At 73.5% G+C, this 57,432-nt stretch carries 48 protein-coding genes (1 of these 48 running past the window's edge); 24 read left to right on the forward strand and 24 right to left on the reverse strand.

The window, feature by feature from the left end; all coding sequences use genetic code 11:
- Together BXA10_RS17075 and BXA10_RS17080 are read left to right on the forward strand one after the other, a co-directional pair.
- Window positions 1–707, forward strand: the 3' portion of a protein-coding gene (locus BXA10_RS17075; protein ID WP_139338029.1) for a DUF6311 domain-containing protein. Its footprint begins 1,051 nt before the window's first position; only the last 707 of its 1,758 coding nucleotides appear in the window; its start codon lies off the left edge, out of view; the stop codon is at window positions 705–707.
- Window positions 707–2,527 (forward strand): DUF6311 domain-containing protein, encoded by a 1,821-nt coding sequence (locus BXA10_RS17080; protein WP_076471378.1) that lies wholly within the window; start codon window positions 707–709, stop codon window positions 2,525–2,527. The genes BXA10_RS17075 and BXA10_RS17080 overlap by 1 nt, the downstream gene beginning before the upstream one ends.
- A gap of 21 nt (window positions 2,528–2,548) precedes the next feature.
- On the opposite strand, the gene BXA10_RS17085 is transcribed toward BXA10_RS17080, so the two are convergent.
- The gene (locus tag BXA10_RS17085; protein WP_425436081.1) at window positions 2,549–4,483 is read right to left on the reverse strand and encodes a DUF6311 domain-containing protein; all 1,935 of its coding nucleotides are present in this window, start codon (window positions 4,481–4,483) and stop codon (window positions 2,549–2,551) included.
- 71 nt (window positions 4,484–4,554) lie between these two features.
- On the opposite strand from BXA10_RS17085, the gene BXA10_RS17090 reads away from it, so the two are divergent.
- A complete protein-coding gene (locus BXA10_RS17090) occupies window positions 4,555–5,862 on the forward strand; it encodes an outer membrane protein assembly factor BamB family protein (protein WP_076471380.1) in 1,308 nt (435 codons plus the stop codon).
- A 24-nt stretch (window positions 5,863–5,886) separates the two neighbouring features.
- Here the strand turns inward: BXA10_RS17090 and BXA10_RS17095 are convergent, their stop codons facing one another.
- Window positions 5,887–7,155, reverse strand: coding sequence for a C39 family peptidase (locus BXA10_RS17095; RefSeq protein WP_076471381.1), 1,269 nt, complete (start codon window positions 7,153–7,155; stop codon window positions 5,887–5,889).
- A gap of 133 nt (window positions 7,156–7,288) precedes the next feature.
- On the opposite strand from BXA10_RS17095, the gene BXA10_RS17100 reads away from it, so the two are divergent.
- The 3 genes from BXA10_RS17100 (at window position 7,289) to BXA10_RS17110 (ending at window position 9,758) form a co-directional block, all read left to right on the forward strand.
- Window positions 7,289–7,957, forward strand: coding sequence for a response regulator transcription factor (locus BXA10_RS17100; protein WP_076471382.1), 669 nt, complete (start codon window positions 7,289–7,291; stop codon window positions 7,955–7,957).
- A complete protein-coding gene (locus BXA10_RS17105; RefSeq protein WP_076471383.1) occupies window positions 7,954–9,201 on the forward strand; it encodes a sensor histidine kinase in 1,248 nt (415 codons plus the stop codon). The genes BXA10_RS17100 and BXA10_RS17105 overlap by 4 nt, the downstream gene beginning before the upstream one ends.
- A gap of 173 nt (window positions 9,202–9,374) precedes the next feature.
- Entirely contained in the window at window positions 9,375–9,758 is a 384-nt protein-coding gene (locus BXA10_RS17110; protein ID WP_076471384.1) for a VOC family protein, read from the forward strand.
- 54 nt (window positions 9,759–9,812) lie between these two features.
- Here the strand turns inward: BXA10_RS17110 and BXA10_RS17115 are convergent, their stop codons facing one another.
- The 4 genes from BXA10_RS17115 to BXA10_RS17130 form a co-directional block, all read right to left on the reverse strand.
- Window positions 9,813–11,078 (reverse strand): chromosomal replication initiator protein DnaA, encoded by a 1,266-nt coding sequence (locus tag BXA10_RS17115; protein ID WP_139338023.1) that lies wholly within the window; start codon window positions 11,076–11,078, stop codon window positions 9,813–9,815.
- Between the two features lie 153 nt (window positions 11,079–11,231).
- The gene (locus tag BXA10_RS17120) at window positions 11,232–13,301 is read right to left on the reverse strand and encodes a 3-hydroxyacyl-CoA dehydrogenase NAD-binding domain-containing protein (protein WP_175649229.1); all 2,070 of its coding nucleotides are present in this window, start codon (window positions 13,299–13,301) and stop codon (window positions 11,232–11,234) included.
- 55 nt (window positions 13,302–13,356) lie between these two features.
- On the reverse strand, window positions 13,357–14,550 hold the full coding sequence (locus tag BXA10_RS17125; RefSeq protein ID WP_076471386.1) for a thiolase family protein: 1,194 nt from the start codon (window positions 14,548–14,550) through the stop codon (window positions 13,357–13,359).
- 249 nt (window positions 14,551–14,799) lie between these two features.
- Window positions 14,800–16,143 carry a ribonuclease D gene (locus BXA10_RS17130; protein ID WP_076471387.1) on the reverse strand — a complete coding sequence of 448 codons (1,344 nt, stop codon included), beginning with the start codon at window positions 16,141–16,143 and terminating at the stop codon, window positions 14,800–14,802.
- Window positions 16,144–16,474: 331 nt separating this feature from the next.
- On the opposite strand from BXA10_RS17130, the gene BXA10_RS30455 reads away from it, so the two are divergent.
- Window positions 16,475–17,755: a S1C family serine protease gene (locus BXA10_RS30455; protein WP_425436084.1), complete on the forward strand. Its 1,281-nt coding sequence runs from the start codon at window positions 16,475–16,477 to the stop codon at window positions 17,753–17,755.
- Window positions 17,756–17,927: 172 nt separating this feature from the next.
- On the forward strand, window positions 17,928–18,752 hold the full coding sequence (locus BXA10_RS17140; protein ID WP_076471388.1) for a hypothetical protein: 825 nt from the start codon (window positions 17,928–17,930) through the stop codon (window positions 18,750–18,752).
- A 16-nt stretch (window positions 18,753–18,768) separates the two neighbouring features.
- On the opposite strand, the gene BXA10_RS17145 is transcribed toward BXA10_RS17140, so the two are convergent.
- Window positions 18,769–19,341, reverse strand: coding sequence for a DUF3000 domain-containing protein (locus BXA10_RS17145; RefSeq protein ID WP_076471389.1), 573 nt, complete (start codon window positions 19,339–19,341; stop codon window positions 18,769–18,771).
- A 152-nt stretch (window positions 19,342–19,493) separates the two neighbouring features.
- Here BXA10_RS17145 and hemE point away from each other — a divergent pair, with 152 nt between their 5' ends.
- From hemE to hemQ, 3 genes are read left to right on the forward strand one after another with little or no spacing between them, the layout of a single operon-like run.
- Window positions 19,494–20,591, forward strand: coding sequence for a uroporphyrinogen decarboxylase (hemE, locus tag BXA10_RS17150; RefSeq protein ID WP_175649230.1), 1,098 nt, complete (start codon window positions 19,494–19,496; stop codon window positions 20,589–20,591).
- A 5-nt stretch (window positions 20,592–20,596) separates the two neighbouring features.
- Window positions 20,597–22,006 carry a protoporphyrinogen oxidase gene (gene hemG, locus BXA10_RS17155; RefSeq protein WP_076471390.1) on the forward strand — a complete coding sequence of 470 codons (1,410 nt, stop codon included), beginning with the start codon at window positions 20,597–20,599 and terminating at the stop codon, window positions 22,004–22,006.
- A complete protein-coding gene (gene hemQ / locus BXA10_RS17160) occupies window positions 22,003–22,704 on the forward strand; it encodes a hydrogen peroxide-dependent heme synthase (protein ID WP_076471391.1) in 702 nt (233 codons plus the stop codon). The genes hemG and hemQ overlap by 4 nt, the downstream gene beginning before the upstream one ends.
- 389 nt (window positions 22,705–23,093) lie before the next feature.
- Here the strand turns inward: hemQ and BXA10_RS17165 are convergent, their stop codons facing one another.
- The 4 genes from BXA10_RS17165 to BXA10_RS17180 form a co-directional block, all read right to left on the reverse strand.
- Entirely contained in the window at window positions 23,094–23,591 is a 498-nt protein-coding gene (locus BXA10_RS17165) for a GNAT family N-acetyltransferase (protein WP_076471392.1), read from the reverse strand.
- Window positions 23,592–23,618: 27 nt separating this feature from the next.
- On the reverse strand, window positions 23,619–24,083 hold the full coding sequence (locus tag BXA10_RS17170; protein ID WP_076471393.1) for a GNAT family N-acetyltransferase: 465 nt from the start codon (window positions 24,081–24,083) through the stop codon (window positions 23,619–23,621).
- Window positions 24,035–25,039, reverse strand: coding sequence for a DMT family transporter (locus tag BXA10_RS17175; protein WP_076471394.1), 1,005 nt, complete (start codon window positions 25,037–25,039; stop codon window positions 24,035–24,037). Before BXA10_RS17175 ends, BXA10_RS17170 begins: the two co-directional genes overlap by 49 nt.
- Before the next feature lie 174 nt (window positions 25,040–25,213).
- On the reverse strand, window positions 25,214–25,474 hold the full coding sequence (locus tag BXA10_RS17180; protein WP_076471395.1) for a Prokaryotic metallothionein: 261 nt from the start codon (window positions 25,472–25,474) through the stop codon (window positions 25,214–25,216).
- 157 nt (window positions 25,475–25,631) lie between these two features.
- Here BXA10_RS17180 and BXA10_RS17185 point away from each other — a divergent pair, with 157 nt between their 5' ends.
- The 3 genes from BXA10_RS17185 (at window position 25,632) to BXA10_RS17195 (ending at window position 27,401) form a co-directional block, all read left to right on the forward strand.
- Window positions 25,632–25,907: an early set domain-containing protein gene (locus BXA10_RS17185; RefSeq protein WP_076471396.1), complete on the forward strand. Its 276-nt coding sequence runs from the start codon at window positions 25,632–25,634 to the stop codon at window positions 25,905–25,907.
- Window positions 25,908–26,008: 101 nt separating this feature from the next.
- Window positions 26,009–26,743: a lytic polysaccharide monooxygenase gene (locus BXA10_RS17190; RefSeq protein ID WP_076471397.1), complete on the forward strand. Its 735-nt coding sequence runs from the start codon at window positions 26,009–26,011 to the stop codon at window positions 26,741–26,743.
- A gap of 73 nt (window positions 26,744–26,816) precedes the next feature.
- Window positions 26,817–27,401, forward strand: coding sequence for a DUF305 domain-containing protein (locus tag BXA10_RS17195; RefSeq protein ID WP_076471398.1), 585 nt, complete (start codon window positions 26,817–26,819; stop codon window positions 27,399–27,401).
- A gap of 33 nt (window positions 27,402–27,434) precedes the next feature.
- Here the strand turns inward: BXA10_RS17195 and msrB are convergent, their stop codons facing one another.
- Entirely contained in the window at window positions 27,435–27,839 is a 405-nt protein-coding gene (gene msrB, locus BXA10_RS17200) for a peptide-methionine (R)-S-oxide reductase MsrB (protein ID WP_076471399.1), read from the reverse strand.
- 47 nt (window positions 27,840–27,886) lie between these two features.
- Between msrB and ligD the strand changes: the two genes are divergently transcribed.
- From ligD to BXA10_RS17225, 5 genes are all read left to right on the forward strand, one after another.
- On the forward strand, window positions 27,887–28,915 hold the full coding sequence (gene ligD / locus BXA10_RS17205; RefSeq protein WP_076471400.1) for a non-homologous end-joining DNA ligase: 1,029 nt from the start codon (window positions 27,887–27,889) through the stop codon (window positions 28,913–28,915).
- 106 nt (window positions 28,916–29,021) lie between these two features.
- Window positions 29,022–32,228, forward strand: coding sequence for an FtsX-like permease family protein (locus BXA10_RS17210; protein WP_076471401.1), 3,207 nt, complete (start codon window positions 29,022–29,024; stop codon window positions 32,226–32,228).
- Window positions 32,225–34,918 carry an FtsX-like permease family protein gene (locus BXA10_RS17215; protein ID WP_076471402.1) on the forward strand — a complete coding sequence of 898 codons (2,694 nt, stop codon included), beginning with the start codon at window positions 32,225–32,227 and terminating at the stop codon, window positions 34,916–34,918. The genes BXA10_RS17210 and BXA10_RS17215 overlap by 4 nt, the downstream gene beginning before the upstream one ends.
- 1 nt (window position 34,919) lies before the next feature.
- On the forward strand, window positions 34,920–35,915 hold the full coding sequence (locus BXA10_RS17220; protein WP_076471403.1) for an ABC transporter ATP-binding protein: 996 nt from the start codon (window positions 34,920–34,922) through the stop codon (window positions 35,913–35,915).
- Complete coding sequence (locus BXA10_RS17225; RefSeq protein WP_245828288.1) at window positions 35,912–36,691, forward strand: ABC transporter ATP-binding protein; 780 nt, start codon at window positions 35,912–35,914, stop codon at window positions 36,689–36,691. The genes BXA10_RS17220 and BXA10_RS17225 overlap by 4 nt, the downstream gene beginning before the upstream one ends.
- Window positions 36,692–36,797: 106 nt before the next feature.
- Here BXA10_RS17225 and BXA10_RS17230 read toward each other — a convergent pair whose 3' ends face one another.
- The 3 genes from BXA10_RS17230 to BXA10_RS17240 form a co-directional block, all read right to left on the reverse strand.
- Window positions 36,798–37,250 carry a GNAT family N-acetyltransferase gene (locus BXA10_RS17230; RefSeq protein ID WP_076471404.1) on the reverse strand — a complete coding sequence of 151 codons (453 nt, stop codon included), beginning with the start codon at window positions 37,248–37,250 and terminating at the stop codon, window positions 36,798–36,800.
- A 69-nt stretch (window positions 37,251–37,319) separates the two neighbouring features.
- Window positions 37,320–38,915 carry an alpha/beta hydrolase gene (locus BXA10_RS17235; RefSeq protein WP_076471405.1) on the reverse strand — a complete coding sequence of 532 codons (1,596 nt, stop codon included), beginning with the start codon at window positions 38,913–38,915 and terminating at the stop codon, window positions 37,320–37,322.
- A 33-nt stretch (window positions 38,916–38,948) separates the two neighbouring features.
- Window positions 38,949–40,061 (reverse strand): ATP-dependent DNA ligase, encoded by a 1,113-nt coding sequence (locus BXA10_RS17240; RefSeq protein WP_076471406.1) that lies wholly within the window; start codon window positions 40,059–40,061, stop codon window positions 38,949–38,951.
- A gap of 136 nt (window positions 40,062–40,197) precedes the next feature.
- Here BXA10_RS17240 and BXA10_RS17245 point away from each other — a divergent pair, with 136 nt between their 5' ends.
- Complete coding sequence (locus BXA10_RS17245) at window positions 40,198–40,410, forward strand: hypothetical protein (protein ID WP_076471407.1); 213 nt, start codon at window positions 40,198–40,200, stop codon at window positions 40,408–40,410.
- Window positions 40,411–40,512: 102 nt separating this feature from the next.
- Here the strand turns inward: BXA10_RS17245 and BXA10_RS17250 are convergent, their stop codons facing one another.
- The 7 genes from BXA10_RS17250 to BXA10_RS17280 form a co-directional block, all read right to left on the reverse strand.
- Window positions 40,513–41,430, reverse strand: a complete 918-nt coding sequence (locus BXA10_RS17250; protein ID WP_076471408.1) for a DNA-3-methyladenine glycosylase family protein — start codon at window positions 41,428–41,430, stop codon at window positions 40,513–40,515.
- 95 nt (window positions 41,431–41,525) lie between these two features.
- Window positions 41,526–42,383 (reverse strand): spermidine synthase, encoded by an 858-nt coding sequence (locus BXA10_RS17255; protein ID WP_076471409.1) that lies wholly within the window; start codon window positions 42,381–42,383, stop codon window positions 41,526–41,528.
- 482 nt (window positions 42,384–42,865) lie between these two features.
- Complete coding sequence (locus BXA10_RS17260) at window positions 42,866–43,840, reverse strand: hypothetical protein (RefSeq protein WP_076471410.1); 975 nt, start codon at window positions 43,838–43,840, stop codon at window positions 42,866–42,868.
- The gene (locus BXA10_RS17265; protein ID WP_076471411.1) at window positions 43,837–46,311 is read right to left on the reverse strand and encodes an AAA family ATPase; all 2,475 of its coding nucleotides are present in this window, start codon (window positions 46,309–46,311) and stop codon (window positions 43,837–43,839) included. The genes BXA10_RS17260 and BXA10_RS17265 overlap by 4 nt, the downstream gene beginning before the upstream one ends.
- Window positions 46,311–47,459, reverse strand: coding sequence for an exonuclease SbcCD subunit D (locus tag BXA10_RS17270; protein ID WP_076471412.1), 1,149 nt, complete (start codon window positions 47,457–47,459; stop codon window positions 46,311–46,313). The genes BXA10_RS17265 and BXA10_RS17270 overlap by 1 nt, the downstream gene beginning before the upstream one ends.
- Window positions 47,460–47,467: 8 nt before the next feature.
- On the reverse strand, window positions 47,468–49,219 hold the full coding sequence (locus BXA10_RS17275) for an ATP-binding protein (RefSeq protein ID WP_076471413.1): 1,752 nt from the start codon (window positions 49,217–49,219) through the stop codon (window positions 47,468–47,470).
- 256 nt (window positions 49,220–49,475) lie between these two features.
- On the reverse strand, window positions 49,476–50,261 hold the full coding sequence (locus BXA10_RS17280; RefSeq protein WP_076471414.1) for a pyrimidine reductase family protein: 786 nt from the start codon (window positions 50,259–50,261) through the stop codon (window positions 49,476–49,478).
- A 149-nt stretch (window positions 50,262–50,410) separates the two neighbouring features.
- Between BXA10_RS17280 and BXA10_RS17285 the strand changes: the two genes are divergently transcribed.
- The 3 genes from BXA10_RS17285 (at window position 50,411) to BXA10_RS17295 (ending at window position 53,788) form a co-directional block, all read left to right on the forward strand.
- On the forward strand, window positions 50,411–50,956 hold the full coding sequence (locus BXA10_RS17285) for a plasmid pRiA4b ORF-3 family protein (protein WP_076471415.1): 546 nt from the start codon (window positions 50,411–50,413) through the stop codon (window positions 50,954–50,956).
- A gap of 294 nt (window positions 50,957–51,250) precedes the next feature.
- The gene (locus BXA10_RS17290; RefSeq protein WP_076471416.1) at window positions 51,251–52,540 is read left to right on the forward strand and encodes an ABC transporter substrate-binding protein; all 1,290 of its coding nucleotides are present in this window, start codon (window positions 51,251–51,253) and stop codon (window positions 52,538–52,540) included.
- Window positions 52,541–52,741: 201 nt separating this feature from the next.
- A complete protein-coding gene (locus BXA10_RS17295; RefSeq protein ID WP_076471417.1) occupies window positions 52,742–53,788 on the forward strand; it encodes a LacI family DNA-binding transcriptional regulator in 1,047 nt (348 codons plus the stop codon).
- A gap of 29 nt (window positions 53,789–53,817) precedes the next feature.
- Here the strand turns inward: BXA10_RS17295 and BXA10_RS17300 are convergent, their stop codons facing one another.
- Both BXA10_RS17300 and BXA10_RS17305 read right to left on the reverse strand, forming a co-directional pair.
- On the reverse strand, window positions 53,818–55,044 hold the full coding sequence (locus tag BXA10_RS17300; RefSeq protein WP_076471418.1) for an acyl-CoA dehydrogenase family protein: 1,227 nt from the start codon (window positions 55,042–55,044) through the stop codon (window positions 53,818–53,820).
- Entirely contained in the window at window positions 55,044–56,081 is a 1,038-nt protein-coding gene (locus BXA10_RS17305; RefSeq protein WP_076471419.1) for a phosphotransferase family protein, read from the reverse strand. Before BXA10_RS17305 ends, BXA10_RS17300 begins: the two co-directional genes overlap by 1 nt.
- A 150-nt stretch (window positions 56,082–56,231) precedes the next feature.
- On the opposite strand from BXA10_RS17305, the gene BXA10_RS17310 reads away from it, so the two are divergent.
- Window positions 56,232–56,927, forward strand: a complete 696-nt coding sequence (locus tag BXA10_RS17310; protein WP_076471420.1) for an ACT domain-containing protein — start codon at window positions 56,232–56,234, stop codon at window positions 56,925–56,927.
- The last annotated feature ends 505 nt before the right edge of the window (window positions 56,928–57,432 follow it).

The raw sequence follows: 57,432 nt of genomic DNA on the forward strand, positions 1-57,432 counted from the left end.
GGTGGCACCGGGAGGTGGCCACCGGGCCGTGGGAGTGGCTGGTCCGGTTGCCGCTGCTCGACGCGGTGGTGCCGACCCGGTTCGGTCTGATCACCTCCGTGACGGTGGCCATCCTGCTGGCGATCGCGGTGGAACGGGCCTGGTCGCTGCGGCTGCCGGACCGGCGTACCGCCCGGACGCTTACCGTCGCCGGACTGGTACTCGCGTTGCTGCCGATCGTGCCCATGCCGCTGAATGTGGTCTCCCGTCCGCCGGTGCCGAAGTTCATCACCGCCGACCGGTGGCGAGCCTACGTGGGGCCGGACCAGACGCTGGTGCCGATCCCGGTGCCGAGCATGGGCAACACCAACGGCATGCGCTGGGCGGCCGCCACCAACCTCGACTTCAAGATCCCGGGCGGGTACTTCCTCGCCCCACGTAACGGCAACACCGGTGACCCGGGTCGCTTCGGCGGTCGGCCCAGCGGCGTGGGGGAGTTGCTGCAGGAGGTGGCCACCACCGGGCGTACGCCGAAGCTGGACGACCGGCAGCGCCGCCGATTCCTGGACGAGCTGCGGCACTGGCGGGCGGCGATCCTGGTGCTCCCGTTCAGCCAGCAGAACGTCGAGCCGCTGCGGCGTACCGTCGAGCAGTTGGCCGGCCCCGGCCGCCGGGAGCTGGATGTCTGGGTCTGGGACGTGCGGACGCTTACCAGCCGCGAAGCTTGATGTCCACCGGCACCAGCACGTCCGTCCGGGCCACGGCGGACGCGGCTCGTCCACGCCGTGCGAGGTGGACCGGGGACGCGCTCGTGGTGACCGGGTACGTCGGGCTGGCCGTGCTGCTCACCGGCGGTCAGTGGGGCCGCCCGGACCGGCTGTTCCACCAGGCGGGCGACCAGATCCTCTTCGAGTGGATGCTGGCGCACGCGGCCCGGTCGGTGGTCACACCGCAGAACCCGCTGCACAGCACCGCATTGAACGCGCCGGACGGGATCAACCTGATGGCGAACACCTCCGTCCTCGGCCTCGGTGTGCCGTTGACCCCGGTCACCCTGCTGTTCGGCTCGCAGGCCGCGTTCCTCACGGCGGTTGTCTGCTGCCTGGCGGGCACCGCCACCGCCTGGTACGTGCTGCTGCGCCGCCGGCTGGTCAACTCCCGGCCCGCCGCGGTGGTGGGCGGGCTCTTCTGCGGCTTCGCGCCGGGGATGATCTCCCAGGCCGGCGCGCACCTGCACATCGCCGCCCAGTTCCTGGTGCCGGCGATCCTGGCGTGGTTGTTCCGGCCGGTGCCCGGCCCGGTGATCCGGTCAGGGGTCTGGCTCGGTCTGCTGGTCGCCTGGCAGGCCTTCATCGGTGAGGAGACGTTGGCCTTCCTGGCCCTGGCCGTCGGGGTGTTCGCATTCGGGTACGCGCTCGCCGATCCGGCGGCGGCCCGCCGCGCGGCACCGACGTTGCTCGGCCGGGTCGGGGTCGGCGCGGTGGTGGCGGGAGTGCTCCTGGCGTACCCGCTCTGGTTCCAGTTCGCCGGCCCCCAGCACTACCGGGGGGTGCCGTTCGCCGCGTACAGCTACCAGCTCGACGCCGCCTCGTTCACCGCCGCCGCCCGGCAGACCGTGATCGGGAACGACCACCCGCCGGGGCTGTTCGCGCCGAACCCGACGGAGGAGAGCTCCTTCTTCGGCCCCGTGCTCCTGGTGCTCGCCGCGGTGATCGTGTGCTGGCTCGGGCGGCGTGCGCTGGTGCGGGCGTTGGCCGGCTGCGGCCTGCTCTTCGCGCTACTGTCGCTCGGCACCGAGATCCGGGTGCACGGCACGGGCACCGGCATTCCCGGCCCGTACCGGCTGGTGGCCGCGCTGCCCCTGCTGGACCTGGCGGTGCCGGCGCGCTTCGCGCTGGTCTGCGTACCGGTGCTGGGGGTGCTGCTGGCTCTCTCGCTGGACCGGATGCATCCACCTCGCACCACCGCCGAGCCTGCCGGCCGCCGGGCCGGTCCCGACGAGGTGGCCACACCGGGCGTGCCGCTGCGGTTGCTGTGGACCGGGGCGGTGGCCGCGGCGCTGCTGCCACTGCTGCCGACGCCGATCCGCACCGTGTCCGCTCCCACCGTCCCGGCGTTCCTCGCCGACCGGCGGTGGCGGGAACATGTACCGGCCGGTGGGACAGTGGTGCCGGTGCCACCGATCACCGGCGCGGCGGTCAGTCCGGGGATGCTCTGGTCCGCCCGGACCGGGCTCGCCTTCCACGTCCCCGGCGGATTCTTCATCGGCCCGAGCGGCCCGGACGATCCGGCGGCGCGCTGGGGTGCGCCGGACCGGCCCACCGCGGCCCTGCTGCGGCGGGTGGCCGAGACCGGTCAGGTGCCGGTGGTGACCGACGACCACCGCCGGCAGGCGGTCGAGGACCTGCGCCACTGGCGGGCCGCGATCGTGGTGCAGGGCGACGTGCGGCACGGTGCGGCGGTGCGGCGTACGCTCGACGCGCTGATCGGCCCCGGACGGGAGGTCGACGGCGCCTGGGTGTGGGACGTCCGCGACCGGGTGCGTTGATCGGCGGCGGGGTCGCCCTGCTCAATCCACCAGCGGGCGTACGTCCCAGAGCCAGACGTCGTCGACCCGCTGCGGTTGCCCGAGCAGGCCGGTCATCAACTCCCGCAGCACCGCCTCCTTCGGCTGGGCGCCGAGCACCACCACCGACGCTCGCCACCAGCGCAGGTCCTCGACGGCCTGGCGGCGGTTCTCCTCGGTGAGCGCGGGCACCGTGCCGGAGTCCATCGTGGAGTAGATGAGTGTGCTGGTGGGGCGGTTGGGGGCACCGAAGACGCCCTCGCCCTTCTCGTTCGGTCCGATGAAGTAGCCCGCCGGGATCGGGAACTCCTGCCCGGTCAGGACGCTCCAGCGCAGCGTCGGCAGGCCGTGCACGTTGCTCGGGATGGGCACCGGCACCAGGGTCCGTCCGGCCGGGACGTACGGCCGCCAGCCGCCGGCGGTGACGAAGTGCGGCGGCGGCTCCACCGGCTGGGCCGGCAGCGGTCGGGGAATGAGCGGCAGCAGGGCGAGTGCGATGGCCGCGTACCCCACCGGGCGCAGCCACCGCCGTGCGGTGGCCGTCGTGCGGGCCGCCCCGGCCGTTGTGGAAGCCGGTTCCGCCGTCTCGGGCTCGCCGGTCCGCTGGGCCGGCACGTGCGCGGTGACCGGACGGGTTGCGGGCGTGAGCGCGTCCCAGGCGAGTGCGAGCAGTACGCCCACCGCGGCCGCCACCACCAGCGTCAGCCGGGTCGGCATCATCATCTCGACCAGCGGCAGGTCGTCCGGGATGTAGTGCCACGGACCGTTGACCGTGGTCTCCTCGCCGCCGAGCCGGATCCGGGGGCCGAGCGCCGCGAGGGTGAAGAGCACCATCAGCAGCGCCGTGATCCGAACCGCCAGCGACCGGCGGACCAGCAGCACGACGGCCGCGACGGCGACCAGCACCAGCGGCCAGCCGAACCAGGAGTTCTGCTCGGTGAGCCCGATGGTCTGCTCGACGGCGGGGTCGCCGGCCAGGGTGTCCCGGGGGAAGGTGACGAACGCCGCCAGGTCCTCGCCCCAGTTGTGGAACACCCCGCCCTGCAGGCCCCGGTACGACTGCGGCCCGTTGAACTGGAACCAGACCGGGTACGCGGTGAGCAGCAGCGCCACCCCGCCGGCGAGGCCGAGCGCCGCGATGAACGTGCCCGCCGCAGCCCGCGTGGCGGCCGGCCGCTGCACCGCGTACGCGACCACGACGACCAGGCACGCCAACGCGGTGAGCAGCAGCATCTCCTCGTTGATGAAGATCTGGTACGCGACCAGCAGGCCGAGCGCGACGCCGTTGCGCCGCCACCGTCCCGGCTCGCGGAGCCGCAACACCCGCGACACGATCAGCGGCAGCAGGAAGTTGGAGACGAAGTTGGGCTGGCCGTTGGCGTGGTGCACGATGCCGGGCGCGAAGCCGAGGAAGGCGCCGCCCACGAAGGCCGCCGCGCGGGAACGCACCAGGTGCCGGGAGAGCACCCAGTAGCTCGTCGCGGCGGTGGCCGCCAGCGCCCCGCCCAGGTAGAGGGCGTACATCACCTGTGGACCGAGCAGCATGGTCAGCGGCGCCAGCGGCAGGGTCACCCCCAGCAGCGAGGTGTTCGCCATCATGTTCACCCCGAGCGGGGCGTTCTGCCGCATGGTGAAGAGCGGATTCTCCAGATGCCGCACCGAGTACGCGCCGTGCGCGAACAGCCATTCGAACCAACTGTGGTCGGTGGGCAGGTGGGACGAGACCCGGCCCTGCACGTCGCCCCAGTAGTTGAGGCAGACGAGAACCCCGAGCAACACATAGGCTCCGAGGGCCATCAGGTCGGCTCGCGCCGGCCGACGTTGGCTCGGTCGCGACGGGCCGACCTCGGCCTGGTCGTTGTCGGCAAGAGGTTTCAGCGAGGGGTCTATCACCGGCACGGCCACGACGGGCCATCGTACAGGCCGGATCCGGGGCATTTGCCGGGCCGGCACGGCGACGGCCGGTTTGCCGGGTAGGGGCCGCGCCGCGGGTGAGGAGGAGCGCGACGTTGGCAATCATCGATCTCGGTGAGCTGCGGCACGGCGCCGAGCCGGAGGAGCCGCTGCCCCGGCCGCCGCGGGCCGCCGGCCGGCCGCTGCGCGGCGCGCTGGTGCTCCTGCTCCTGCTGGCAACCCTGGTCTCCGCAACACCGCTGCCGCGACGCGAGGTGGTCTCGCTGCCGGCGGCCCTCGGCTCCGAGGCGTTGATCGCCGGCGATCTGTACCTGGTGGTCGAACCGGCCGGCCCGGACGGTTCCCAGCGCCGGCTGGACGCGTACCGGCTGCCGGGGGGTGAGCGGCTCTGGCAGGTACCGCTGTCGGTGCCGGGCCGGTACTGGGGAATGTCGTTGCGGGACGGGATGCTCATGATCGCCGGCTACGAGGTCACCGAGGGCGACCCGCCGGGCACCGTGACCATCGCCCTGGACCCCGCCTCCGGTGAGTTCCGGTGGCAGCAGCCCGGCTCTCCACTGCCGGTCAGTGGCGGCGGCCTGCTGCTGGAGACGACCGACGCGGAGCAGGGCGGGACGCTGCGCGTGGTGGAAAGCTGCTGCGGCAGGGTGCGCTGGCGGGCGGACACACCGGCGGGGCAGTTCACCTTCCGGTCCACCGAATCCGGTGTCGACCGGCTGGTGCACAGCACAGCCGGCGGTCGGGTCGTGGTCCGCGACGCGGCCACCGGAGTGGTACTGGCGGACGCGGATCTGTGGAACCCCGCCGACGGCCGCGAGGTGCGCGCGCCGACCGAAGGCCCTGAGGTGGGCGTGCAGGTCATCGGGGACCTGCTGCTCACCCTCGGCGGCCAGCCCATGACCGTCACCGCGTACGGCCTGGACCGGCTGGACCGGCGCTGGCGGACCGAACTCGACGGCGCCGCCTACGCGTCGGAGTGCGGGCCGGTCCTCTGCTTCCAGGACCGTTCCGGCGACCTCCAGGCGATCGATCCGGCCACCGGTCGCCGGCTCTGGACGGGTGCCGGCTGGATCGTCTGGTCGACCGGTGCGGGGTTGATGGCCGCGGTCGGGAACGACAGCGGAGCGGACCGGCTCGTGGTGCTCGACCCGGTCACCGGCGCGGTACGCGGGCAGCTGGGGCGGTGGGAGGTGGTCCCACCCTCGGTAGCCGGCGGGCCGATCATCGGTATCCGGCCGAGGCCGGGAGGGGGACTGCTCGTCGCCGAACTGGACCTGGTCACCGGGGCAGCCCGACCGCTCGACGTGCTGCCCGACGCCTCCGCGAGCTGCCAGAGCATCGGCTACCAGCTGGCCTGCCGGAAGCCGGCGGGCGGGTTCGGACTGTGGCGGTTGAAACCCTGAGCGTGACCCGCACCGGCGCCTCGTTCACCAGTTGGCCTGGTCGGGCGCCGGCGGTAGCGGCACCTCCACCGGACGGATGACGTACGCCATCCCACCGCTGCCGCGCTGCCAGACCAGCTCGAACCGCTCCCGGTCCACGATCCGGCGTACCGCCTCGTCGTCCGGGGCGTACGGATCGTTGAGCACCGGATCCCCGTCGGCGGTGAAACCGACCAGCACGATCAGATGACCGCGGGTGTCGTACTCCAGCCCGGGCACCTCGCCCGGGCGGAACGCGGCGGACACCACCAGCGGGATCCCGGCGGCGATGAACGCCTCCGCCTCGACCAGCGACCGTAGCCGGGTGACGAAGGCGTCCACCCCGTGCAGACCGGCATAGGCGGTGTTGAACGACCAGTTGCCGGCCCCGCCGTAGGCGTGGTCGTAGCAGTGCCGGGCGGCGTGCACCACCACCGGCCGGGGGCCCGGCGGGTCGACCCACGCGTACCGCTGCGCGGGCGGGGCGGCGTTCCAGAACGCGAGCACCATCGAGGTGCAGGTGGGGCTGCACCAGGAGTCACCACCCCCACCCCAGTGCGGGTACGTGCCGTGCAGCCGCTGCGAGTACCGGGGCACGTCCAGCACGACGCCCCGGGCGTCGCCGGGCCGGTCCGCGCCGGTTGAACCCGGCACCCCGCGTGGACCGCGGGCCGCAGAGGTGGGCCGGTCCGTCGCTGACGCGGCCGCGCGAGAAGCGTCCGCCGCCGGGGGATCCGCGTCCGGGCGGCCGGTGGCGACGGCGCCGACCGTACGCAACGCCGGGCCGATTCCACTGCCGACCGGCCGGAGTAGCGTCACCCGCAACTGCCAGCCGCTGACCGTCGCCTCGCCGACGACCAGCGTGTCGGTGTCCACCCGGGCTGCCCCATCGCGCTGGCCGGGCACCGAGCTGCGGGGCACCGTCCGGTCGTCGGCCGCCCAGCGGCCCAGCAGGTACCAGGCGGTGGCCGGGGTGTCCTCGTGCCAGCCGCGCAGCGCCACCTCGATCCAGCAGCCGTCAGGGGTCTCCGCGGTCCATGACGGGACCACCTCGCCGACGGCGAAGCCGGTGGGCACCGGCGGCGACGTCCACGCGCCCCACTCGTACCGCCGCTCGTCGCCCGCCGGACCGGGCCGGACGCCGGCCGGCTCGGCGATCAGCAGCCCGCGCGCGTCTGCGCGCAGCCCCTCGGTGGCACCGGACCCCTGCTCGCCGGGGAGGCGGAACCCGCGGTAGGCGATGTCCCGGGTCCGGGGCGGGGCTGCTGTGCTCATGGTGCCGTCCGTTCGTCGCTGTGCCGGATGTCGGAAGCATCGCGTACGCCGACGGGTCCCGGCAACGGCGGGCGGGCCGGGCTCTTTGCGCCAGGCCCTAGATTGTCGGGAGGTCGGCAGCGAGGAGATCGGCATGCGGGTACTGGTGGTGGAGGACGAGCGCAACCTCGCCGACGCGATCGCGCGCGGGTTGCGCAAACGGGGCATGGCGGTCGACGTCGCCTACGACGGTGACACGGGGCACGAGCTGGCCTTCGTGACCCGCTACGACGTGGTGGTGCTGGACCGGGACCTGCCCGGTGTGCACGGCGACCAGATCTGCGCCGAGCTGGCGGCCTCGGACACGCTGACGCGGGTGCTGATGCTCACCGCCAGCGGCACGGTGGCGGACCGGGTGGAGGGCCTGCAACTCGGCGCCGACGACTACCTGCCGAAGCCGTTCGCCTTCGACGAACTGGTCGCCCGGGTGCAGGCGCTGGCCCGGCGGGCCACACCGGCCGCCCCGCCGGTGCTCTCCCTGGCCGACCTGGTGCTGGACCCGGGACGGCGCGTCGCCACCCGGGCCGGCGTGCCGATCGACCTGACCAACAAGGAGTTCGGTGTGCTCCGCGAGCTGCTGAAGGCGCGCGGCGCGGTGGTCTCCAGCGAGGAACTGCTGGAGCGGGTCTGGGACGCCAACACGGACCCGTTCACCACCATCGTCCGGGTCACCGTGATGACCCTGCGCAAGAAGCTCGGCGATCCGCCGCTGATCGAGACGGTGGTGGGCGCCGGCTACCGAACGGCCGAGGTGGCAGCATGACCGGGCTCGCCGCCACCGCCACCGGTAGCGCCGACGCGGACCGGCGGCTCCGGCTGCGCCCGACTCTGCGGCTGCGCCTCACCCTGCTCAACGGCGTGCTGTTGGTCGGCGCCGGCGCGATCCTCGTGCTGCTCGCCTGGCTGCTGGTACGCGACGCGCTGCGCCCGACCGACGAGCTGCTGCCCGGCACCACGGTGGTGCTCGCCGACGGTCGTACGGTCGACGCGGGCGAGTGGCAGCGGCAACTGGTCGACGTCTCCTCCGGCGAGCTGCTCGTCAAGGGCCTGCTGGCGTTGCTGGCGATCAGCGTGGTCGGGGTGGCCGGGGCGTACGCGGTGGCCGGTCGTACGCTGCGCCCGCTGCAGCAGGTCACCGCCACCGCGCAGCGCCTCGGCGAGGCGACCCTCGACCAGCGCATCGGCTACTCGGGCGCCGACGACGAGGTGGCCGACCTGGCGAAGACGTTCGACGCGATGCTGGACCGGATCGCCGCCTCGTTCGAGACGCAGAAGCGGTTCGTGGCGAACGCCTCGCACGAGCTGCGTACGCCGCTCGCGGTGATGCGTACCGAGATCGACGTGACGCTCAGCGACGACGAGGCGGACATCGCCGAGTACCGCCGGATGGCGACCGTCGTCCGGGACGCCTCCGAGCGGGCGAACGGGCTGGTCGACGCGCTGCTGGTGCTGGCCCGCAGCGAGGCCCAGGCGGGCCGCCGGCTCGGCCGGCGTACCGAGTGCGACCTGGCCGGCGGGACCGCCAACGCGCTCTCGGCGATGCGGCGGGAGATGGAGCGGATCGGGCTGCGGGTGCAGACGTCGTTGGAAACCGCATCCGTCGTCGGCGATCCGGGGCTGCTCGACCGGCTGGCCGGGAACCTCATCGAGAACGCGGTCCGCTACAACCACCTGCACGGGCGGCTCTGGGTGCGTACCGGCACCGATGGGCGGCACTCCTGGCTCGTGGTCGGCAACACCGGCTTCGAGGTGGACCAGGCGGACGTGCCCGGGCTCTTCGAGCCGTTCCGGCGCGGTGGGCGGGAGCGTACCGGCGCGCGTGGATCCGGGCTGGGACTGTCGATCGTCCGGGCGGTCTGCGACGCGCACGGCGGGACCGTGCAGGCGGTGGCGCAGCCGGGCGGCGGTCTCGAGGTGACCGTACGGCTGCCCTCGGCCGACGCTGTTCCGGGCGCCCCCGCCCCGACGGACGGTCGGGGTGGGGCGAAGCCCGTCGGCGGGCGCTGATCGGCCGCCGCGATTGCGCGAACTTCCCCGGCCTGGAAAGATCGGCGCAGTCAGCTCGACAGTCGATAGGGGGTGTGGTCGATGTCCACCATGACGAATCCCGCGCCCCGCCCCGGTCACCGCTGACTCTTCCGGCCCCGCGGAGCGCGTTCATCCAGCTCGAAGGAGCGACCGTGAGCGCACGGATCCACAACATCGGCATCGATTGCCACGACACCTACGCCCTGGCCGGGTTCTGGGCCCAGGTCTTCGACTGCCCCCGCCAGCCCGACGACTTCCCGGGCGACCCGGAGGCCATGCTGCTGCCGCCCGGCGGCCCGGAGGTGCTCTTCCTGGCCGTACCCGAGGGCAAGGTGGTGAAGAACCGGCTGCATCTCGACCTGGAGCCGGCCGACCGCACCCGGGACGAAGAGGTCGAGCGACTGCTCGGCATCGGCGCGACGCAGGTCGCCGACCACCGCCGGCCGGACGGCTCCGGCTGGGTGGTGCTCGCCGATCCGGAGGGAAACGAGTTCTGCGTGTTGCGTAGCGCCGCGGAGCGGGCCGCGTCGGCCTGAGACGGCGGGGCCACGGTCACCACGCTGGTGACCGTGGCCCACGTCCGGTACGGGTCAGGACCGCTGCTCGATCTCGCCGCGCATGGTCACGAAATCGGCCTTGATCTCCTCGGCGGACTTGAAGTAGACCACGATGGCGCCGACACTGCCCCGGTCGGACCAGAGGCAGACGCCCAGCGATGTGGCGTCGGCCTTGCCGTCGCCGCAGCGGGCCTCGCCGCCGAGCGGACCGGGATCCACGGGCGTCGTCTCGGTGATGGCGAGTTCCGCGGAGATCTCGGCGACCGCGCCGTCCAGTTCCTTCTCGGGATCGGGTATCAGCCCGGAGGCGCTGACGATCATCACGAGTTCCCGCTTGGCGGGGTCGCCGTAGAAGGCACCCACGGTGCTGGTGAACGGGACCTGCGTACCCTTTTTCATCTCGGTCACCATCTGGTCGGCGACGCTCTGCAGTTCGGTGTTGGTGATCCTGGGCCGGCCGGCGAGCGTCTCCGGTGCGACGACCCGGGTACCGGCTGCCTCGATGCCATCGCTCACGTCGTCCTTGATCACGAACCAGGTCGCGATACCGCCGCCGAGGCAGAGCACCAGCACCACGGCGACCACGATCAGGACGATCTTGCCGGTGTTGGACTTCTTCGGCGCCGAAGGGCCGGGCGGAGTTCCCCCATGCGGTTGGCCGCTCTGGGGCGGAATCGACCCACCCTGCTGGTGCGGCGGATAGCCACCGGCCTGCTGGCCGGGGTAGCCGTCGTACTGCTGGCCGGGGTAGCCGTCGGTCTGCTGGCCGGGACGTCCACCCGGGTAGCCGTCGTACTGCTGGCCGGAGTAGCCGCCGGGGTGGCCGTCGTACTGCTGGCCCGGGTGACCGCCCTGCTGCGGTTGCGGCCGGTAACCGCCCGTCGGCCCGCCGGGGTGACCGCCGTGCTGGCCGGGGTGACCGCCGTGCTGGCGCGGGTAAGGACTCTGCTGGGGCGGTGGGTGGCCACCAGGCCGCACCTCGGGGTAGCCGCCAGGCTCCCGCGCGGGATAGCCGCCCGGGTGCGCCCCGCTGTGGCTGCCGGGCTGCCGCCCCGGGTAGCTGCCGGCCGGGTAGCCCGCGTGCGGCGGTTGCCGGGTATGGCCGCCGGGGTAGCCCCCACCCTGCTTCGGTTGCTGTGGATGATCGCCGGGGTGGCCGCCGCCGTACGGGCCGGCATGGCCGCCCAACTGCCGCAGCGGATGGTCGTCCGACTGCGAGCCGGGATAGCCGCCCTGGGGCGGAGGGTAGGGACCACGCTCCGGAGCCGGGGGATAGGAATCAGCCGGGGGATACGACATCGGGCAGCTCCCGTCGAGACAAGCGGGACGGGTGATGTTATCCACGCCCGGTCCTCCGTCGCTGCCCCGAGAGCCGGCAGATAGGAGAGCGCGGCGGCCGGACGTCCACACCGGACGCTGTCGGCCACCGCGCTCTTCGGGGGGAGCGGCGGGTCAGGCGGGCAGGCTGGCCGCCCCGCGGGGGAGGAAGCGCCGGCCGGTCACGCGCTCGGACGTGCCGGTCCGGTCCAGGTACGGGGTGACCCCACCCAGGTGGAACGGCCAACCGGCACCGAGGATCATGCACAGGTCGATGTCCTGCGCCTCGGCCACCACGCCCTCGTCGAGCATCAGCCGGATCTCCTCGGCCAGCGCGTCGAGCGCGTTCTGCCGTACCTGCTCGGCGGTGAGCGGTGCGTCGCCGACCACCAGCAGCTTGGCCACCTCCGGGTTCACCTCGTCGTCGACGACGATCGGTTGGCCGGAGTCGGCGATCCGCTTGAGGTTCTCGCTGACCCCGAAGCGGTCCGGGAACGCGGCGTGCAGCGTCCCGCCCACGTGGTACGCGACCGCCGGGCCGACCAGTTGGAGCAGCGCGAGCGGGCGCATCGGCAGGCCCAGCGAATCCAGCGCGCTGTTCGCCACGTCCAGCGGGGTGCCGGCGTCCACGGCGGCGAAGACGGCGCCGAGGAAGCGGGTGAGCAGCCGGTTGACGACGAACGCCGGAGCGTCCTTCACCAGCACCGACGACTTCTTCAGCTGCTTGCCGACCGCGAACGCGGTGGCCAGCGTGGCGTCGTCGGTGCGCTCGCCCCGCACGATCTCCAGCAGCGGCAGCACCGCGACCGGGTTGAAGAAGTGGAACCCGACCACCCGCTCCGGGTGCTCCAGCTCCTCGGCCATCGCGGTCACGGACAGGCTGGAGGTGTTGGTGGCGAGTACGGCCTCCGGCGTGACGATCTTCTCAAGCTCGGCCCAGACCTGCTTCTTGACGGCCAGGTCCTCGAAGACCGCCTCGATCACGAAGTCTGCGTCGCCGAAGACGCTCCGATCGACCGAGCCGCTGACCAGCCCGTACAGCTTGGCGGCGGTGCCCTTGTCCATCCGGCCCCTGGTGACGGCCTTCTCGATCTCGGTGTGGACGTATCCGAGGCCCTTGTCGACCCGGGCCTGGTCCAGGTCGGTCATCACCACCGGCACCTGCAGCCGGCGGGCGAACAGCAGCGCGAGCTGGCTCGCCATGAGGCCGGCGCCCACGATGCCCACCTTGGTGACGGGGCGGGCCAGGCTCTTGTCGGGCGCTCCGGCCGGGCGCTTGGCGCGCCGCTGCACCAGGTCGAACGCGTACAGGCCGCTGCGCAGCTCCTCGGAGAAGATGAGGTCGGCCAGCGCCTCGTCCTCGGCCGCGGTGCCGGTGGCGAAGTCGGCGTCCTTCGCCGTGTCGAGCAGGTCCAGTGCCTTGTAGGCCGCGGGAACGGCTCCGTGCAGTCGCTGGTCGAGGGTCTGCCGGGCGAAGTAGAGCACCCCGGCCCACATGTCCCGGTCCACCTCGGGCCGGGTGACGGTGACCTCGCCGCGGACCACGCCGGCGGCCCACTCCAGCGAGCGCTCCAGGAAGTCGGCCGGCTCCAGCAGGACGTCCGCGACGCCCATCTCCGCGGCCTGTTTCGGCTTGAGCATCTTGTTCTGCATGAGCGGGTTCTGGACGATCACCTGGGTCGCCGCCGGGATGCCGATGAGGTTCGGCAGCAGCTGGGTGCCGCCCCAGCCGGGTACCAGGCCGAGCGAGACCTCGGGCAGGGCGAGCGCCGCCGCGCCGCCGGAGAGCGTCCGGTAGTGGCAGTGCAGCGCCAACTCCAGGCCGCCGCCCATCGCCGCGCCGTTGATGAACGCGAACGTGGGCACACTGCTGTCCTTGAGCCGGGCGAAGACCCGGTGGCCGAGCCGGCCGATCTCCAGCGCCTGCTCCCGGTCGGCGAGCAGCGGCAGGCCGGTGATGTCCGCGCCGACACAGAAGATGTACGGCTTGCCGGTGATCGCGACGAACGCCGGGTTCGCCGCGAGGGCGGCGGTGATCGCCTCGTCCAGGCTGGTCAGGCCGGCCGGGCCGAAGGTGTTCGGCTTGGTGTGGTCGAGACCGTTGTCCAGGGTGATCAGGGCGGCGGGACGGTCCAGCCCCGGCACGTTCACCTGACGCAGCAGCGCCCGGGTGACGACCTCGTTCGGTGCGGCGAGCACGCTCACTGGGCCTCCTTCGTTCGCGACTGCGGGACTCGCAGGCCCGGCTCATTCCTCGCGCTCACTTGTTGCCCTCCCAGTGGGGGTTCTCCCAGATCACGGTGCCGCCCATGCCGATGCCGACACACATGGCGGTGAGGCCGTAGCGGACCTCGGGGTGCTCGGCGAACTGCCGGGCGAGCTGGGTCATCAGCCGTACACCCGAGGATGCGAGCGGGTGGCCGACGGCGATCGCGCCGCCCCACTGGTTGACCCGCGGGTCGTCGTCGGCGATGCCGAAGTGGTCGAGGAACGCCAGCACCTGCACGGCGAACGCCTCGTTCAGCTCGAACAGGCCGATGTCGTCGATGGTCAGGCCGGCGATGCGCAGCGCCTTCTCGGTGGAGGGGATCGGGCCGACGCCCATCACCTCCGGCTCCACCCCGACGAAGCCGTACGACACCAGCCGCATGGCGACCGGCAGGCCCAGCTCGCGGGCCGTCGCCTCGTCGGCGAGCAGGCTCGCCGTCGCGCCGTCGTTCAGACCGGCCGCGTTGCCTGCGGTCACCCTGCCGTGCGGGCGGAACGGGGTCTTGAGGGTGGCGAGCTTCTCCATCGAGGTGTCCCGGGGAGCCTCGTCCACAGTGGCCAGGCCCCAGCCGGTCTCGGGGTCGCGTACCGCGACGGGCACCAGGTCACCCTGGAGCTTGCCGTTGGCGTACGCCTTGGCGGTCTTCTGCTGCGAGGCGAGAGCGAAGGCGTCGGTGCGCTCCTTGGTGATGTGCGGGACCAGGTCGTGCAGGTTCTCCGCGGTGGCGCCCATGACCAGCGCGGACGGGTCGACCAGCTTCTCCGCGAGGATCCGGGGGTTCGGGTCGACGCCTTCGCCCATCGGGTGGCGGCCCATGTGCTCGACGCCGCCGGCGATCGCGACGTCGTACGCGCCCATGGCGATGCCGCCGGCCACAGTGGTCACCGCGGTCATCGCGCCGGCGCACATCCGGTCGATGGCGAAACCGGGCACCGTCTTGGGGAGGCCGGCCAGCAGGGCGGCGGTCCGGCCGATGGTGAGGCCCTGGTCGCCGATCTGGGTGGTGGCGGCGATCGCGACCTCCTCGACCCGCTCCGGAGGCAGCTGCGGGTTGCGACGCAGGAGTTCTCGGATGCAGCGGATCACCAGGTCGTCGGCGCGGGTGTTGGCGTACATGCCACCCGCCTTGCCGAACGGGGTGCGGACGCCGTCGACGAAGACGACATCCCGAACTTCACGGGGCACTTGAGCCTCCTTTTCGACCATGACTCGGCCTCCGCGCCGACAGGCGGCAGCACGGACCGAATGAGGTCGCCGGCACGGGCGTGTTCCTCGGATGCTACTTGTCAGTAACCAACCTCGACACCGCGCCCCATGTGGCACACCCCACACCGTGTGCCCCGGGCGGTCCCGCCCGGGGCCGGAGCCGGTCACCTCCCGTCGATCATGGGTTGGCGGCGAGTTCGATCTCCAGAACCGCCGCCAACCCCGTGATCACTCGGTCACGGTGCTCGTGCTGGGAGGTGGGTCGGTCAGGGCGGCCGTCAGGTCGACGGCGAGCAGGCCGATCTGCCACTCGCGCGCGCCGAAGCCGCGTAGCGTCTCGCCGACGGTCGTCTCGGTGACCTCCTCCGGCGGCACCCAGGCCAGCCGGCGTATGGAGTCCGGGGCGATCAGGTTCTCGGCGGGCAGCCGATGCTCCCCGGAGATCCGCAGCACCACTTCCCGGCACCGGGCCAGCCGAGCCGCGGCCACCGGATCCCGCTCGGCCCACCGGTGCGGTGGCGGCGGGCCCTCGACCACCGGGGCGACCGGGAGGGCGTCCTCGGGCAGCTGCCGCGCGTCCTCCAGCGCAGCCAGCCAGGTGCGGGCCAGCCGACGTACCGAGCGGCCGCCGAAGCCGGGCAGCGTGAGCAGGCTCTTCTCGTCCTTCGGGTCCAACTCGGCGGCCGCGATGATCGCCGAGTCCGGCAGTACACGCCCCGGCGCGGCGTCCCGGCGCGCGGCGATCTGGTCTCTCGCGTACCACATCGACCGGACCCGGGCCTGCGCCCGCGCCCCCCGCACCCGGTGGATGCCGGAGGTGCGCCGCCAGGGCTCGGCGCGCACCCGCGGCGGCCGGGCGCCGGTACGGACCAGCGCGGCGAACTCCTCCGCCGCCCACTCCGACTTGCCCTGCCGGGTCAGCTCCGCGTCGAGCGCGTCCCGCAGGTCGACGAGAAGCTCCACGTCGAGCGCCGCGTAGGTCAGCCAGGACTCGGGCAGCGGCCGGTTCGACCAGTCGGCGGCCGAGTGGTGCTTCTCGAGGGTGAACCCCAGCAGTTGTTCGGTCAACGCGGCCAGGCCGACCCGCTCGAAGCCCGCCAGCCGAGCGGCCAGTTCCGTGTCGAACAGCCGGCGCGGCCGGAGCCCCACCTCGGCGAGGCAGGGTAGATCCTGGCTGGCCGCGTGGAGCACCCACTCCGCCTCGCCGATCACCTCGTCGAGCGTGGTCAGGTCGGACAGGGGGAGCGGGTCGATCAGGGCGGTGCCGGCGCCGGCGCGGCGCAGCTGCACGAGATACGCCCGCTGGCTGTAGCGGTAGCCCGAGGCGCGTTCGGCGTCCAGGGCGACCGGGCCGCCGCCCGCAGCGAAACGGGCGACGACCTCGGCGAGTTCCTCCGGGGTGGCCACCGGTTGCGGGGTGCCCTCTCGGGGAGCGGTCAGCAGTTCGGGGCCACCGGCGGTCGGGTCGTCGCCCGCGTCCGCCGGCTCCGGCTGAACTGACGGCGGGTGTTGCGGTGCGTCGCCCGGACGGCTTTCGGCGGCCCGACGGCGCAGGGGTGGTTCGTCGGTCACCTGACAACCCTAGTGCGCCCGGCGGACCTGCGGGTGCAGCCGGTCGGCGTGTGCGCCCGCCGGATGCCGCGGACAGTGGTCCGAGTACGGACAACGGGGGAGACAAACCCCGACCGCGCCGGTACGGTCCATCGAGCCGCCGGGCGGGTCAACGGACCGTACCGGCGCGTGCGGCGGCACAGGCGTCAACGGGGAGGGCGTGGCGATCATGACGGATGGCTACGGTTCGGCTGGTCAGGCTCCGGGCGGGCACGGTCCGGCGGAGGGACAGCCAACGGGGCACGGCTCCGACGAGTCGGCGCAGGCCCCGACGACGAATCGCCCCGGACCGTTGCCGCCCAGGATCGAGCCCGCTTACGGTTCGGCCCCCGCCTGGCCCGCGCCCGGCGCCTCGGCACCGTTCCAGCCCGGCCCGCCCGTTCCGCCTCAGGCCGTTGGTCCGTACCAACCGGGCCCGCCCGTCCCGGGCCAGCCCGTGCCGGCGCAGGCCGCGGGTCCGTTCCACTCCGGCGCGCCCGTCCCGGGTCAACCCGCTGCTTTCGTCCCGCCTCAGGCCGCCCCGGCGTTCCAGCCCGGCGGGCCCGGACCATTGCAGCCCGGCGGGCCTGGACCACTGCAGCCCGGCGGGCCGGTCCCGGCTCAGCCTGGCGCGCCGACGCTGAGCCCGTCCGCCGATCCCGCCGCACCGGCGCCCTACGGGCCGGCCGGAACGCAGCCGTCCGGGGCCCCCGGGCCGTACTTCCCGGCCGGGCCGCTGCCCCCCGGCGGGCCGGCGTGGCCCGCCGGCGCCGGAGCGCACCCGGGTCAGCCGCCGGTCCTGTCGAGCGGAGCACGCCGTCGGCGGTGGCCCAGCCTCGTCGCGGCCCTGGTCGTGCTGTTGCTGGCCGGGCTGGCGGGCTTCCAGGCGTACCAGATCGACCGGCTCACCAACCGGCTCGCGGCCACCGACCGGCGGTTGGCCGAGGCCCAGGGCGACGACCGCGCCCGCCTCGACGGCCTGGAGAAGCGGGCCGGGGCGCTGGAGCAGCAGGCCGGGGCCACGTTCAACCCGGAGGCGGTCGCCGGTGCCGTGCTGCCCAGCGTGTTCCGGGTCCGCGCCGGGCAGTTCACCGGTACGGCGTTCGCCGTCGGCAAGCCGGCCGCCGGTGGCGGCACGAACCTGTTCACCAACTTCCACGTGGTGGAGTCGGTCTGGGAGGCCGGCGACCGGGAGGTCTTCCTGGAACGCACCGACCAGCGTTTCCCGGCCACGATCGTGAAGGTCGACAAGACCAACGACATCGCTCACCTGCGCACCACCGGGCGGTTCACCGGCCTGACGGCCGCGCCGGACGCCGTGAAGTCCGGCCAGCAGATCGTCGTGGTCGGCGCGCCGCTCGGGCTGGAGGACAGCGTCACCACCGGTGTGGTGAGCGCGTTCCGCGACGCACGGGACGGCTCCGGGCCGGTCATCCAGTTCGACGCGCCGATCAATCCCGGCAACTCGGGCGGCCCGGTCGTCAACGGCAGCAAGCAGGTCGTCGGGATCGCCACCGCCAAGGCCCGCGACGCCGAGGGCATCGGCCTCGCCGTGCCGATCAAGATCGCCTGCGACGGCTTCAAGATCTGCTGACCGCCGCGCCGTGCCGACCGGGCGGCGACCACCGCCACGCCCGGGGCTGGGCCGAGCCGTGTCCCGCCTCGGCCACCCCTGCCGACAACCGGCCAGGTCCTGTTGACCGGCCGTCGTACCACTGGAGGTCCGGTGGCATCCGTCACGCCGGATCGGCTCATTTGGAGGAGAGATGACCCAACCACCGACCGGGCCGCAGGGCTACCCCCCGCCGGACCCGGCGCAGCCCCCGGCCGTGCCCGGTCAACCGCCGTACGACGGCACCCCCCGGTTCCCGCAGCAGCCGGCGCCCTACGGCGCCGAGCAGCCGACCCAGCAGATGCCGCGGGTCCAGCCCGTGGCGCCGACCCAGCCAGTCCCGGCCCAACCCGCCCCGACGCAGCCCTTCTCCGCGCCGCCCGCCACGGGCGGGTACGCGTCGCCGCCCGGCGTGCCGCCGTACGCCGGTCAGGTCTCCGCACCGCCGGTCCCCGGATTCGACCAGCCGATGTCGGCGCCGCCCGTCTCCGGCCCCTACTACGGTGCGCCGATGTCCGCGCCACCCGGTTCGGCGCCGCCGTACGGGCAGGCCGCCCCGCCGGCCCGCAAGGGGCGGGCGGTCCTGGTCCTGGCCCTGGTGGCCGGCCTGCTCTTCGTCCTCGGCGGCGTGACGACCGGTCTCTACGTCACCAAGAACAACGAACTGGACCGGACCGAGCGGCGCCTCTCCGCCCAGGTCAGCGAGCGCGACGGCACGATCGCCGCGAACGCCCAGGAGATCCAGAAGCTCAGGACCGACCTGCAGGGCGTGCAGGACAAGCTCGCCGACACCGAGCAGGACCTCACCGGCACCCGTAACGATCGTGACGAGCAGGCGCGGCAGAAGAAGGTCATCGCCAGCTGCCTCGACAAGCTGACCACCGCGCTGGCCGCGGCGTCGGCCGGCAACAAGAGCGCGTACGACAAGGCCATGAGTGGCCTCGACAAGGTCTGCGACGAGGCCGAGAACTACCTCTGACGCCGCCCGTACGGGGTCAGGCCGCGCCGGCGGGGCGACGCCCCGGCAGCGCGGTCACCCCGGGCGGTGGCAGCCCGGCCGTCGAGGCCAGCAATGCGCACCAGGCCAGCAGGTGCGGGCCGAGTTCGTCGTCCACCGGCGTCCACGAGGCGCGGATCTCGATGTCGCCGACGGCGGGCGGCCCGGCCAGCTCACCGAACCGCGTCGACATGGTCTGCGTGATCGTCCCGCCGATGGCGCGGTGCGCGGCGTCCTGGGCGTCGAGCGCGTCGGTCAGCCACGTCCAGCCGACCCCGGGCAGCAGCGGGTCGGCGGCCAGGTCGACCTCCAGTTCGGCAGTGACGTACGTGACCAGCCGCAAGGTGCCCTGCCACGCCTCGTGCCCGGCCGGATCGTGCAGCAGGATCAGGCGCCCGCTGGCCACCTCGTCCTCGTCGCGCAGCACGCTGGCGGCGAGCGCGAAGGCGTACGGGGCGAGTCGCTTCGGTGCGCCGACCTCCTCCAGCACGATCTCGGGGCGGGGTGCCGCGGACCGCAGCCCGGCGACCGCGCGGGCGAAGGTCTCCGGGGGCGCGATCGGGGGGGCCATGCCGGCAGCCTATGCCGCCGCGCCCCCGCCCGCCGCGACGGCGCGCCGACACCGGGGCTGGCGGACGGCGGCGCGACCGCGCGGCCGGGGACGGGTCACAAAGTGGGGGCGGGCCCGACGGAGGTGTCGTGGCGCGTGGCACGATGGCCGCGATGAGCACGGACAGCACGGGCATCGCGACCCGAGACGGAGACCCCGCCCCCGCCGGACCGGGCGACTCGCCCTTCGTCCGGGCCTGCCGCCGCCAGGCCGGCCCGCACACTCCCGTCTGGTTCATGCGCCAGGCTGGGCGGTCCCTGCCGGAGTACCGGGAGATCCGCGCGAACGTCGGGATGCTGGAGTCCTGCCGCCGCCCCGACCTCGTCACCGAGATCACTCTCCAGCCGGTACGCCGGCACGGTGTGGACGCGGCGATCCTGTTCAGCGACATCGTGGTGCCGGTCGCCGCGGCCGGCGTCGACCTCGACATCGTGCCGGGCACCGGGCCGGTCGTGGCCGAGCCGGTGCGCACCGCCGCCGACGTCGAACGGATCCGTCCGATCGTCCGCGACGACGTCCCGTACGTCGACGAGGCGGTCCGGCTGCTCGTCGCCGAGCTGGGCGACACCCCGTTGATCGGCTTCGCGGGCGCGCCGTTCACCCTGGCCAGCTACCTGATCGAGGGCGGGCCGTCGCGTACGCACGCAAAGACCAAGGCGCTGATGTACGGCGATCCGCAGCTGTGGCACACGCTCTGCGGCCGGCTGGCCGAGGTCACGTTGGAGTTCCTGCGGGTCCAGGTGGCGGCCGGGGTCTCCGCGGTGCAGCTCTTCGACTCCTGGGCGGGCGCGCTCTCCGAGGCGGACTACCGCCGCTACGTGTTGCCGCACTCGACGACGGTGCTCGGCGGGCTCGCCGACGCGGGCGTGCCGAGGATCCACTTCGGGGTGGGCACCGGCGAGCTGCTCGCCGCGATGGGCGAGGCCGGAGCGGACGTGGTGGGCGTCGACTGGCGTACGCCGCTGGACGTGGCGACCGTCCGGATCGGGCCGGAGCGCGCCGTGCAGGGCAATCTCGACCCGGCGGTGCTGTTCGCCCCGTGGCCCGTGATCGAGGCCGAGGTGCGTCGCGTGCTGGCGCAGGGCCGGACCGCCCCGGGGCACGTGTTCAACCTGGGTCACGGCGTCATGCCGGAGACCGACCCGGACGTGCTGACGCGAGTGGTCGCGCTGGTGCACGAGCTCACCGCCGGCCCGGTCGAGCGGAGCTGAGCGGCATGCGGCGTCCGGCGCGAGTGGCGGTGGTCGGTGGCGGGATCGCCGGGCTGGCCGCCGCCGTCCGGTTGCGCGACAGCGCCCCCGAGGGCACCGAGATCACGGTGTACGAGCAGTCCGGCACGCTCGGCGGCAAGCTGCGTACCGGCGAGCTGGCCGGCCAGCCGGTGGAGTTCGGCGCCGAGTCCTTCCTGATGCGCGACCCGGCCGGTGGGGAGTCCGCCGCGGTCGCGCTCGTCCGCCGGCTCGGGCTGGCCGAGCGGATCGTCCACCCCACGGTCGGGCAGGCCGCGCTCGTCGTCGACGGGGGGCTGCGCCCGGTCCCGGGCGGCACGCTGGTCGGCGTACCCGGTGACCTGGCCAAGGTTTCGGCGGTGGCCAAGCCGGACGCGGCGGCCGACCGCGACGAGGGCCGTCCGCTGCTCGGCCCCGGCGAGGACGTGAGCGTCGGCTCGCTGGTCCGCGCACGCTACGGCGACGAGGTGGTGGACCGGCTGGTCGACCCGATGCTCGGCGGGGTGTACGCCGGCCGCGCCGACGACCTGTCGCTGGTGACCACGATGCCGGCGTTGGCCCGGGCCGCTCAGGTGGAACACACCCTGGTCGGAGCGGTCCGCGCCGCGCAGGCCGCCGCGCCGCGCGTACCGGGCGCCCCGGTCTTCGGCAGCCTGGTCGGTGGGCTCGGCACGCTGGTGGCCGCGGCGGCGCGCGAGAGCGGCGCGACGATCCGCCAGGACGCGACCGTCCGTGAACTGCATCCGGCTCCGTCCGGCTGGCGGCTGACCGTCGGCCCGACCCGTGACCCGGAACACGTCGATGTCGACGCGGTGGTGCTCGCCGTGCCGGCGCGTCCGGCCGCGAGGCTGCTCGCCGGGCCGGCGCCCGAGCTGGCGGGCGTCGTCGGGCAGCTGGACTACGCCAGCGTCGCGCTGGTCACCCTGGCCCTGCCGCAGCCGCGGCTGCCGGAGCTCTCCGGTCTCCTGGTGCCCGGCACCGAGGGACTGCTGATCAAGGCGTCCACCTTCTTCACCACCAAGTGGGGGCACCTGCGCCGCCCGGACGGACTGGCCCTCGTGCGTGCCTCGGTGGGCCGGTACGGCGAGGAGGCGCAGCTCCAGCGCCCGGACGAGGACCTGGCCGCGACGGTGCACCGGGAGCTGTCCGCAGTGCTCGGCACGCCGTTGCCCGCGCCGATCGACGGGCACGTGCAGCGCTGGGGCGGGGCGCTGCCGCAGTACGCCCCGGGACACACCGGCCGGGTGGCCGCGGTGCGCGCCGCGCTGCGCGCCAGCCACCCCACCCTGGCCCTGGCCGGGGCCGGCTACGACGGGGTCGGGATCCCGGTCTGCGTCCGCTCCGGTGAGACCGCGGCCGACGAGATCATCAGTGCATTGGGAGGATCGGGGACATGACCGAGCAGACGAACGCGGCCCGGCTGCGGGAGCTGAACGAGACCATCCGCTACACCATGTGGTCGGTGTTCCGGGCCAGCAGCCCGCTGCCGTCCCTCCGCGACAACGTCACCGCCGAGATCGAGGCGCTCTTCGAGGAGCTGGCCGGCAAGGATGTGACGATCCGCGGCACCTACGACGTGTCCGGCCTGCGCGCCGACGCGGACCTGCTGATCTGGTGGCACTCCGGGTCCAGCGACGCGCTGCAGGACGCCTACCTGCGCTTCCGCCGTACGACCCTGGGCCGGAGCATGAGCCCGGTCTGGTCGCAGATGGCCCTGCACCGGCCGGCGGAGTTCAACAAGAGCCACATCCCGGCGTTCCTCGCCGGCGAGCAGGCGCGTGCCTACCTGTGCGTCTACCCGTTCGTCCGCTCGTACGAGTGGTACCTGCTGCCGGACGCGGAGCGGCGGGAGATGCTCGCCGAGCACGGCCGGTTGGCCCGCGGCTACCCGGACGTGCGCGCCAACACGGTCGCCTCGTTCGCCCTCGGCGACTACGAGTGGATGCTCGCCTTCGAGGCCGACGAGCTGCACCGGATCGTGGACCTGATGCGCGACCTGCGCGCCTCCGCCGCCCGTCGGCACGTGCGCGAGGAGGTGCCGTTCTACACCGGTCGCCGCCGGTCGATCGCCGAGATCGTCAACTGCCTGGTCTGACGCGACGATCCGTGGCGCTTCGCCAATCGCGGCGTCGGGCGCGGTGGGTCGTCGCGGCCGTCGGCCGGGCCCGGGGTGTGGCGCGCGTCCTGTCGAGCTGCCCCAGAAATGGGGCGGGGCGGCTCCAGCGCTCGAGCGCAAGGTGGGTCCGGCACCCCTGGGGACCGTCGTCCGAGGGCCGGCGCCCGGCGGGCGGTGATCGGGGAGTCGACGGTGCGGGTGGTGATGGGCAGGCCGCCGCCCGTCGGGTGGTGATGGGCCGGCCGTCCCGAGTCGGGTGGCTCGGGTCGCGGGGTGTCGTGGTCTCGTATCCGGGGCAGCTCGACAGCGTCCAGACTGGGTGACCCGGAGAGGGCACCCGGCCCCCGAAGCCCCGCGACCCGAGCAGGTCACGCCCCGTGTAGGTCCCGGGCCATCACCTGCTCCCGCCGCACGCCGTCGGGCATGAGGTCGCCCAGCTCGCCGGTGGGCACGAAGCCGTGGCGTCGGTACAGCCCGGCGGCCCGCTCGTTGCCCGCCATCACCGCCAGGCGCAGCCGGTCGGCGCCGGCCTGTCGTGCCCACCGGGCCACGGCGTCCACCAGCGCGTCCGCGACGCCGTGGCCGCGGGCCTGCGGGTGCACCCACATCGAGATGAGTTCCGCGACGCCGGTGGTGGGGGTGGGCACCCCGCTGGCCTGGCCGACCGGTCGTCCGTCGAGTTGGGCGACGAGATTGTGGGAACCGGGGATCTCGAGGCGGGACCGCCAGCGGTCCTCGCGGTCGCCGTCGTCCTGCCAGTCGGACAGCCGGGAGCCGAACGCGTACGGGGCCTCGGCCAGCGCGGCGAGGCGGACCTCGCGCCAGAGCTTCCAGTCGTCCGGGGTGAGCAGCCTGATCTCGATCATGAAGGCATGCTCGTGCCGGATCGCCTCCTACGCGACCTGTTTTCCGCCGGCGGCGCGGCGCATCGGGGTGTGCGGGATGCCGTCCTCGACGTACTCCGGGCCGCTGACGCTGAAGCCGTACCGGGCGTAGAAGCCGACGAGGTGCGACTGTGCCTCCAGCACGCACGGCCGGTCGCCGACCAGGGCCAGCGCCTCGGTCATCAGCCGGCCGGCGTGCCCGCCGCCGCGGGCGTGCGGGGCCACCACCACCCGGCCGATCCGGGCCACGTCGCCCGGATCGGCGAGGATCCGCAGGTACGCGAGCGGAGCTCCGCCGTCGGTGAGCCAGAGATGCCGCGTGCCCGGCTCGACGTCGCGGCCGTCGAGTTCCGGATACGGGCAGTTCTGCTCCACCACGAACACGTCGATCCGCAGCTTCAGCAGGTCGTGGAACGTGCGGGTGGTCAGGTCCGGGAACGCGGCGGTGCGGACCTCGATCGTCTGCGGAGGCATCCTGCGATCGTAGGTCCACCGGCTTGCGGAGCCAGGTACGTGGCGGCCACCGCAGTGAGCAGCAGCACCCCGCCGGTGAGCACGGGGAGCGGCAGTGGCTCGCCGAGGAGCACGACGGCGAGCGCAGCGGCGGTCAGCGGCTCCACGAGGGTGAGCACCGCCGCGACGCTGCCCTCGACCGTTCGCAGCCCGGCGTTGAACAGCACGTACGCCAGCGCGGTGGTGACCAACCCGAGGTGGAGCAGCAGCGCCACGACGTCCGCGCGGGCCGGCACGGTCAGCCCCGCGGACAAGGCGAACGGGGCGAGGACCAGCGCGCCGATCACGGTGGAGATGGTGGTGAGCGTCATCGGTGGGGTGGTTCGGGAGACGTGCCGGCTCACGAGGGTCGTCGCGGCGTACCCGAGGCCGGACCCGGCTGCCGCGAGCAGCCCCAGTAGCGGTCGGGGCGCCGCCGAGTTGGGCTCGGCCGAAGCCGCGGTGACCAGCGCGAGGCCGGCGACCGCGGCCGCGAGTGTGGCCAGCCGGAACGGGCCGGGCAGCCGGCGAGCCCGGACCGACTCCCAGGCCACGGCGAGCACCGGGGCCAGGCCGAGGCTGACCAGCGTGGCCACGCCGACCCCGGCGAGCGCGACGGCCGCGAAGTACAGCGCCTGATAGATGCCGAGCCCGACCCCGGTCGCCAGCAGCGGCAGCGGCGCGGCGCGCAGAGCGGCCAGCGTCGGACGCAGCCGTGGGGCGGCGAACGCCGACAGGACGAGCGCGGCGATCGCCAGGCGGTGGAAGCCGATGCTGACCGGGTTCAGACCGGTGGTCTCGTGGACGACGTGCACGACGGTCCCGGTGGTGCCCCACAGCACCCCGGCGACGGTGATCTGGATCAGGCCGGTGCGGACGGGCGGGACAGGCGTGACCGGCGCCGGCCGGGAGGCGGGCGCGGTGCGGGAAGCGGGCATGTGTGCGCTCCGAAAGGGTGAGCCGCTGACGGGGGACGACGTCGGCGGAGCGCACAGCGATATGGCCGGTCCGGGTCAACCGGTCGGCGTGGGGCGGCGCGCTCCGGTCAGGAGCGCGGGGGAGGCAGGACGCCCAGGAAAGGCCGCATCGGTAGACCGTACCGTGGCCGCGCGTCAGGAGGGGCGTACGCCGACCGCGTCGCGGATCTCGGCACCCTGAGCGCCCTCGACGGCGCGGGCGGAGTGCCCGCTGCAGAAGAAGCGGCCGTTGACCTCCACCCCGTGCCCCACGATCTTGACCTGGCAGTGCTCGCAGATCGGTGCCAGCCGGTGGATCGCGCACTCGAAGCTGTCGAAGGTGTGCGTGTCACCGCTGACCGTACGCACCTCGAACGCCATCCAGTAGTCGTTGCCGCAGACCTCGCAGGTCGCCATGGGAACCCCCCGTATCAGGACAGTTGCCTTCAGAGTGCGCCAGAGCGGCGGCAGGAGCGGGAGGAATGCGGCTATCCGTGTCGCCGCCGGCGGCGTGTCGGCTCCCGCGTGTCGCCCGTTGTGCCTGGTAGACCGCCCTGAGCCCTGGAGGTACCCCGTGATCAAGCGCAGCAGGCTCTTCGGCAATCAGACCCGGGTCACCTTCTGCCTGCCCCGGGACGCACCGCCCGGAGCGGTGAGCGTGGTCGGCAGTTTCAACGACTGGGAACCGGGCCGGCACGAACTCGTTCCGCGTCGCGACGGCACCCGGACGGTGACCGTGCGGTTGCGCCCGGGGGAGTACCGGTTCCGCTACCTGGCCACCGGCGGGCTCTGGCTCGACGACGACACCGCCGACCGGGTGGACGATCAGGGCTGCACCCTGGTGATCTGAGACCTCGGGAAACGTTTCTGCATCTATCGATGACTGTCTTTACAGTTAACAAAGTTTAATTTATGTTGGTGGCAACTTCATCACCCCGCGGAGGTGTCACCATGCGTCGAAGGATCACCCTCCCGGTCGTGGCGGCGGGCGCCGTCCTGTCCTCGCTCGCCGTCGCGGCCCCGGCCCAGGCCCACGGCTACGTGTCGTCGCCACCGAGCCGGCAGGCGCTCTGTGCGCAGAACCGGGTCCCGGACTGCGGGCAGATCAAGTACGAGCCGCAGAGCGTCGAGGGCCCGAAGGGGCTGCGCAACTGCCATGCCAACATCGCCCACTTCGCAGTTCTCAACGACGACAGCCGGGGCTGGCCCGCCACCTCGGTCGGCAGCACTGTGACGTTCACCTGGATCAACACGGCGCGGCACGCCACCAGCAACTGGGAGTACTACATCGGAGGCACCCGGGTGGCCGTCGTCAACGGCAACGGCCAGCAGCCCGGGGCGACGGTGTCGCACACCGTCAACCTGAGCGGCTTCTCCGGCCGGCACAAGCTCCTCGCCATCTGGAACATCGCCGACACCGCCAACGCGTTCTACTCCTGCGTCGACCTCCAGATCGGCGGAGGTGGCGGGCCCGGGCCCACGCCGACACCCACCCCGACGCCGACGCCGACCACACCCGGCCCCACACCGCCGCCCGCCTCGGGTGGCAGCTGGACGGCGGGCCGGGCCTACCAGGTCGACGATCAGGTCACCTACGGCGGGTCGACGTACCGCTGCCGGCAGGCGCACACCGCCATCGCCGGCTGGGAGCCACCGAACGTGCCCGCGCTGTGGAGCCGGATCTGACCGTACGGGCGCGGCCGGCGTCCCAGCGTCGAGCCGTGCCCCCATCCCTGCCGGCCCCACCTGGGAGGGCGACATGACCCGGCTGACCGTGGCGGCCCCGCTCGTCGCCGTGCTGCTGGCCACCGGTTGTGCGGCCGGCCCGGCGACCGATCCGCCGGCACCGCCGGCGACCGCGGTACCGGCACCCGACCACTCCGCGCTGCGGACGCCGAGCGGGCTCGACCTGATCTTCCTGGGCATGATGGCGGCGCACACCGAGCAGACCCTGGAGATGGTCCGGCTGACCCGGGACCGGATCTTCGATCAGGAGCTGCGGACGCTGGTCGCCGCGATCGGCGCGACCGAGACCGACGAGCTGGCCACCATGCGCGCCTGGCTGCGAGCCGCCGGTCCGGCAGCGGACAGGCACCGGCACGACCACGCGGGGCACGGCCTGTCCGCCGCCGACCTGGCCCGGCTGCGGGACGCCACCGGCTCCGAGGTCGACCGCGTGCTGCGCGAGGTGCTCGCCCGACATCAGCGAGCGGCAGCCGACCTGGCCCGCGCACACCTGACCGCCGGCACCGACGAGCGGGTACGCGACCTCGCCCGGCGTATCGAGCAGTCACGTACCGCTGAGGTGCGGCTCCTCACGGGCCGACCGGCCGCCAGCCGATGAACCGATGGGTGGCCGACTCGCGTCGGCCACCGTTCAGCGGGGTTCGAGACGGATGGAGAGCGAGTTGACGCAGTGCCGGGTGTCCTTGTCGGTGAAACCCTCACCCCGGAACACGTGCCCGAGATGGCTGTCGCAGCGTGCGCAGCGAATCTCCGTGCGGACCATGCCGAGGGTGTGGTCCTCGATCTCCTTGACCCGCCCCGGGATGGCGTCGTCGAAGCTGGGCCAGCCGCAGTGCGAGTCGAACTTCGTGTCACTGGAGAAGAGTTCGAGCCCGCAGGCCCGGCAGTGGTAGACCCCGGGGGTCTTGGTGTCGACGTACTCGCCGGTGAACGGTCGTTCGGTGCCGGCCTCCCGTAGCACCCGGAACTCCTCCGGGGTCAGCCGGACGCGCCACTCGTCCTCGGTGCGGGGCAGTTCAGTGTCTTCCAGACTCACCCGGCAACCGTACGCCGGATGTCGGAGGCTTCGCATATGGTCGCCTGATGGGTGGCACCACGAAGGCAGCCGTCACCGAGGTCGAGATCGCCGGGCACACTGTACGGCTGACCAGTCCGGACCGGGTGATCTTCCCGCAACGGGGCTTCACCAAGGCTGACGTCTTCAACTACTACCTGTCCGTGGGCGACGGCATCCTGCGGGCCCTGCGCGACCGTCCCACCACGTTGCAGCGCTTCCCCGAGGGCGTCGAGGGGGAGATGTTCTTCCAGAAGCGGATACCGACCCGGGGCGTGCCGCCGTGGGTGGAGACCGCCGAGATCACCTTCCCGAGCGGGCGTACGGCCGCGGAGCTCTGCCCGGTCGACCTCGCGCACGTGGCGTGGGCCGCGCAGATGGGCACCGTGGTGTTTCATCCGTGGCCGGTACGGGCCGCCGCCGCCGACCACCCGGACGAACTGCGTATCGATCTCGACCCGCAGCCGGGCACCGATTTCGCCGACGCCGCCCAGGCTGCCGGTGAGTTGCGCGCTGTGCTCGACGAGTTGGGCGTCGCCGGCTGGCCGAAGACCTCCGGTGGCCGGGGTGTGCACGTCTACCTGCGTATCCAGCCCCGCTGGACGTTCGTGGAGGTGCGCCGGGCCACCATCGCGCTCGGCCGGGAGCTCGAGCGGCGCCGCCCCGAGTTGGTCACCACCTCCTGGTGGAAGGAAGAGCGTGGCAGCCGGGTCTTCGTCGACTACAACCAGATGGCCCGCGACCGCACCATCGCCTGCGCCTACTCGCTGCGGGCCAACGCCCGGGCCACGGTCTCCACCCCGGTCACCTGGGACGAACTGCCCGACGTCGACCCGGACGACTTCGACCTGGCCACTGTCCCGGCCCGGCTGGCCGAGCAGGGCGACCCGCACGCCGGTGTCGACGACGACCCGTGGGACATCACCCCGTTGCTCGAGTGGGCCGACCGCGACGCCGCCGCCGGCCAGGGTGATCTGCCCTACCCGCCGGACCACCCGAAGATGCCGGGCGAACCCAAACGGGTGCAACCCTCCCGCGACCGCGACCGCCCCCGATGACCGCGGACGAGTGCCAAGGGTAACGATCATGTAACGGGCGGAACCTTTTCCGTGCCGTGACAGCTCTTCCTGGTCGATTCGGCCCAGGGGCCAGGGAGGGCATCGGATGAAGTTGGTGTGGAGGCGGGCCCGCGAGGCGCGGGGGCTGCTGGCGGCCGCGCTGATCGCGGCGCTGGTCGCGGTGGCGCTCGTCACCGGTCTCTCCGAGTACAACCGCCGAGCAGTGGACGCGGGGCAGCGTGCGCTGGTGGCGGCCGCGTCGGCGGAAGAGCGAAGCCTGCTGGTCAGCGGGTCGGGCGGCGCCGACGCCGACGAGTTCGCGACCCGCGACCGGAAGGTCCGCGACGAGTTCGCCCACGGTCTCGGGGATGCGCAGGTCAGCGTCACCGCCGCCCGGTACGGCACCGGCCGGGAGCTGACCGGCGATCTCGGCCCGGCGGTCCGCCCCGGCGGGGAGCCGGTCTTCGCCAACCTGTCGACGCTGGAGAACCTGGCCGGGCACGCCGACCTGGTCGCCGGCGTGTGGCCGGTGCCGGGTGCGCGGCCCACCCAGGTCACGCTGCCGGAGAAGGTCGCCGCGGCGCTCGGGCTCGAACCGGGCGAGCGGGTGCCGCTGCGGGACCGCCGGACGGAGCGGAACGAGGCGGTGGTCCTCGTCGGCACCTGGCGGCCCCACGACCCGGGTGACCCGTACTGGCGACTCGCGCCCGGCGTCGGCACCGGTGCCGCCAGCGACGACGCGGCCGCCACCTCGGGCACGTCGTACGGCCCCTTCGTGCTCGACCCCGAGGACTTCGAGGCGACCTTCCCGGGCTCCGTCTCGGCCTCCTGGATGGTGGAGCCGGACCTCACCACAGTCGAGCCGTCCCGGGTGTCCACGGTCCGGCAGGCCTCCGCCGACGTCGCGGCCGACCTGCCGGCGGCGGCGGACCTCGGCGCGTCCGCGCAGACCGTGACCCGGATCGACCAACTGCTGGACCGGATCAGCCGGGCCGACCTGGTGGGTCGATCCGCGCTCACCACCCCGCTGCTGCTCATCGTGGTGCTCGGCGGGTACGCGTTGGTGCTGGTCGCCGCGCTGCTGCACGAGGATCGCCGGGCGCAGAACGCCCTGCTGCGTGCCCGCGGCGCGGCGCGCCGGCAGCTCGCCGGACTCGCCGCCCGGGAGGCGACCCTGGTGGTCGCCCCGGCCGCCCTGCTCGGCCCGCTGGCCGCCGCGGAGGCGTTGCGTCACCTGCGGCCGGTCGGCTCAAGCGCGAGCGTCGCCTCCGGCACCAGCGGCCTGCTCTGGGCCGCCGCCGCGGTCGCCGCCGTGGGTTGTCTGGTGGCGATGGTCGCTCCCACCCTGCGCGGCGCCGGCACGTACGTGGCCGACATGGCCGCCCGCTCCCGGCCGAAGCGGAGCGCCGCCGTCCAACGCGCCAGCGTCGACCTGGTGCTGGTCGCCCTCGCCGTGCTCGCCTGGGTGCAGCTGCACCAGTACGCCTCACCGCTGGCCGGCGCCGGCGGCCAGCTCGGCATCGACCCGCTGCTGGTCGCGGCGCCGACACTCGGCGTGCTCGCCGGGGCGGTCGTGGCGCTGCGGCTGCTGCCGCCGGCCACCCGGTTCGCCGAGCGGTTCGTGGACCGGCGGCCCTGGACCGCGACCATGTTCGGCATGTGGCAGGCCGGTCGGCGCCCGCACGCCGGCCCGGTGCTGCTGCTCGCGCTCGCCGTCGGCGGCAGCACGCTCGCCTGGTCGCTGGTGGCCACCGGCGAACGCTCCCAGGTCGACCAGGCCGACCACACGGTCGGTGCCGACCTGCGCCTGACCGAGCGTAACGGCGTCGCCCCGGCCGACCGGGCCGGTCAACTCGCGGCGCTGCCCGGCGTCGACCAGGCCCTGCCGGCGTGGCGGGACGAGGTGCGGATCGGCCGGGCCAACCTCCCGGTCACCGTGCTCAGCCTCGACACGGCCGCCGCAGCCGGCACGGTGCGGTTCAACGACCGGTTGGCCGACGAACCGGTGCCGCGGCTCTACCAACGGATGGTCGACGCGCGCGGCGCCGCGGCCGGGCTCGACCTGCCGGCCGGCACCAAGAAGATCGCCGGCGTCGTCAGCACCCCCGTCGATCGAGCGGAGCGGCCCCTGACGGTCGCCGTTTCGATGCTGGTCACCAGCGCGAACGGAAACGCCTGGCGACTGCCGGCGGCGACCGGCACCAGTGACGGCCACGCCGTACGGTTCGACGTCGAACTGCCTGACGTCGGCGTGCCGCTGCGGCTGGCCGGGTTCGAGGCCGACGGCGGCGACACGGCGGGGACCATCTACCGGCTGCGGATATCCGACCTGCGGCTGGTCGGTGCGGACGGATCGGCGGAGCCGACCGGCCTCACCGACACCTGGGTGCTCCGCGTCCCGGAGAGCGACCTGCCGCAACGGGTCGACACGACGGGTACCACCGTCGCCGCCGACCGGTCGGCGATCACCCTTCCGGGCGGGCAGTTCGCGTTCCAGCCCGCGTCGCGGTTCGCCGTGGTGCCCGACGGCGAGAACACGCCGGTACCGGCCCTCATGACCCCGCGGGTCCGGGACGAGCTGAGTTTGCAGATCGGCGACACGGTGGACCTGCCGCTGTCCGGGGCCACGCTGCCGGTGAAACTCGTCGACGTGGTGGACGCGCTCCCCGGCACAGCCGGTGACGGGGTGCTGCTGGATCTTCCGGCGGCGGTGGACTGGCTGGTCCGGGACAGCGGAACGGTCCGGCCGACGGTGGAATGGTGGGTCGGCTCGGCCGCCGGCGAGGCGGCCGCCACGGCCCAGGCGGCCGCCGGACTGTCCGGGGTCACCGTCCTCGACCGCCGGCAGGTGGCGGAGGCGGCGGAGCAGGACCCGTACTGGCGGGGTGCCCACGTCGGCCTGCTCGCCGCGGCGTTGGGCTCCGTGCTGCTCGCCCTGGTCGGTCTCCTGGTCGACGTCTGGGCCACCGCCCGACGCCGGCTGTCCGAGTACACGGTGCTGAACACGCTCGGCGCGACCCCCCGGCTGCTGGCCCGGGCGTTGCTCGCCGAACAGACCTTCCTGGCCGGTATCGGCGTCGGAGTGGGGCTGCTGCTCGGCGCGGCGGTCGGCGCCACCATGGCGCCCCTGGTCATCCTCACGCCGGCCGCCGGCCGGCCGGTGCCCGAGGCGGTCTTCACGCTGCCGTGGCTGCCGATCGGCCTGACCGCGGTAGGCCTGCTGCTGGCGGCGCTCGCCGCCAGCACCTTCATCGCCGTCGGCATCCGGCAACGGGTGTCTGCGGCACAGCTGCGGATCGGGGGAGAACGGTGAGCATCGGCGCGGTCGTCCGCCGCATCCGGGCGTACGGGGGGCAGTTCCTGCTCCTCGGAGTCCTGACAGTGGTCATCACGCTGCTGATCAGCGGCGTGCCCCGGATCACGAACCGGCTCACCGAGCAAGGGCTGCGGGAGCACATGGCCCAGCAGTTGCCGGCACGGCGCGACATCACGTACACGATCGGGTCGGACGCGGGAAGCTCCGTCCCGTCCAACGCGAGCGCGGGGCAGAACAGACTGGACGTACTCCAGGAGGCGATGCCGGACCACGTCCGGCCGGCGGTGTCGGAGCGTTGGTACGTCGCCGACGGCCCGGTCGGCCGGTTGACCGGACCGGACCTGAAGCGCAACAACCTCCTGGTCGAGCTCGGCCTGCGGGCCATGCCCGCGGTGCCGGAGGCGGCCACGATGGTCGACGGGCGCTGGCCGGCCGAGGATGTGGCGCGCGACGAGCCGACGCAGATCGCGCTCAGCGCGGACACCGCCCGGAAGCTGGACCTGCGCGTCGGCAGCAAGCTGCAGCTCGCCCTGCCGGAGAGCAAGGTTCCCAGCGTCCCGGTGATCGTGGTGGGGATTTTCGCTCCGAACGACCCGTCCGATGGGGTCTGGGACAGCCTGCCGCAGCTGCTCCGGGCGGCCGAGCCACTGGGCGACGGCCAGCCGTTCATCGCCGTCGGGCTGACCACCATCGGAGCGTTGGATCACCGGGCGGCCGAAGGGGTGTGGCTCACGCACAGCTGGCGGTACCGGGTCAACGGCGACGCGCTCGACGCCGGACGGCTGGACCTCACGATCGACGAGCTGCAGCGCCTGGAGCAGACCGCGCCGACCGGTCTGCAGGTCGTGCAGGGGGTGGACGTGCCCCTTCGGGAGTTCCGGGACGCGCTCGCCTCGGCCCGTACGCTGCTCGCGGTGATCGCCGCCGGCGTGTTCGCCACGCTGGCCGGTCTGGTGCTCCTCGCCGCCGGACTGGCCGCGCGCCGCCGCCGTGGCGAGTTCGCCCTGCTGCGTGCGCGCGGCGGCGGATCGACCACGGTGGCCCGGCGGACCCTCGCCGAATCGCTGCTGGTGACCGTCCCGGCCGCGGCCGTCGGTTGGCTGCTGGGGACGCTCGTGCCCGGCGCACCCGACCCCACCGTCCCGTACGCCGCGGCCGCGACCGTGTTGATCGCCCTGGCCCTGCCCGTCGCCGCCCTCGCCACGTCGGGCGGCGCCGGTCGCCGCGACCTGGTCCGGCTGCGCCCGTCCGCACGGCGGCTCACCCTGGAGGCGTCGCTGCTGGTCCTCGCCGGGCTCGCGGTGGTGCTGCTGCGCCGACGTGGCCTGACCCTGGGTGAGGTGGACCCGCTGCTGGTGGCGGTGCCGGTCCTGCTCGCGGCGGCGGTGGCGGTGCTGGCGCTGCGCGCGTACCCGTGGCCGCTGCAGCTGGTCAGCCGGCTCGCGGCGCGCGCCCGGGGCAGCGTCGCCTTCCTCGGCACCGCCCGCGCCGGCCGCGCCGTGGTGTCCGCACCGCTCGTGGTGGTCGTGCTGGCGATCGCCACCGCAGGCTTCTGCGCGGTCGTCTCCTCGGGGATCGAAGCCAGCCGGGACCGGGCCGCGAGCGAGCGGATTCCCGGCGACGCCCTGGTCACCGGGGATCGGCTGGCCCCCGATACGGCGGACGCCCTGAGCCGCCTGAGCGGGGTGCGGGCGGTGGCGGCGCTGGCGACCGAACCCGGGCAGCGACCGGCGCGTACCAAGGTCGGCCTCGACGCCGGAATCAACCAGGTAAGCGTGCTGGCGGTCGACGCACCGGCCCTGGCCCGGGTCGGTGAGGCGGCCGGCCGGGAGGCGACGATACCTCCGGCGATGCTCGCCGAGACGGGTGACGGGCCGCTGCCCGCGCTGGTCTCACCGGCCGTCGCGACCGACCTCGCCCGGGCCGGCCTGGACGGGTCGGCGTTCCTGTCCCTGCAGGGCCAGCGGTACGAGTTCCGGGTGGCCGACACGGCGGAGAGCTTTCCGCTGGTGACGCCGGGAACCGAGCGGTTCGTCGTGCTGCCGCTGCAGGCCTTGCCGGACCGGCCCACGGTCGCGGTGCCTACGGGTTTCGTGGTGGCCGGCGACGGCCTGGACACCGAGGCGTTGCGCCGCACCGGCGACGAGGGGCAGCAGCGTTACCAGCGGGGTGGCGTCGTGTCGGGCGGCGAGCGTCCGCGCGGCGCGGAGGTGCAGACCTGGGCGGCGAGCCGTCAAGAGATCGGCGAGGGCGGCGCCAACGGTTTGCTGGCGTTCGGCTTCGCCTCCGGGGCGGCCGGCGGGACCGTGCTGGGGCTGCTCGCCATCGCGTTCACCGTGCTGGCCGGCGCCCGCGCCCGCGGGCAGGTGCTGTCCCGGCTGCGTACGCTCGGCCTGTCCCGCCGGCAGTGGCGGGGCCTGCTCCTGGTCGAGCTGACGCCGCTCGTCGGCGTCGCGGTGTTCACCGGCGCTTTCGTGGGTGCGCTGCTGCCGCTGCTGCTCACGCCGCTGCTCGGCCTGTCCGCCTTCACCAGCGGCATGCCCGTCCGGGTGGCGTTCGAACCGGGCCTGGTGGTCGCGGTCGTCGCGCTCGGGGCGCTCGCCCTGGCCTTCGCGGTCGCCATAGAGGCCCTGAACAACCGCCGGTTGCGCCTCGGTGAGGTGCTCCGGCTCGGAGAGGAGAGCTGAGATGACCGCTACCGCGGCGACACCGGTCGTGCCGGACCTGGCCGACCTTCAGAAGCGGGCCGCGCAGCGCGCGGCCGAGCGGGCCGGCGGCCGTGACCGGCTGCGCGGACACATCGTCTGCGACGGGCTGGTCCGCATCTTCAAGACCGAGGGGGTGGAGGTGGTCGCCCTCCAGGGGCTCGATCTGGTCATCGACCGGGGTGAACTGGTGGCGATCGTCGGTGCGTCCGGCTCCGGAAAGTCCACCCTGCTCAACATCCTCTCCGGTCTGGACACCCCGACCGCCGGTATCGCCAGGGTGGCCGGATACGACCTGCTCAACCTCTCCGTGAAGCGGCGGCTGAGCTACCGGCGCAAGACGGTCGGCTTCGTCTGGCAGCAGACCGGACGCAACCTGATGCCGTACCTGACCGCGTTGGAGAACGTGGAGCTGCCGATGCAGCTGGCCGGCCGGCGTGGTGGCCGGGCGCGACGTGAGCGGGCGCGGGAGCTGCTGGAGATGGTCGGCGTCGGCTACTGCGCGGATCGGCGGCCAGGCCAGCTCAGCGGCGGCGAGCAGCAGCGCTGCGCAGTGGCCGTGGCGGTGGCGAACGACCCGGAGGTGCTCTTCGCCGACGAGCCGACCGGCGAGCTGGACGAGGCCACCGGCGCGGATGTCTTCGCGGCGCTGCGCACCATCAACGCCGAGCTGGGCGTCACCGTCGTCGTGGTCACCCACGACCAGGCGGTCGCCACCCAGGTCCGGCGGACCGTCGCGATCCGCGACGGCCGGACCGCCTCGGAGGTACGCCGGACCGCCCGGGTCGGCGCGGACGGCAGCACCGAGCTGGTGAGCGAGGAGTACGCGGTGCTCGACCGGACCGGCCGGATGCAGCTGCCGGCCGCGTTCGTGGAGGCGCTGGAGTTGCGGGACCGGGTCCGGCTCAACCTGGAGCCGGACCACGTGGAGGTGCGGCCGGGCGAGCAGTCCCGTGGCGAAGGAAAGGCAGAGGCATGAACGGGTGGGACGGGACGGCCGGTCGGGTCGCCGGCTCGGCGGACGGCCGGGACGGCACGGCGGCGAGTGGTCTGCTCGGCAGGACCGCCACGCGGTCCGTAGAGGAGGTGGTCCGGGTCGAGGGAGTCAGCCGGACCTTCGGTCGTGGCGAGCACGCCGTGCACGCGGTCCGCGACGTGTCTTTCACCGCGATGCGGGGCGAGCTGCTCGCCGTCCGCGGCCGCTCCGGCGCCGGCAAGACCACCCTGCTCAACATGATCGGTGGCCTGGACCGGCCGGACCGCGGCCGGGTGGTGGTGGCCGGGCACGATGTGACGGCCGCCGGGGAGAAGGAACTGCTCCGGCTGCGGCGCGGCACTGTCGGTTTCATCTTCCAGACGTTCGGCTTGGTGCCGATCCTCTCCGCCGCCGAGAACGTCGGCGTGCCGCTGCGGCTGGCGAAGGTGCCGGCCGCCGAGCGGGAGGAGCGGGTCGCCATGCTACTCGAACTGGTCGGGCTCGGTGGGCATGCGGCGCAGCGGCCGTACGAGCTCTCCGGCGGGCAGCAGCAGCGGGTCGCGGTGGCCCGCGCGCTCGCCAACGATCCCGACCTGCTGATCGCCGACGAACCGACCGGTCAGCTCGACTCGGAGACCGGCCGATCGATCATGGACCTGCTCCGGGCGGTGGTGCAGGCGCGCGGTACCACCATCCTGGTCGCCACCCACGACCTCAACCTGATCGAGCTGGCCGACCGGGCCCTGACCCTCCGCGATGGCCGGCTGGTCGACGGCTGATCGTCACGTGCGTGGTCGACGGCGTGGCTGTGGTGTTCGGGATGGTCCGGGCACCACAACCGCGCGGTGTGCGAGGCGCTCGGCCGCGTGATGACCTTGCGGGCGCTCAGAGCGCCAGCTTCATGCCCTCGTGGCTCGCGACGAACCCGAGGTTCAGGTAGAAGCGGTGCGCGTCGTGGCGGGACTTGTCGGTGGTGAGCTGCATCAAGCCGCAGCCACGCTCCCGAGCCTGGTCGATCGCCCAGGTCATCATCCGCCGGCCCAGCCCCTGACCGCGCTGGTCGGAACGGACCCGTACCACCTCGATCAGTGCCCGCTCGGCGCCGTGCCGGCTGAGGCCCGGAATGTAGGTGACCTGGTAGCAGCCGACCAGTTCGCCGTCGGCGTCCGCGACGATGAACTGGTTCCGTTGGTCGGCCGTGATGTCGGCGAACGCCTTCTCGTAGGCGGCGTCGATTTCGACGAAGTCGCGCGCCTTGCCGAGCACGTCGTCGGCGAGCAGGGCGAGCACGGCGGGCAGGTCGGCCTGCGCCGCCTCCCGGAAGATCACGTCAGTCATGCGGGGAGCCTCGCACAGCGATCATGGCGCACTCCGGGCGGGCCGCCCGGCCACCCCACCGCCGCCGGGTCAGCGGGCCGGGCAGCGCAGCCCTTCGCGGGGCACCGTCAGGTCGACCAGGTAGGCGTCCACCGCGTCGGTGATGCAGGGGGTCTGCGGGTAGGCCGTGTGCCCCTCACCCTCCCAGGTCAGCACCCGGCCGACCCCGAGCATCGAGGCGAGCGCAGCGGTCTGCTCGTAGGGGGTGGCGGGGTCGCCCGTGGTGCCCACCACCACGATCGGCGGCGCGCCGGTGGCCGCACCGGTCGGGTACGGGTCCCGCCCGCCCGGCCACTCGGCGCAGCCGAGCAGGCCCACCGCCAGCGCCGGACCGAACAGCGGGTACTTCTCCCGCCACTGCGACTGCAACTGGCGGATCTGCGTCACGCTCGGCTTCTCGTCCTCGTCGGCGCAGTTGACCGCCAGGTTGGCGTCGAACAGGTTGGAGTAGTGACCGTCGCTGTCGCGGCCGGCGTACGCGTCGGCGAGGCGGAACACGTCCTTCGGGTCACCGCCTTCGAGCCGGTCGATGGCGCGGGCCAGCTCCTGCCAGCCCTGCTCGGTGTAGAGGGAGGAGATGACCGCGTAGAAGACCCAGCCCGCGGTCGCCTCCCGCCCGTCGGCGCCGCGCACCGGGGAGACCCGCGCCTTGTCGATCGCGGAGGTCACGGCCGCCCGGGCGTCCGGGGCGATCGGGCAGCGCCCGGCGTTCGCCGTGCACCACCGGGTGAAGTTCGTGAACGCCCGCTCGAAGCCCTTCGCCTGGCTCTCCGAGCCGGCCACCAGACCCTGCCGTGGGTCGACCGCCCCGTCGAGCACCAGCGCCCGCACCCGTTGCGGATAGAGCTGGGCGTACGTGGCGCCGAGCAGGGTGCCGTACGAGTAGCCGAGGTAGGTCAGCTTGTCGTCGCCGACCGCGGCCCGCACCGCGTCCATGTCACGGGCCGCCTGCTCGGTGCCGTAGAGCGGCAACTGGTTGCCATACTTCGCGCCGCAGCCCTGACCGATCTTCTGGTTCAGCGTCACGAAGCCGTCGAACGACTCCTGTGCGCGCGGGTCGGGGTCGTAGCCGAAGCTCGCATCGAGGTCACCGTCGGAGATGCATTCGACCGGGCTGGAACGTTGAACCCCACGCGGGTCGAAACCGACGATGTCGAAACGCTCGGTCACCGCCGAGGGCAGCCCGCCGAACGCCGGTCCGAAGGACAGGAAGACGGCGGTGTCCACCCCGGACCCGCCCGGGCCGCCCGGGTTGATCACCAGCGAGCCGATCCGGTCGCGTTGTTTGGTCGAGCGGGCGCGCAGCAGGGCGATCTCGAACGTCTCGCCGGTGCCCGGTCCCGCGGTGGCGCCGCCGCCGTTGCCCCAGTTGCGTGGCACCGCGATGCGCGCGCACTCGTAGCGCATGTCGGGCGCGCCGCGCCCGACGAGCTGATCGGCGACCTCCGGACAGGCCCGCCAGGTCGGCGCGGTGCCCGGCGCGGCCACCGCACCGGAGGGCTCCCCCGCGGACTCGACGCGCGGCGCGAACGTCGGCAACGTGCAGCCGGCGGTGAGCAGCACGACGGCGGCGAGCCCGGCGAGAACCAAGCGGGCTCGGCGGAGCCGGTCGGTGGTGCGGTACACGAGTCGGCCCTCCGTGATCGTCTCGCGGCCAGGCTACGCCTGGCGGGAGGTGGCCGGCGTCGCGGTGGCGGTCGGGTCGCCGCGGAGCACCTGGTCGACGTCGAACCGCACCGGGCGGTCGAGCTGGTCGTACCGGCAGGACCGGGGATCGCGGTCGGGCCGCCAGCGGACGAACTGGGCGGTGTGCCGGAACCGGTCGCCCTCCATCGCGTCGTAGCCGACCTCTAGCACCAGCTCCGGCCGGAGCGGCTCCCACTCGAGGTTCTTGGTGCCGGTCCACCGGCTCACCCCGCCGGGGATGCGCTGCCCGCGTTCGTGGTCGCCGTGCACCCACGGGTGCTCGCCGCCGGTGTCCCGGTAGGGCGCCAACTCGTCGAGCAGCTCCTTGCGGCGGGCCATGCTGAACGACGCGCTGACCCCGACGTGGTGCAGCACGCCGTCGTCGTAGAGGCCGAGCAGCAGTGAGCCCACCACCGGGCCGGACTTGTGCCAGCGGAAGCCGGCCACCACCACGTCGGCGGTGCGCGCGTGCTTGACCTTGAACATCAGTCGCTTGCCCGGCTCGTACGGCAGGTCGGCCGGCTTGACGATCAGCCCGTCCAGCCCGGCGCCCTCGAAGACGTCGAACCAGCGGTGTGCCGTGTCCGGGTCGGTGGTGACCTGGGTGACGTGCACCGGCGGGCGTACGTCGGCCAGCGCCGCCTCCAGCCGGGCCCGACGCTGCGGGTAGGGCTGGTCGAGCAGCGCCTCGTCGCCGATCGCCAGCAGGTCGAACGCGACGAAGTCGGCCGGGGTCGTCTCGGCGAGCAGCTTCACCCGGGACGCGGCCGGATGGATGCGCTGGCCCAGCAGTTCGAAGTCGAGCCTCGGCTGCCCGCCCGGGCCGTCCCGGCGGATCACGATGAGCTCGCCGTCGACGGCGCAGCGCTCCGGCAGCTGCCGTCGGGCCTGCTCGACGACCTCCGGGAAGTAGCGGGTCATCGACTTGCCGCCCCGGCTGGCCAACTCCACCTCGTCGCCGTCCCGGAAGATGATGCACCGGAAGCCGTCCCACTTCGGCTCGTACGTCATCCCGGGTGCGGTGGGGATCCGCGGGACGCTCTTGGCGAGCATCGGCTCGACCGGCGGGTTGATGGGCAGCTCCACGGCGACCAGTCAACCAGACGGCACCGACAACCGTGAGGCACATCACCGCCGGGCGGTGCGCGTGGTGTCCGCCGCCGTCCCCCTCGTCACGCACCGGGCGAATCACAAAACCGCAGGTCAGAGCTACTTTCGCGGGGTGCCGGAGTGGAGTTGCGCCTGCTGCGGGCGGTACCGGGTCAGCGTCGAGCTGATCCGCGGCCGCTACCGCTACCGGCTGGTGCACCGCTACCCGCGCCAGTTCGGCGGCGGCAAGAACGTGCTCGGTGAGGTCGGCTCGGTCAGCGAGCTGGAGGAGCTGCTGCGCCGGCGTACGCCCCTCACCCTCGCCGATCTCCACGAGGCCGCCTGAAGCGGGCCGCCCCGGCCCCCGCCGCCCCGGCCCCCGCCGAGACGCCCTCGGCGAGGCGAACGCCCGGTCCGGCGGTGACGGCAGGCGAGGGGGACGGGACGATCAGTAGCGGGCGAACGAGCGGATCGGCATCCTCGGCCCGTACTTCGGAGCATGGATGCCGACCGCTTCGAGAAGAACGCACACCCGGCCTCGATGACCACGGAACGGTTCCAGCAGGGCGAGCATCCGGGCGTCGTCGGCCCGGGGTTCGCCGGCGAGGGCCCACGCGACCGTGTTCGGCACGTGGAAGTCGCCGACGCTGACCGCGTCCGGGTCGCCGTACGCCACCCGGACCACCTCGGCCGCGGTCCACGGACCGATCCCGGCCACGGCGGTCAGCCGGCGGGTCGCCTCGGCGGCGTCCGTGGAGCGCTCCAGCCGGTCCGCCACGGCGGCGGCGCGGCGCAGTGTCTCGGCCCGGCGCTGCTCGACGCCGAACGGGTGGAAGACCCAGTACGGAGCGGCGGCGATCGCGGCCGGCTCCGGCGGGAGCAGCAGCGGCATCGGGCCGGGTGCGGGCTCGCGGAAGTGTCGGACCGTCGCGGAGTAGGCGCGGTACGCCTCCTTGCCGGTGACCTTCTGCGAGTACACCGCCCGGAGCAGCCGGGGGAAGACCAGCCCGCTGGCCGGCATCCGCATTCCCCGATGCTGCCGAGCGAGCCGGTCCACCACCGGGTGCGTCGCCGCGAGTTCGGCGAAGCCGGTCAGGTCGTCGCGGAGACCGGAGATCGCGTCGGCCCGCTCCACCACCCACTCGGCGCCCGGCCCGTACCCCTCGGCCACCAGCTCACCGGACGCGGGACGCAGGGTGAGCGTGGCCGGACCGGCCGGCGTGCGGGTCGCCCACCAGAGGGCGCCGTCGACGATCCTGGCGCACGGGTCGTTCGGGCTGAAGGTCAGCGGGCGTACCGACGCTGCGAGCCGGTACTCCGCCGGTGGGCGCAGCACCCGGCGGGCGTTCGGCTCGGTCCCGGTCATCCCGCCACTGTGCCACGAGTGCGGGCCGGTCCGGACCGCGCGGGCAGGCCGATGTGTCCGGCGTCCCCCCGGCTGAGGTGGGCTCGCCCCGGTGCTCAGCTGCCGATGGCGAAGAGCCCCGGTGGAGGCGGGGTGGAGTCGGTGGCGTCGGCGTCATGCACGACGGCCGCCCCGCCGGCGAACCGGTCGAGGTCATCACCGGCGACGACGCGCCCCGGGAACCAGTCGCCGGCGGCCCGGCGGGTCAGCTCCGGCACCGGCGGCTCGACGCGCCCCGCCATCAGCACCAGGTTGCCGTACCGGCGACCACGCAGCACGGCGGCGTCGCCGATCAGGGCGGCCCGCGGGAGCACCGAGCGGACCGTGGCGACCTGCCGGCGGGCGTGCCGCAGGGGCGGACCGTCGGCCAGGTTCGCCAGGTACCAGCCGCCCGGCACGAGCACCCGGGCCACCTCGGCCGCGTACTCGACAGACGTCAGGTGCGCCGGGGTGCGGGCACCCGCGAAGACGTCGGCGACGATCACGTCGTAGCTGCCGTCCCGGCTGCCGGCGAGCACCTCCCGCGCGTCAGCCACCCGCACCCGCAGCCGGGGATCAGGTGGTAGGGGCAGCACCCGACGGACCAGCTCCACCAGAGGCCCGTCTACCTCGGCCACCCGCTGCGTCGAACCCGGACGGGTCGCGGAGACGTACCGGGGCAGGCTGAGCGCCCCACCGCCGAGGTGGAGCAGCCGCAGCGGGGTGCCGGCGGGTGCCATCAGGTCTATCGCCGTGGCCAGACGGCGGACGTACTCGAACTCCAGGTGGGTGGGGTCGGTCAGGTCGACGTGCGACTGCGGGGCCCCGTCCAGCAGCAGGGTCCACGAGCCGGCGCGGTCCCGGTCCGGGACCAGTTCCGCCCGGCCGGTCCCCACCTGCTCGACCACCCGGCCGTCGGCCCGCTTCCGCCCCACGGCACCAGTATCCCCGCCGCCCTCGTACCCTCGATCACCGCCGGCACGGCGACGTCCTGACGCCGACCGCGTTCGCCGGTCGCGGCTCCGGCGCGACGCTTCGTCGCTGGCTGTGCGGAGAGTGACGGTCCCGCTCGGCCGCCGCCCCCCTTCGTGTCCCCTTTGCTCTGCACCCTCATACGCACCGGTTACTGGATGTAGCTGGCGCGTATAGGGGTGCAGAGCAAAGGGCGGGGTGGCGGGTTCGGCGTTCCGCGCGGTCGATCGGATAAACCGCAGCTGGCGGGGGTGATGCCTGATCGGCGGCGATGCGAACAGGTGGTGTGGTCATGCCGTCGGTCACGGTCCGTAGCAGCGCCGGGCGACAGAGGGTCGATTACGGCTGGTGACGGTAGCAGTCGGCAGTCGGCTCCGCGGCCCGGATGGCCGCGCCGTCGAGTCGGGTCCTGCCGGGACGGCGCCGTGAGCCGCCCGGCCGCAGGTCAGCGGCGGGTGGCGCCGGTGCGGGCCGCGGCGGTGAGCGCCCGATGCAGCAGCCGGGAGTCGCCGAGCAGGGCGCGCAGTCGCCGCTCCAGGCCCGCGATCGGGATCAGGTTCTGCGGTGCCCGCGGATCCTTGTAGGGGGTCGAGGCGAACCGGGGAAGCGTGACCAGGGAGAGGTCGGCCAGCTCGATCGCCTCGGAGATCTCGAGATCGGGGGAGCACTCCACCCGGACGATGCCCGCCCACGGGGCGCCGGCCATGACCGGCAGGCGCAGATACCAGGACCAACCGCCCCAGGCGGTGCCGACACGGAACACCGGCGAGCGCTGCCCGGCGGCCAGGCCGGTCACCACCGCGGTCAGCCGGGCGTCGAGGTACTGGCTGTGCTGCGTCTTGATGTAGCCGAGGGTGCGCGGCAGGTTACGGCGGCTGCGCAGCGGCCCGTCGACCACCAGCAGATCCCCGTCGCTGCGGGCCGCGTCGGAGACCGCCACCTCGAGTGCGGTCAGCGGCGCCTGCACGGCCGCCGGCAGCTTGGCCAGCTCCCCGGTGCCGCTGACCCGGTGGACCGGGTACCGGATCGAGCCGGCCACCACGTCCTCCGCCGACGGGCTCGCCGTGAACAGGCCCCGACCGACCCGGGTACCCGCCAGCTGCGCCGCACCCCGGTCCAGGTCGCACCGGACCACGCCGGCCGCGTACGACGCCGCCACGCCCGGAAAGGAACCACCGTCGGCCTCGGCCGTCCAGAGGCTGGCATCGATGCGGCGTACCCCGTCGACGAGCAGCACCACGTCGGGCGCGCGCACCCCGGCGCGTACGTCGATCGCCCGCCAGTCCACCGCCGGCAGTTCCGCGTCCGTCTCGACCTGGGCACTGCTCGGTGCGGCCGGACCCGTCGCCGAGGCCTCGAAGGAAGCGCCGTACGACGGGTCCCACGTGTCGACGTAGAACCGGCCGCCGGGCGACGTCACCGGCCGGTCCGTTCCACCCGGGCGGAGCGGGCGTCCTTGCGGACCTCGAACCGCACCGGTATCCGCTCGGCCAGCGCCGGCACGTGGGTGACCACCCCGACCATCCGGTCACCCTTGGCGGCCAGATTCTCCAGCGTGGCGGCGACGGTGTCGAGGGTCGCCGCGTCGAGGGTGCCGAAGCCCTCGTCCAGCACGATCGACTCCAGGCTCGCGGCGGTGGTGGAGAGGCCGGCGAGCTGCTCGGAGAGCGCCAGCGCCAGCGCCAGTGACGCCTGGAACGTCTCGCCGCCGGAGAGGGTGCGTACGCCCCGGCGCAGCCCGGCGTCGTAGTGGTCGACGACGAAGAACTCACCCTTGTCGTGGACCAGGTCGTACTGGCCACCGGAGAGCTCCCGCAGGATCCGCGACGCCCCGTCGACCAACAGGTCCAGCGCCTCGGCCAGCAGCCACCGTTCGAAGTTGTTGGCCCGCAGGTGCCCGGCGAGGGCTCGCGCCACCTGAGCCTGTCGCTCGTGTCCGGCCCGCTGCTCGCGCAGCTCGGCGGCCTGCTCGCGGCGCTCCAGCAACCGGCGCCGGTCCGCTTCGGCCCGCTCGACAGCGACCGCGGCGACGCGGACCGGATCGTCGGCGGCGGGCAGGCCGCCGCCGGCGAGGACAGCGGCGATCCGCTCCGTCACCGCGGTCGCCGCCGCCTCCGCCTCGGCGACCGCCGCCGCGAGCCCCTCCCGCTCCGCCGCGCGCCTCCGCGCCTCCGCGCCGGCCCACTCGGTAAGCGCCGCCCACGCCCCGGCCACGTCGTCCCGGTCGGCGGCCGGAGGGCCGAAGCGTGCCAGCCCGTCCCGCGTGCCGTCGAAACCTCGCCAGGCCGCCCGCAGCCGCTCCTCGGCGGAGTCCACCGCGCCACGCGCCCGGCGAGCCGCCTCCCGCCCGGCCCGAACCGCGGCGCCCGCCTCGTCCAGCGCCCGCCGGAGCCGGGCGTGCTCGGCCAGCTGCTCCCGCAGCGCCTCCGCACCGGCGGCCCCGGCGAGCTGCCCGTCCAGTTCGGCGAGCCGGGCGTCCAGGTGTTCCTGCCCGGCCCGAGCCTGCACCAGCACCCGATCCAGCTCGCGTGCCGCCGCGTCGCGCTCCTGCACGACCCGCTTCGCCGCGTCGCTCGCCGCCCGCGCCGCCTTGCCCGCCTCCACCGCGCGGGCCACCGCCGATCCGGCGGGCACCGCCGGCACACCGGCGACCACCTGCTCGCAGACCGGGCAGGGCTCGCCGTCGACCAGGTGCGCCCGCAGCGCCATCGCCTGGTCGGTGGCCTTCGCCTCCTCGTGGGCCAGGAAGGCCGCAGCCAGCTCCTGCTCCGCCCGTTCCGCCGCCGCCCGCGCCTCGGCCAGCGCCCGCACGGCCGCGTCATGCTCGGCGTCGGCCGCGGCCAACGCCGCGCGTACCGTCTCGGCCTGCCCGGTCAGCTTCTCCCGCTCGGCGTACGCGGTCAGTCGCACCCGCAGCGCGCTCTCGTCACCGGCGGCGGCCAGCTCCCCGCGGAGCTTCTCCTCGCGCTCCTCGGCGAGCGAAACGGCGTCGACGGCCGCCTCGGCGTCGGCGCGCGCGGCCGTCACCGCCCGGGCCACCTCGGCCACCCCGTCCGGCGCCCGGACCGCGCCGAGCACGCTCAGCTCGCCGTCGAGCGCGTCGAGCGCCGCCGTCGCCTCCCGCGCCGAGGCTCGGGCCGCCTCCAACTCGGGTACGGCCGCGGCCACCGCCGCGGCCAGCTCGCGCATCCGGTCGACCTGGGCGGTGGCCCGGTCGAGCGTGTCGTCGTCCACGTCGGTGAGCCCGGCCAGCAGCTGGTCGACCGCCTCCAGCTTCGCCTCGGCCTGCGCGGCCCGGCCGGTGGCGCGTTTCTGCACCGCCTCGTAGACACCGAGGTCGAGCAGGTTGACCAGGATCTGCTGGCGGGTGGCCGGCCTGGCGTGCAGGAAGTCGGCGAACTGCCCCTGGGGCAGCACCACGCAGCTGGTGAACTGCTCGTACGGCAGCCCGACCGCCTCCAGCACCGCCTCGTCCATCTCGGCCGGCGTGCCGGCCACGACCTCGCCCAGGTCCTCCGGGGCGAGACCGGTGTCCAGCTTTGTCACGTCGAACCCGGGCGGCATCAGCTGCAACCCGGCGTTCGCCGTCTTCACGTTGCCCCGGCTGTCCCGCCGGACCACCCGGGTGGCCACGTAACGGGCCCCGGCGGACTCGAACACCAGGCGTACCCGCGCCTCGGTCGTCGACGGGGCGAGCGCGTTGGCGAGGCCACGCGTGCCACCCCAGCGCGGCACGGTGCCGTAGAGGGCGAAACAGATCGCGTCCAGCACCGTCGACTTGCCGGAGCCGGTCGGGCCGACCAGCGCGAAGAAGTCCGCGTCGGTGAAGTCGACGGTGGTCTCGTCCCGGAAGACGGTGAAGCCCGCCATGTCCAGCCGGATCGGTCGCATCAGTGGTCGACCTCCTCGAGCAGTTCGTCGAAGAGTTCCTGAACGCCGTCGTCGGCGTGCCCGCGGCTGCTCAGGTAGTCGCCGAACAGCTCCCGTGGGGAGCGGCCGGAACGTTGGGCGACCCGGGCGCCACTGCCCGGCGCCGGCACCAGCTCGGGGTCGATGCGGATCTCCAGCGCCCGCGGCAGCAGCTCCTGCACCTCCTCGCGCAGCCCGGCCCGGGGCTGTTCACGTACGTACACCCGCAGCCAGGCGTCCGGCTGCTCGAGCTCGGCGAGCTGGGCGAGGGTGCCCCGCACGGTGCGCAGCGCCGCCGCCGCCGTCACGGGAACCTCCCGTACGCGGGCGGCCGTGTCGGCGGTGACCTCGACGATCGTCACGGAGGGGACGTTCTCCTGTTCGCCGAAGTCCACCGCCAGCGGGCTGCCGCAGTAGCGGACCGGGCACGGGCCGTCGATCCGCTGGGCGCGGTGCAGGTGCCCCAGCGCGACGTAGTGCGCGGTCGCCGGGAACACGGTCGCGGGGACCGCGTAGCCGAGCACGGTGTGCGCGTCCCGCTCGCCACCGCCGGCGGCGGCCCCGGTGACCGTCAGGTGCGCGGTGACCAGGTGTACCCGGTCCGGCTCGGTGAAGCTCTCGGTGAGCCGGCCCAGCACCCGGCGCAGGTGGTCGGCGTACGTCTGGTTGGCCTCGGCCGCGGTGAGTTCGTACATCTCGACGGCGCGGACCGCGTACCGCTGCGAGAGGAACGGCAACGCGGCCAGCCGCCAGCGTTCCCCGCCGGCGGTGGTGCCGTCGATGACGTGCTCGTCGGGGTTCTCCCGGACGCTGCCGCGCAGCGTGACGCCGGCCGCCTCGGCCCACGGACGCAGCGCGTCGAGCGCGGCGCCGTTGTCGTGGTTGCCACCGATCGCTACCACGTCCGCGCCGATGCGGCGCAACGCGGTCAGCGCCCGGGTCACCAGGCGGGTGGCCTCCGGCGTCGGCGCGGCCGTGTCGTAGAGGTCGCCGGCGACGATGACGAGGTCGGGCTGCTCCGCACGGGCGATGTCGATCACGCCGGCGAGCACCGACTTGTGCTCCTCGGCCCGCGACCGCCCCTTGAGGACCTTGCCGACGTGCCAGTCCGAGGTGTGCAGAATCTTCACCAGGCCCCCTAGAACGGGATGTCGTCGTCGGTGCCGCCGGCCGAGCCCACCACCGCGAACGGATCCGCGCTCTGGGTGATCGAGCGCAGTGTCTGCGACGGTGCCCGGCCCGCCTCGCTGACCCGGGTCGCCCAGGCCGGGAACGGGAAATCTAGGCAGAGCGGCACCGGGATGTCCGGCTGGTTGACGAACATGGTCCCGGGCTTGGCGAGCAGCGCGCGCTGCCGTTGGGCCGGGGGCAGGAAGCCGTACTCGGGGCGGGACGCCTCGGCCGGGTCGAGCCGGCCGACCACCCGGATCGCCGAGTTGGTGACGATCCGCCGTTCCACCTCGCTCGCCGTCTGCTGGGCGCCGACCAGGACCACGCCGAGCGACCGGCCCCGCTCGGCGATGTCGAGCAGCACCTCCTTGATCGGCGATGAGCCCTCGCGGGGGGCGTACTTGTTGAGCTCGTCGAGCACCACGAAGAGCAGCGGCTTGGCGGTGCCGGCCTTCTCCTTGCGCTCGAACTCGCTGCGCAGCGTCACGCCGACGACGAACCGCTGCGCCCGGTCGGGCAGGTTGTGCAGGTCGACGACGGTGACCTGGGCGCTCTCCGCGGTGTTGATGCTGTGCGGGCGGCGGGTGGCGAGGTCGCCCCGGATCAACCGGCCGAGGTCCTTCTTGCTGCCGATGAGGCGGCGGGCGAAGGCGTTGACGGTGCCCAGGCCGACGGCGCTGCCGGCCCACTCCGAGCGGGTCTCGTCGTCGTTGAGCCGCTCGACGATGTGGTCGACCAGGTCGGCGTAGCCGCCGAGGCGGACCCCGTCGATGCTCACCCCGCCGTCGGCGGGCTGGGCGTAGCGGGCCAGGTGGGCGGTGACCGAGTGGACCACCATCGTGTACTGCTGGCGTTCGTCGTCGGCGTCGGCGAAGACGTACGGCAGGAGCCGGTCGGCGCAGAACTCGCTGAGCGTCCAGTAGAAGCTGTCGACCCCGGTGAGCCGGCTGCTCACGTCGGGCGTGCCGGAGGAGTCGCCGACCCGGGGCGGGGCGTACACGCGTACGTCGGGGAAGGCGCCGGCGTCGAGGCCGAGCCGCGCGTAGGCCGCCCGGGTGTCGTCGTCCAGCCGGGCGTTGGGGTGGTCGAGGAAGAGCAGATCCTCACCCTTGACGTTGAAGATGAGCGCCTTGGCGTTGACGGCGTCACCACCCAGCACGCCCGAACGGAAGACCGAGTAGAGCAGGAAGGTGGCGAAACTGGTCTTGGTGGCCACACCGGAGATGCCGGAGATCGAGACGTGCGCGCCGCGGGTGCCGTCGAGGAAGTCGGCGTTGAGGTAGACCGGCACGCCGTCGCGGCCCATCCCCATCGGGATGCGGCGTTCCATCCGGTCGAAGTGCAACGCGCGGGCGCGGGCGTCGCCCTCGGCCCGGTGCACCACCGCGCCGGGGGTCGGTGGCACGTAGAACTCCGGATCGACCCGGGTGGTGGTGACCTCGGCGGCCTCCTGCACCTGGGCGGGGAGGGTGCCGTCGGCGATGGCGAAGACGTCGGAGTCGAACTGCGCGCCCTCGTGGCGGGCCCGTACCTGGGTGACCACGCCGGCGATGGTCACCGGCTCGCGGTCGGGCAGCTCCCGCCGGGTCACCACCACGTCGTCGAGCTGGAGGTAGCTGCCGGGGGAGACGGCCGTCCAGAACTGCAGCGGGGTGGCGTCGGCGGTGCCGAGCACCCGGCCGACCCCCTCGACCGGGGCGTCGAACCCGTCATCGCTCATCGGGCAACTCCGCTCGGTCGGTCATCGCGGTCGGCACACACGTGGTGCATCCTGCCCGAGGAGTACGACAGGTTGCCACGCGACGCGGCGGACGCCACGCCGGTCCGCGCCCCGCCCAGCGGAGCGTCACGACGGCACCACCATCCGTGCCCGCTGCTCGCGCCGCCGCCCCGGCCCGCCCCGGTCAGGTGATCATGAGGTTGGCGCGGCCTCGATCTCCGGAAGCGCCGTCAACCTCATGATCGATCGACCGGCGTCACCGGGTGGCAGGGCGCGGAGCCTCGGGCGGTGGGGGCTGGTCGCGGGCGTAGCGCAGGAGGAGGGTGCCGTCCTCGGCGGCGAGCGCGTGCCGCAGCGGCAGCCGCCGGGGCGGACTGGGAGGGCCGGCGGTGATCCGGCCGGGGCCTGCGCCGGCCAGCAGCGGAGTGACGGTGAGGCAGAGCTCGTCGACCAGGTCGGCGGCGGTGAGCGCGCCGAACAGTTGCGGACCGCCCTCGCAGAGCAACTGGTCGAGGCCGCGCCGGCGCAGCTCGGCCAGGCCCGCGGCGAGGTCGACCCGGCCGGTGCCGCAGGGGATGAGTTCGGCCACCTCGGTCAGCCCCGGTGGCGGCGCGGCCTCGGCGCGCGTGAGCACCAGCGGCCGTACCGGCGCGTCGGCGAACGCGGCCTGGGCGGGGTCGAGGTCGAGCGAGCCGGAGACGACCACCAGCGTCGGGTACTCGGGCAGGCCCCGCTCCCGCCGCCAGGCCCGCCGGCGCTCGTCCAGCCGTAGCGCCCGGTAGCCCTCGTGCCGCAGCGTGCCGGCGGCCACCAGCAGCGCGTCGCAGAGCATCCGGAGCAGGCCGAAGACGCGCTTGTCCGGCTCCCCCGAGAGACCGGCCGAGTAGCCGTCCACGCTCACCGCGCCATCGAGGCTCGACACGAAGTTCACCCGCAGGTGTGGCCGGTCGGCCCGGGCGTAGAGCTCGGTCAGCGTGGCGTCGGTGAGCGACTCCGCCGGAGGTACGGGCCAGATTCGACCGATCGGGATTCCGACGGTCATTCGCTGGCCGGACCGCTGACCGGAGGGGTGGGTCGGGGGGTACGGTGCTGGCAGTCGCACCAGTTCCGCCCCGGACAGTCGTCGTGCCGTCTCGCTCGGCACGCTCGGCAGATCATGCTCGCAGCCTATGCCGAGGAGGAGGGAACAGCATGTCGCGCCAGATCTTCCAGCTGAGGATTTCTCTGAGCGGGGTCCGTCCGCCGGTCTGGCGCCGGGTGCTCGTGCCGGCCGGCTACACCCTGGACCGGCTGCACCGGGTGATCCAGCACTCGATGGGGTGGCGCGACTGCCGTCTGCACTCGTTCGAGATCGACGGCCTCCAGTACGGCGAACCCGACCCGGACGGCGAGCTGGCGCTCGATGACGAGCTGGACGTACGCCTGGACGAGGTGCTCGGCAAGGGCAGCCGGTTCCAGTACACCTACGACTTCGGCGACTGGTGGGAGCACGACCTCGTCATCGAGGACGCGCTGACCGCCGATCCGGAGGAGCGTTACCCGGCCTGCGTCGACGGGGAGCGGGCGTGCCCACCGGAGGGCGTCGGTGGTGTCGCCGGCTACCAACTGCTGCTCGCCGCGCTGGCCGATCCGGCGCACCCCGAGCACGCGTCGATGCGGGAGTGGGCGGGGGAGTCGTTCGACCCGGTGGCCTTCGACGCCGGGCGTGCCGGCACGCTGCTCCGCCGCTTCTGCTGACACTCGGGCCATCGAGCCGCGGCGGCCTCCCCGATGGAGACCCGTGGATCCGGGCCGGCTCCTGCCCGCCCGCGGGCACTGAGCAGCCGGTCCCAGCGGGCACGGTAACGTTTGTTGGAACGCTCCCACCCGGGTATTGACACACCTGAAATTCGTCAGCACGCTCGCTGGGAGCGCTCCATTGGTGGCTCGGTCCTGTCGCGACCGCCGGCGTCGGTCGTCACACCGGTCCGGTGGCCGGATGCCGTTCCGCCACCACCCGTACCCAGCCTCACCACCGAAAGAGGGGTCCCGATGAGCCTCACCATGCGGCGCGTCCGGCTGACGGCCGCCGCCCTGGCCGCGATCACCGCGCTCAGCGGCCTCGTGGCATGTGGCGAGGACGCCGCCGGCGAGAAGCCCGCCAAGCTGGTCGTGGACACGTTCGGTGAGTTCGGCTACGACGAGATCGTCAAGCAGTACGAGAAGGACACCGGCATCAAGGTCGAGCTGCGCAAGACCGCCCAGCTCAACGACTACCGGCCGAAGCTCGTGCAGGCGATCGCCACCGGCGAGGGCGCGGGGGACGTCGTAGCACTCGAGGAGGGCATCCTCAACGAGTTCAAGGTCAACCCGGACAACTGGGTCGACCTCCGCAGGCTGGTCGCCGACCACAGCAACGACTACCTGGCCTGGAAGTACGAGCTGGGCGTCACCCCGAACGGCCGGCTGATGGGTCTGCCCACCGACGTCGGCAGCCTCGCGGTCTGCTACCGCCGGGACCTCTTCGCGGCCGCCGGACTGCCGACCAGGCGGGACAAGGTCGCGGCGCTCTGGCGGGACTGGACGGGGTTCATCGAGACCGGCGAGAAGTACCGCGAGGCGACCGGCAAGGGGATGCTCGATTCGGTCACCACCGCGGCCAGCGCGGTCATGTACCAGAAGGGCGGTGACCTGTTCTACGACGACGGCGACAACATCGTCGCCGAGACCAGCCCGTCGGTGAAGGCCGCCTGGAACACCGCGATCGCCATGGCGGACGCGAAGATCAGCGCCGCGGCGGCCACCTGGTCGCCGGAGTGGTCCAGCGGCTTCAAGACCGGCACCTTCGCCGCGACGCTCTGCCCCTCCTGGATGCTCGGCGTAGTGGCGGAGAACTCCGGACCGAAGAACGCGGGCAAGTGGGACGTGGCGCCGGTACCCGGCGGCGCCGGCAACTGGGGCGGTTCCTGGCTCGGCGTGCCGACGCAGAGCCGGTACCCGAAAGAGGCGGCGAAGCTCGCCGAGTACCTGACCAGCGCCCGCAGCCAGATCGCTGCGTTCAAGCTCAAGGGCCCCTTGCCGACCAACCTGGACGCGCTGCAGAACACCGATTTCACCGGCTACACCAACAAGTACTTCAACAACGCGCCGACCGGGAAGATCTTCGGTGAGAGCGTTCGGCGGATCCAACCCCTGCACCTCGGCCCGAAGCACCAGGCCGTGAAGGAGAACGCCCTGGAGCCGGCGCTGCGCGCGTACGAGAGCGGCGAGGCGACCAAGCAGCAGGCCTGGAGACAGTTCGTCAACGAGGCCAGGATGGAAGGCTCCTTCCGAGGTTGGTGACCCTGTGCGGCGGCCGCCACACGGCTGCTTCGCGCTCCCCGGAGGACATTCCGGGGCCCCGGGACACCCGCCGCACACCGAGGTCATCCCACGGCAACCGTCTGGCCGCACAATAGGCAGGGGCCAGCCACCAACGGACGGCGCGGTGCCCACCCCGATCGGGGTGGGCGCCGGTGCCGTCCTCCGCCGGAGGAGCAGACGATGACAACGCAGCGCACCCGGTCGCTCGGACGGCCGACCCTGGACGCGGTCGCCGCCCGCGCCGGAGTCGGCCGCGGGACGGTCTCCCGCGTGGTCAACGGATCTCCCCAGGTGAGTCCGGAGGCGCGGGCCGCGGTGCAGCAGGCCATCGCCGAGTTGGGGTACGTGCCGAACCGCGCGGCCCGGGCACTGGTCACCCGGCGTACGGACTCCGTGGCGCTGGTCGTCTCCGAGTCCGGGGACCGCATCTTCACCGAGCCGTTCTTCGCGGCCATCGTGCGCGGGATCAGCTCCGCGCTGCTGCAGACGCCGATGCAGCTCTGGCTGGCCATGGCGCAGTCAGCGGTCGAGCGTGAGCGGGTCGAGCACCACCTCACCAACCAGCACGTCGACGGCGTACTGCTGCTCTCCCTGCACGACGCCGACCCGCTTCCCGGCCTGCTCGAGGAGCGGGGTCTGCCCAGCGTGCTCGGCGGCCGGCCGGCCCGGATGCTGCGACCGGGAGCGCGGCCGGCCTGGTTCGTCGACGTGGACAACGTGGGCGGCGCCCGGCAGGCCGTGCAGTACCTCGCCGGTCGCGGGCGACGGCGCATCGCCACGATCGCCGGTCCGCAGGACATGGGCGCCGGCCTGGCCCGGCTGACCGGCTACACCGACGCGATCACGGCGACTCTCGGCGGGCTCGATCCCGGCCTCGTCGCGTACGGCGACTTCAGCGAGGAGAGCGGGGCGGCCGCCATGCGCCGGCTGCTGGAGGTCCGGCCGGACGTCGACGCGGTCTTCGTCGCGTCCGACCTGATGGCGTTCGGCGCGCTGCGCGCGCTGCGCGAGGCGGGCCGCCGGGTGCCGGACGACGTGGCGGTCGTCGGCTTCGACGACGCCCCGATCGCCAGGCAGGCCGACCCGCCGCTCACCACGGTCTTCCAGCCGGTTGAGGAGATGGGGCGGCAGATGGCCCGGTTGCTGGTCGCCCGCATCCGCGGCGACGACCTGCCCGCCCCGCACGTCCTGCTCGACACCCAACTGGTCCACCGCGCCTCCGCCTAACCCCCCCACCCCGGCAGCCCGGGAGGGGGTCAGGCGGGGGTGGGGGTGTGCCAGCGGCGGAGTTCACGTTTGGCCAGGGAGGCGCGGTGCACCTCGTCGGGGCCGTCGGCGAGACGTAGGGTCCGGGCGCCGGCCCAGAGGGCGGCCAGCGGCGTGTCCTGGCTTACGCCGGCCGCACCGTACGCCTGGATGGCCTTGTCGATCACCCACTCGGCCATCGCCGGCGTGGCGATCTTGATGGCCTGGATCTCGGTGTGGGCGCCCTTGTTGCCGACGGTGTCCATCAGCCACGCGGTCTTCAGCACCAGCAGGCGGGCCTGCTCGATGCGGACCCGGGACTCGGCGATCCATTCCCGCACCACGCCCTGCTCGGCGAGGGGCCGGCCGAACGCGACCCGGTCGCTGGCCCGCCGGCAGAGCAGTTCGAGGGCCCGCTCCGCCATGCCGACCAGGCGCATGCAGTGGTGGATCCGCCCCGGGCCGAGCCGGGCCTGGGCGATGGCGAAGCCGCCACCCTCCTCGCCGACCAGGTTCTCCACCGGCACCCGTACGTCGGAGAAGTCGATCTCGGCGTGCCCGCCGTGTGACGCGTCGCTGTAGCCGAACACCCTCATGCCTCGCCGGACGGAGACGCCCGGAGTGTCCCGCGGCACCAGCACCATGCTCTGCTGCCGGTGCCGGTCGGCATCCGGATCGGTCTTGCCCATCACGATGAAGACCGCGCAATGCGGGTCCATCGCCCCCGACGACCACCACTTGCGACCGTTGACGACGTAGTGGTCGCCGTCGCGGACGATCCGGGTGGCGATGTTGGTGGCGTCGGACGAGGCGACCTCCGGTTCGGTCATGCAGAACGCCGAGCGGATCTCCCCCTCCAGTAACGGACCCAGCCAGCGCTCCCGCTGCCGCTCGGAGCCGAACTCGGCCAGCAGCTCCATGTTGCCCGTGTCGGGCGCGGCGCAGTTGAGCGCCTCGGGAGCCAGGTGCGGGCTGCGCCCGGTCAGCTCGGCCAGCGGCGCGTACTGGAGGTTGGTCAGCCCGGCGCCGTAGCGCCGGTCGGGCAGGAAGAGGTTCCACAGCCCGCGCTTGCGCGCCTCGGCCTTCAGCTCGGCCATGACCGGCGGACGCGCCCACGGGTCGCCCGCCTCGGCCACCTGCGCGGCGTGCACCGCCTCGGCCGGGTAGACGTGCTGTTCCAGGAACGCGGTCAGCTCGGCCCGCAGGTGTTCGGTGCGACTGTCGTACGCGAAATCCATCAGCGCTCCCCGGCGGCGGTCAGCCCGTACGCGATCAGCGGCGCCACCATCTCGCCGATCCGGTCGAATCCCTCACCGAGGGTCTGTCCGAGCGTGTGCCGGTAGTGGATGCCCTCGCAGATCACCGCGAGCTTGAAACAGCCCAGCGCGACGTGCCAGTGCAGCGGACCGACGTCGACGCCGCTGCGGTCGGCGTACCGCTCGATCAGTTCGGTGCCGGTCGGGAAACCGGCCCGCGGGCCGAGACCATCGGCGACCGGGTTGCCCTCGGCGGTCTCGCTGCCGCCCAGCACGTCCCAGTAGGTCAGCAACAGCCCCAGGTCCGCGAGGGGGTCACCGAGGGTCGCCATCTCCCAGTCGAGTACGGCGCGGACCGCCACGGGCTCGACGGTGGCGAGGAGATTGTCCAGCCGGTAGTCGCCGTGCACGATCCGTCCGGCGTTGGCGCTCGCCGGCACGGTGGCTGCCAGCCGGTCGCGCAGCTCGTCGACGCCCGGCAGCGGCCGGCTGCGGGACCGCTCCAACTGCCCCGCCCAGCGGCGTACCTGCCGCTCCAGGTAACCCTCGGGACGGCCGAAGTCGGCCAGGCCGACCGCCTCCGGCTCGACCCGGTGCAGTGCGGCGAGGGTGTCCATCATGGCCATCGCGAGATCGCGGCGCCGCCGCCCGCCGAGCGGATCGGTCTGCGCCCGGGTCCGGTAGACCTCGCCGGTGACCCGCTCCATCAGGTAGAACGGCGCGCCGATCACCTCCGGATCGGGGCAGTGCAGCAGCGCGCCCGGCACCGGCACCTCGGTGGGCGCCAGTGCGGAGATCACCCGGAACTCCCGGGCCATGTCGTGCGCGGTGGCCAGCACGTGCCCCAGTGGCGGACGACGCAGCACGAGCTCCCGGTCGCCGACGTGCAGCAGGTAGGTGAGGTTCGACTTCCCGCCGGCGATCAGCCGGGCCCGCGGCGGGCCGGCGGCCAGGTCGGGGCGGTGGCGGGCCAGGTAGTCGGCGAGCCGATCGAGGTCGACACCGGCCGGATCGGTCATCCGATTAGTTGATGGCAGCTCACTCACGTTGTCAAGGTCGGGTTTTGCGTCGGGGACATGCCGCGGCAACAGGGACGAAATGGGCAGTGGTCAGGCTGGAGGCCAGCCTGCCGGCCGTTCACCGCCGGCCCGCCGAGCGGAGAGACGAGCATGTTGCTGCGAGTACGGGTCACCCTTCCGGATCGCCCCGGCACCCTCGGCCAGGTGGCCCGCACGTTGGGCGTGTCCGGGGCGGACATCGTCCAGGTGGTGGTGCTGGAGCGGCTGGGCGGGCGGGCCATCGACGACTTCACCGTCGTCTGGCCGGGCGCGGCGCGCGTCGAGCGGCTGCTGGCCGGGCTTGCGGCGATTCCCGGCGTACGGGTGGACGGGGTGTGGCGGGCGATCGGCGCGCCCACCACCACGGGGCAGGACGCCGAGCTGCTGGCCCAGGTGGCGGCGAACCCGGCCGACGGACTGGCCACCCTGGTCGACGCGGTTCCCGGACTGCTCGCCGCCGACTGGGCGGTGGCCGCGATGGTGCCACTGGACTGGGCGTCCCGCTCCGGAGGCGGCGCGGCGACCGTCGAGCACTCCAGCTGGCGTACGCCCGTAGCACCCGCACTGCCGGAGGTGACCCCGTTGCGGGCCCGCTCGATGTCCTCGCCCGGCGGCACCCACCACGCGGTCGCGCCGTTCGGCCGGGCCGGTCTGGTGCTGGTGGTGGCGCGTGAGCACACCGAACCGCTCACCGCCGCCGCGTTCCACGCCACCGAGGTCGATCGGCTGGCGCAGTTGGTGCGCGCCAGCGGCGTGATCCTCGGCGACCGGCTCGACCTGGTCGGCCAACCCCCGGTGACCGCCTGAGCCGCCGCCGGCAACGCTCGCGCGTCGCCTCGGGGCGACGCTCAGCCGAGGCTCGACCCGCCGCCCCGCGGAGGCTGTCGCTCTGCTCCGCGGAGGCTTTGGAGCTGAATCGTCTGTGACATCACGTGCCGGCGCTGACGCGTCAAGACCCTGCTGGGTGCGTGACTTGATGCGTGCGCGACTCCGACGCGTTCGTGACCCTGATGCGTGCGCGACTCTGATGCGTGCGCGACATCAGCTCCAAAGCGTATGAGTAAGAGGTCGCCGCACGATTGGCCGAGCCCTGCCGTTGCCGTTCTCCCTCCGGTCCGGTCGCGGTCCCGTTCGGCGTGCACCCGCAGTTCCTCGACGGCCTCCGGTCCCGACGGTCTCCGGTCCCGACGGTCTCCGGTCCCGACGGCCGCCGGTCGAGCCGGCGCATGTCGCACGTCACCTCGGGGAGGTGACACGTCACGGCAGAGCAATCGGCCGGCAACAGGCACCGGTGAGGGTGGTACCCGGGGAA

This window comes from Micromonospora avicenniae (assembly GCF_900156065.1).
GTDB lineage: Bacteria > Actinomycetota > Actinomycetes > Mycobacteriales > Micromonosporaceae > Micromonospora > Micromonospora avicenniae.

Coding starts and splice junctions, on each gene's coding strand:
- BXA10_RS17220 (WP_076471403.1), top strand. CDS start 34,920: ATGACCGCTACCGCGGCGACACCGGTCGTGCCGGACCTGGCCGACCTT.
- hemQ (WP_076471391.1), top strand. CDS start 22,003: ATGACCGAGCAGACGAACGCGGCCCGGCTGCGGGAGCTGAACGAGACC.
- BXA10_RS17295 (WP_076471417.1), top strand. CDS start 52,742: ATGACAACGCAGCGCACCCGGTCGCTCGGACGGCCGACCCTGGACGCG.
- ligD (WP_076471400.1), top strand. CDS start 27,887: ATGGGTGGCACCACGAAGGCAGCCGTCACCGAGGTCGAGATCGCCGGG.
- BXA10_RS17195 (WP_076471398.1), top strand. CDS start 26,817: ATGACCCGGCTGACCGTGGCGGCCCCGCTCGTCGCCGTGCTGCTGGCC.
- BXA10_RS17290 (WP_076471416.1), top strand. CDS start 51,251: ATGAGCCTCACCATGCGGCGCGTCCGGCTGACGGCCGCCGCCCTGGCC.
- BXA10_RS17175 (WP_076471394.1), bottom strand. CDS start 25,039: ATGCCCGCTTCCCGCACCGCGCCCGCCTCCCGGCCGGCGCCGGTCACG.
- BXA10_RS17085 (WP_425436081.1), bottom strand. CDS start 4,483: ATGCCCCGGATCCGGCCTGTACGATGGCCCGTCGTGGCCGTGCCGGTG.
- BXA10_RS17115 (WP_139338023.1), bottom strand. CDS start 11,078: ATGTCGTATCCCCCGGCTGATTCCTATCCCCCGGCTCCGGAGCGTGGT.
- BXA10_RS17300 (WP_076471418.1), bottom strand. CDS start 55,044: ATGGATTTCGCGTACGACAGTCGCACCGAACACCTGCGGGCCGAGCTG.
- BXA10_RS17210 (WP_076471401.1), top strand. CDS start 29,022: ATGAAGTTGGTGTGGAGGCGGGCCCGCGAGGCGCGGGGGCTGCTGGCG.
- BXA10_RS17140 (WP_076471388.1), top strand. CDS start 17,928: ATGACCCAACCACCGACCGGGCCGCAGGGCTACCCCCCGCCGGACCCG.
- BXA10_RS17080 (WP_076471378.1), top strand. CDS start 707: ATGTCCACCGGCACCAGCACGTCCGTCCGGGCCACGGCGGACGCGGCT.
- BXA10_RS17305 (WP_076471419.1), bottom strand. CDS start 56,081: ATGACCGATCCGGCCGGTGTCGACCTCGATCGGCTCGCCGACTACCTG.
- BXA10_RS17100 (WP_076471382.1), top strand. CDS start 7,289: ATGCGGGTACTGGTGGTGGAGGACGAGCGCAACCTCGCCGACGCGATC.
- hemG (WP_076471390.1), top strand. CDS start 20,597: ATGCGGCGTCCGGCGCGAGTGGCGGTGGTCGGTGGCGGGATCGCCGGG.
- hemE (WP_175649230.1), top strand. CDS start 19,494: ATGAGCACGGACAGCACGGGCATCGCGACCCGAGACGGAGACCCCGCC.
- BXA10_RS17230 (WP_076471404.1), bottom strand. CDS start 37,250: ATGACTGACGTGATCTTCCGGGAGGCGGCGCAGGCCGACCTGCCCGCC.
- BXA10_RS17310 (WP_076471420.1), top strand. CDS start 56,232: ATGTTGCTGCGAGTACGGGTCACCCTTCCGGATCGCCCCGGCACCCTC.
- BXA10_RS17105 (WP_076471383.1), top strand. CDS start 7,954: ATGACCGGGCTCGCCGCCACCGCCACCGGTAGCGCCGACGCGGACCGG.
- BXA10_RS17165 (WP_076471392.1), bottom strand. CDS start 23,591: ATGATCGAGATCAGGCTGCTCACCCCGGACGACTGGAAGCTCTGGCGC.
- BXA10_RS17265 (WP_076471411.1), bottom strand. CDS start 46,311: ATGCGACCGATCCGGCTGGACATGGCGGGCTTCACCGTCTTCCGGGAC.
- BXA10_RS17225 (WP_245828288.1), top strand. CDS start 35,912: ATGAACGGGTGGGACGGGACGGCCGGTCGGGTCGCCGGCTCGGCGGAC.
- BXA10_RS17275 (WP_076471413.1), bottom strand. CDS start 49,219: ATGAGCGATGACGGGTTCGACGCCCCGGTCGAGGGGGTCGGCCGGGTG.
- BXA10_RS17285 (WP_076471415.1), top strand. CDS start 50,411: ATGTCGCGCCAGATCTTCCAGCTGAGGATTTCTCTGAGCGGGGTCCGT.
- BXA10_RS17145 (WP_076471389.1), bottom strand. CDS start 19,341: ATGGCCCCCCCGATCGCGCCCCCGGAGACCTTCGCCCGCGCGGTCGCC.
- BXA10_RS17250 (WP_076471408.1), bottom strand. CDS start 41,430: ATGACCGGGACCGAGCCGAACGCCCGCCGGGTGCTGCGCCCACCGGCG.
- BXA10_RS17095 (WP_076471381.1), bottom strand. CDS start 7,155: ATGAGCACAGCAGCCCCGCCCCGGACCCGGGACATCGCCTACCGCGGG.
- BXA10_RS17280 (WP_076471414.1), bottom strand. CDS start 50,261: ATGACCGTCGGAATCCCGATCGGTCGAATCTGGCCCGTACCTCCGGCG.
- BXA10_RS17190 (WP_076471397.1), top strand. CDS start 26,009: ATGCGTCGAAGGATCACCCTCCCGGTCGTGGCGGCGGGCGCCGTCCTG.
- BXA10_RS17170 (WP_076471393.1), bottom strand. CDS start 24,083: ATGCCTCCGCAGACGATCGAGGTCCGCACCGCCGCGTTCCCGGACCTG.
- BXA10_RS17180 (WP_076471395.1), bottom strand. CDS start 25,474: ATGGCGACCTGCGAGGTCTGCGGCAACGACTACTGGATGGCGTTCGAG.